Origin of the sequence: Terasakiispira papahanaumokuakeensis, assembly GCF_001709345.1 — a bacterium.
Taxonomy (GTDB): Bacteria; Pseudomonadota; Gammaproteobacteria; order Pseudomonadales; family Halomonadaceae; genus Terasakiispira; species Terasakiispira papahanaumokuakeensis.
Genome location: NZ_MDTQ01000001.1, coordinates 1,832,584 through 1,890,254 on the forward strand (window position 1 = coordinate 1,832,584; position 57,671 = coordinate 1,890,254).

Annotated in this window: 47 protein-coding genes (1 of these 47 running past the window's edge); 37 read left to right on the forward strand and 10 right to left on the reverse strand. The window is 51.3% G+C overall.

Annotation, left to right across the window (positions count from 1 at the left end; translation table 11 throughout):
* The first annotated feature begins 187 nt into the window (after positions 1-187).
* The 4 genes from BFW38_RS08050 to hutC all read left to right on the forward strand — a co-directional run bounded on the left by BFW38_RS08050 (position 188) and on the right by hutC (position 3,783).
* Complete coding sequence (locus BFW38_RS08050; protein WP_068997922.1) at positions 188-766, forward strand: hypothetical protein; 579 nt, start codon at positions 188-190, stop codon at positions 764-766.
* An 82-nt stretch (positions 767-848) separates the two neighbouring features.
* Positions 849-1,778: a hypothetical protein gene (locus BFW38_RS08055; RefSeq protein WP_068997923.1), complete on the forward strand. Its 930-nt coding sequence runs from the start codon at positions 849-851 to the stop codon at positions 1,776-1,778.
* A gap of 516 nt (positions 1,779-2,294) precedes the next feature.
* On the forward strand, positions 2,295-2,792 hold the full coding sequence (locus tag BFW38_RS08060; protein ID WP_068997924.1) for a DinB family protein: 498 nt from the start codon (positions 2,295-2,297) through the stop codon (positions 2,790-2,792).
* A gap of 274 nt (positions 2,793-3,066) precedes the next feature.
* A complete protein-coding gene (hutC, locus tag BFW38_RS08065; protein WP_068997925.1) occupies positions 3,067-3,783 on the forward strand; it encodes a histidine utilization transcriptional repressor HutC in 717 nt (238 codons plus the stop codon).
* Between the two features lie 179 nt (positions 3,784-3,962).
* Here hutC and BFW38_RS08070 read toward each other — a convergent pair whose 3' ends face one another.
* The 4 genes from BFW38_RS08070 to BFW38_RS08085 form a co-directional block, all read right to left on the reverse strand.
* The gene (locus tag BFW38_RS08070) at positions 3,963-4,574 is read right to left on the reverse strand and encodes a LysE family translocator (protein WP_068997926.1); all 612 of its coding nucleotides are present in this window, start codon (positions 4,572-4,574) and stop codon (positions 3,963-3,965) included.
* Between the two features lie 74 nt (positions 4,575-4,648).
* Entirely contained in the window at positions 4,649-5,398 is a 750-nt protein-coding gene (locus BFW38_RS08075; protein WP_068997927.1) for a heme oxygenase-like domain-containing protein, read from the reverse strand.
* Positions 5,399-5,449: 51 nt separating this feature from the next.
* Positions 5,450-6,388, reverse strand: coding sequence for a U32 family peptidase (locus tag BFW38_RS08080; RefSeq protein WP_068997928.1), 939 nt, complete (start codon positions 6,386-6,388; stop codon positions 5,450-5,452).
* A 49-nt stretch (positions 6,389-6,437) separates the two neighbouring features.
* Positions 6,438-7,211, reverse strand: coding sequence for a GNAT family N-acetyltransferase (locus BFW38_RS08085; protein ID WP_068997929.1), 774 nt, complete (start codon positions 7,209-7,211; stop codon positions 6,438-6,440).
* Positions 7,212-7,701: 490 nt separating this feature from the next.
* Between BFW38_RS08085 and BFW38_RS08095 the strand changes: the two genes are divergently transcribed.
* Both BFW38_RS08095 and ilvA read left to right on the forward strand, forming a co-directional pair.
* The gene (locus BFW38_RS08095) at positions 7,702-9,078 is read left to right on the forward strand and encodes an aminotransferase-like domain-containing protein (protein ID WP_068997931.1); all 1,377 of its coding nucleotides are present in this window, start codon (positions 7,702-7,704) and stop codon (positions 9,076-9,078) included.
* A 35-nt stretch (positions 9,079-9,113) separates the two neighbouring features.
* Entirely contained in the window at positions 9,114-10,691 is a 1,578-nt protein-coding gene (ilvA, locus tag BFW38_RS08100; protein WP_281180449.1) for a threonine ammonia-lyase, biosynthetic, read from the forward strand.
* A gap of 174 nt (positions 10,692-10,865) precedes the next feature.
* Here ilvA and BFW38_RS08105 read toward each other — a convergent pair whose 3' ends face one another.
* Complete coding sequence (locus BFW38_RS08105) at positions 10,866-12,188, reverse strand: YjiH family protein (protein ID WP_068997933.1); 1,323 nt, start codon at positions 12,186-12,188, stop codon at positions 10,866-10,868.
* A 437-nt stretch (positions 12,189-12,625) separates the two neighbouring features.
* Here BFW38_RS08105 and hutI point away from each other — a divergent pair, with 437 nt between their 5' ends.
* From hutI to BFW38_RS08145, 8 genes are all read left to right on the forward strand, one after another.
* Positions 12,626-13,840: an imidazolonepropionase gene (gene hutI, locus BFW38_RS08110; protein WP_068997934.1), complete on the forward strand. Its 1,215-nt coding sequence runs from the start codon at positions 12,626-12,628 to the stop codon at positions 13,838-13,840.
* Positions 13,830-14,792, forward strand: a complete 963-nt coding sequence (gene hutG / locus BFW38_RS08115) for a formimidoylglutamase (protein WP_084004532.1) — start codon at positions 13,830-13,832, stop codon at positions 14,790-14,792. The genes hutI and hutG overlap by 11 nt, the downstream gene beginning before the upstream one ends.
* A gap of 73 nt (positions 14,793-14,865) precedes the next feature.
* Complete coding sequence (hutU, locus tag BFW38_RS08120; protein ID WP_068997935.1) at positions 14,866-16,575, forward strand: urocanate hydratase; 1,710 nt, start codon at positions 14,866-14,868, stop codon at positions 16,573-16,575.
* A 5-nt stretch (positions 16,576-16,580) separates the two neighbouring features.
* Positions 16,581-18,116: a histidine ammonia-lyase gene (gene hutH, locus BFW38_RS08125; RefSeq protein WP_068997936.1), complete on the forward strand. Its 1,536-nt coding sequence runs from the start codon at positions 16,581-16,583 to the stop codon at positions 18,114-18,116.
* A gap of 192 nt (positions 18,117-18,308) precedes the next feature.
* Positions 18,309-19,655, forward strand: a complete 1,347-nt coding sequence (locus BFW38_RS08130) for a Na+/H+ antiporter family protein (RefSeq protein ID WP_068997937.1) — start codon at positions 18,309-18,311, stop codon at positions 19,653-19,655.
* Positions 19,656-19,890: 235 nt separating this feature from the next.
* The gene (locus BFW38_RS08135) at positions 19,891-20,241 is read left to right on the forward strand and encodes a DUF7079 family protein (protein WP_218186386.1); all 351 of its coding nucleotides are present in this window, start codon (positions 19,891-19,893) and stop codon (positions 20,239-20,241) included.
* 22 nt (positions 20,242-20,263) lie between these two features.
* On the forward strand, positions 20,264-20,860 hold the full coding sequence (locus BFW38_RS08140; protein ID WP_068997939.1) for a glutathione S-transferase family protein: 597 nt from the start codon (positions 20,264-20,266) through the stop codon (positions 20,858-20,860).
* Positions 20,861-21,331: 471 nt separating this feature from the next.
* Positions 21,332-22,102 (forward strand): SAM-dependent methyltransferase, encoded by a 771-nt coding sequence (locus tag BFW38_RS08145; protein WP_281180382.1) that lies wholly within the window; start codon positions 21,332-21,334, stop codon positions 22,100-22,102.
* A 235-nt stretch (positions 22,103-22,337) separates the two neighbouring features.
* On the opposite strand, the gene BFW38_RS08150 is transcribed toward BFW38_RS08145, so the two are convergent.
* The gene (locus BFW38_RS08150) at positions 22,338-24,350 is read right to left on the reverse strand and encodes a DNA topoisomerase III (protein WP_068997941.1); all 2,013 of its coding nucleotides are present in this window, start codon (positions 24,348-24,350) and stop codon (positions 22,338-22,340) included.
* A 559-nt stretch (positions 24,351-24,909) separates the two neighbouring features.
* Between BFW38_RS08150 and cyoA the strand changes: the two genes are divergently transcribed.
* The 5 genes from cyoA to cyoE are packed head-to-tail and all read left to right on the forward strand — an operon-like array spanning position 24,910 to position 29,731.
* Positions 24,910-25,881 (forward strand): ubiquinol oxidase subunit II, encoded by a 972-nt coding sequence (gene cyoA / locus BFW38_RS08155; protein WP_068997942.1) that lies wholly within the window; start codon positions 24,910-24,912, stop codon positions 25,879-25,881.
* Between the two features lie 3 nt (positions 25,882-25,884).
* Positions 25,885-27,867, forward strand: a complete 1,983-nt coding sequence (gene cyoB, locus BFW38_RS08160; RefSeq protein WP_068997943.1) for a cytochrome o ubiquinol oxidase subunit I — start codon at positions 25,885-25,887, stop codon at positions 27,865-27,867.
* A gap of 1 nt (position 27,868) precedes the next feature.
* Positions 27,869-28,486, forward strand: a complete 618-nt coding sequence (locus tag BFW38_RS08165) for a cytochrome o ubiquinol oxidase subunit III (protein ID WP_068997944.1) — start codon at positions 27,869-27,871, stop codon at positions 28,484-28,486.
* A gap of 1 nt (position 28,487) precedes the next feature.
* Positions 28,488-28,820 carry a cytochrome o ubiquinol oxidase subunit IV gene (gene cyoD / locus BFW38_RS08170; protein ID WP_068997945.1) on the forward strand — a complete coding sequence of 111 codons (333 nt, stop codon included), beginning with the start codon at positions 28,488-28,490 and terminating at the stop codon, positions 28,818-28,820.
* The gene (gene cyoE / locus BFW38_RS08175; protein WP_245686109.1) at positions 28,817-29,731 is read left to right on the forward strand and encodes a heme o synthase; all 915 of its coding nucleotides are present in this window, start codon (positions 28,817-28,819) and stop codon (positions 29,729-29,731) included. The genes cyoD and cyoE overlap by 4 nt, the downstream gene beginning before the upstream one ends.
* Before the next feature lie 168 nt (positions 29,732-29,899).
* Here the strand turns inward: cyoE and BFW38_RS08180 are convergent, their stop codons facing one another.
* Positions 29,900-31,405, reverse strand: a complete 1,506-nt coding sequence (locus tag BFW38_RS08180) for a sigma-54 interaction domain-containing protein (RefSeq protein WP_084004533.1) — start codon at positions 31,403-31,405, stop codon at positions 29,900-29,902.
* Positions 31,406-31,689: 284 nt separating this feature from the next.
* Between BFW38_RS08180 and speB the strand changes: the two genes are divergently transcribed.
* The 9 genes from speB (at position 31,690) to BFW38_RS08230 (ending at position 43,910) form a co-directional block, all read left to right on the forward strand.
* A complete protein-coding gene (speB, locus tag BFW38_RS08185; RefSeq protein WP_068997947.1) occupies positions 31,690-32,649 on the forward strand; it encodes an agmatinase in 960 nt (319 codons plus the stop codon).
* A gap of 8 nt (positions 32,650-32,657) precedes the next feature.
* Entirely contained in the window at positions 32,658-33,518 is an 861-nt protein-coding gene (locus tag BFW38_RS08190) for a sugar phosphate isomerase/epimerase family protein (RefSeq protein WP_068997948.1), read from the forward strand.
* A gap of 12 nt (positions 33,519-33,530) precedes the next feature.
* A complete protein-coding gene (locus BFW38_RS08195) occupies positions 33,531-34,670 on the forward strand; it encodes an isopenicillin N synthase family dioxygenase (protein ID WP_084004534.1) in 1,140 nt (379 codons plus the stop codon).
* 112 nt (positions 34,671-34,782) lie between these two features.
* Positions 34,783-35,619, forward strand: a complete 837-nt coding sequence (locus BFW38_RS08200; RefSeq protein ID WP_245686110.1) for an ABC transporter substrate-binding protein — start codon at positions 34,783-34,785, stop codon at positions 35,617-35,619.
* Between the two features lie 334 nt (positions 35,620-35,953).
* Complete coding sequence (locus BFW38_RS18320; protein ID WP_068997950.1) at positions 35,954-37,489, forward strand: amino acid ABC transporter permease/ATP-binding protein; 1,536 nt, start codon at positions 35,954-35,956, stop codon at positions 37,487-37,489.
* A gap of 110 nt (positions 37,490-37,599) precedes the next feature.
* Complete coding sequence (gene dkgB / locus BFW38_RS08215; RefSeq protein WP_068997951.1) at positions 37,600-38,412, forward strand: 2,5-didehydrogluconate reductase DkgB; 813 nt, start codon at positions 37,600-37,602, stop codon at positions 38,410-38,412.
* A gap of 441 nt (positions 38,413-38,853) precedes the next feature.
* The gene (locus BFW38_RS08220; protein WP_245686111.1) at positions 38,854-40,854 is read left to right on the forward strand and encodes a methyl-accepting chemotaxis protein; all 2,001 of its coding nucleotides are present in this window, start codon (positions 38,854-38,856) and stop codon (positions 40,852-40,854) included.
* Between the two features lie 280 nt (positions 40,855-41,134).
* Positions 41,135-42,547, forward strand: coding sequence for an ATP-dependent RNA helicase DbpA (gene dbpA / locus BFW38_RS08225; protein ID WP_068997953.1), 1,413 nt, complete (start codon positions 41,135-41,137; stop codon positions 42,545-42,547).
* 127 nt (positions 42,548-42,674) lie between these two features.
* Positions 42,675-43,910, forward strand: a complete 1,236-nt coding sequence (locus BFW38_RS08230; RefSeq protein ID WP_068997954.1) for a nucleoside deaminase — start codon at positions 42,675-42,677, stop codon at positions 43,908-43,910.
* An 85-nt stretch (positions 43,911-43,995) separates the two neighbouring features.
* On the opposite strand, the gene nspC is transcribed toward BFW38_RS08230, so the two are convergent.
* The 3 genes from nspC to BFW38_RS08245 form a co-directional block, all read right to left on the reverse strand.
* A complete protein-coding gene (gene nspC / locus BFW38_RS08235) occupies positions 43,996-45,174 on the reverse strand; it encodes a carboxynorspermidine decarboxylase (RefSeq protein WP_068997955.1) in 1,179 nt (392 codons plus the stop codon).
* A 14-nt stretch (positions 45,175-45,188) separates the two neighbouring features.
* Positions 45,189-46,388 carry a saccharopine dehydrogenase family protein gene (locus BFW38_RS08240; protein ID WP_068997956.1) on the reverse strand — a complete coding sequence of 400 codons (1,200 nt, stop codon included), beginning with the start codon at positions 46,386-46,388 and terminating at the stop codon, positions 45,189-45,191.
* Between the two features lie 469 nt (positions 46,389-46,857).
* Complete coding sequence (locus BFW38_RS08245; protein ID WP_068997957.1) at positions 46,858-49,188, reverse strand: glucose/quinate/shikimate family membrane-bound PQQ-dependent dehydrogenase; 2,331 nt, start codon at positions 49,186-49,188, stop codon at positions 46,858-46,860.
* Positions 49,189-49,574: 386 nt separating this feature from the next.
* Here BFW38_RS08245 and mdcA point away from each other — a divergent pair, with 386 nt between their 5' ends.
* The 9 genes from mdcA to madM all read left to right on the forward strand — a co-directional run.
* Positions 49,575-51,338 carry a malonate decarboxylase subunit alpha gene (gene mdcA, locus BFW38_RS08250; protein ID WP_084004536.1) on the forward strand — a complete coding sequence of 588 codons (1,764 nt, stop codon included), beginning with the start codon at positions 49,575-49,577 and terminating at the stop codon, positions 51,336-51,338.
* Complete coding sequence (locus BFW38_RS08255) at positions 51,338-52,297, forward strand: triphosphoribosyl-dephospho-CoA synthase (RefSeq protein WP_218186388.1); 960 nt, start codon at positions 51,338-51,340, stop codon at positions 52,295-52,297. Before mdcA ends, BFW38_RS08255 begins: the two co-directional genes overlap by 1 nt.
* Complete coding sequence (gene mdcC / locus BFW38_RS08260) at positions 52,294-52,674, forward strand: malonate decarboxylase acyl carrier protein (protein ID WP_068997958.1); 381 nt, start codon at positions 52,294-52,296, stop codon at positions 52,672-52,674. Before BFW38_RS08255 ends, mdcC begins: the two co-directional genes overlap by 4 nt.
* On the forward strand, positions 52,664-53,563 hold the full coding sequence (locus BFW38_RS08265; protein ID WP_084004537.1) for a biotin-independent malonate decarboxylase subunit beta: 900 nt from the start codon (positions 52,664-52,666) through the stop codon (positions 53,561-53,563). Before mdcC ends, BFW38_RS08265 begins: the two co-directional genes overlap by 11 nt.
* Positions 53,560-54,423 carry a biotin-independent malonate decarboxylase subunit gamma gene (gene mdcE / locus BFW38_RS08270; RefSeq protein WP_068997959.1) on the forward strand — a complete coding sequence of 288 codons (864 nt, stop codon included), beginning with the start codon at positions 53,560-53,562 and terminating at the stop codon, positions 54,421-54,423. The genes BFW38_RS08265 and mdcE overlap by 4 nt, the downstream gene beginning before the upstream one ends.
* A gap of 35 nt (positions 54,424-54,458) precedes the next feature.
* Complete coding sequence (locus tag BFW38_RS08275; protein ID WP_139116580.1) at positions 54,459-55,268, forward strand: malonate decarboxylase holo-ACP synthase; 810 nt, start codon at positions 54,459-54,461, stop codon at positions 55,266-55,268.
* Positions 55,261-56,205 (forward strand): ACP S-malonyltransferase, encoded by a 945-nt coding sequence (locus tag BFW38_RS08280; protein WP_218186389.1) that lies wholly within the window; start codon positions 55,261-55,263, stop codon positions 56,203-56,205. The genes BFW38_RS08275 and BFW38_RS08280 overlap by 8 nt, the downstream gene beginning before the upstream one ends.
* 340 nt (positions 56,206-56,545) lie before the next feature.
* Positions 56,546-56,953: a malonate transporter subunit MadL gene (gene madL, locus BFW38_RS08285; RefSeq protein WP_068997961.1), complete on the forward strand. Its 408-nt coding sequence runs from the start codon at positions 56,546-56,548 to the stop codon at positions 56,951-56,953.
* On the forward strand, positions 56,946-57,671 hold the 5' portion of the coding sequence (madM, locus tag BFW38_RS08290) for a malonate transporter subunit MadM (RefSeq protein ID WP_068997962.1). Its footprint extends 45 nt past the window's final position; only the first 726 of its 771 coding nucleotides appear in the window; it begins with the start codon at positions 56,946-56,948; its stop codon lies beyond the right edge, outside the window. The genes madL and madM overlap by 8 nt, the downstream gene beginning before the upstream one ends.

Below are 57,671 nucleotides of genomic sequence, written 5' to 3' on the forward strand. Positions count from 1 at the left end.
AGTGGAAGGCAAATACAGAGCACCAAGAAGCCCAAAGGCTTGGCCATGAAAAATGGTATTCATCATTCAAAACTCGTATATCGAAGGTAGAACGGGACTACGGCATTTAACAAACCAATTAATCCGACCTCAATACGCTGCGCTCCTTTCGGCGGCTTATTGGGGCGTTATGCCCTAAGGAGATACAGTGGCAATAAAAATTAGCCCTGAGCGCGGTAAAATAAACGCTTTATTATTCAAAAATGAAAATGCCGGCTTGCCGATGACTCTATTTTTATCAATCTCGATAGATTTAGATGAGCTAGAGTTTCAAAACGAAACTGAAGAAACCTGCATCCAGCTAGATTTTATTAAGATCCACTTTAGATCTTTTTCCGATCTTCAAGACAAAGAATTTGAGTTCCCAGTTAACCCTGAAGAGAGATATATTGATGGATCTATTTATCTTGATAGCCAGCACATACCGGTTGATGTTACCAAGATAAGCTTCTGCTCATTTGATGGGAATAACATTAAAGCTAAAATATTCGGCATGGTCCTATTCGATCACTGCGGTTACAAAGAGCCTAATCAAGAGTTCGATCTTGAAACTACTTTGAGGTTTGAAAATATATTCATACCTCCGGATATTATTTCACCGAATGAACAAAATCTCGATATGGCAAAGAATAAGCTTTCTGAGTTTTTCAATGTCAATGAGTTATCCGAACCAATAATAGAGAGCAACGGATTTCGTGATGCCATCGTATTTCACAAATCAACCTAATAGGCATAACAAGCCAATGCATGCGAAATTAAAATGATTAACATGCCTTTTTGATTTCAAACGATGCTAAAAGAGGAAATTAATGGATTGGTTCGAGGTTATCCCATCATCAATGTCGGCTGTTGCCTCAGTAGCTGCTGCTGTTGCCGCTATTGCGTCTTGGCGTGTAAGCCGGAGGGCAACTTCAATTGCTGAGTCGACGGCTTTAGCGACACATCATAGTGCAGCAACTCTTGTTTATGTTCAGGAAGTTGAACAACTAAACGCGCTTGTTTCGGAACTAGACAAGTTAGCATTTGAAATTACCTCAACATGGTCAAGGCAACTTCAACGATTTGATAATCCAGACCTTGGTGGTATTGACCCTCGACCTCTTAAGCATGTTTTGCATGACGGTTATGAATTATTGGCTGATTATGCTTCAGATAGTAAAAAGCAAATTGGGGCGGCCAGTCGCAGGATACTCTCACCCATTATAAACGGAATGGGCTCAACAACAAAAGATGAATACAATAAACTACTAAAAAAAGTTGATGGTACATCATGCAGTTTTGAGGCTACTTTAGGTTCACCTTCAAAGTCTAAAAGTATTACTTCAGCTTCAGCATTCAGATGGGTCTATTACCAATTACTAAATAGAGTCGAAGGCCAAGATTGGCGTAGTGTTTGGAAAGAAGCTTGGCTTGAAGAAGGCTATTTGAATCAGTATAAGTCTCTATTCGTGAGAATTAAACCGGAACTCATCGGCTCTAGAGATCGATTAATAAATGAGAAAGAAAAACTAATGCATACAGCCTTTCCGATAGAAAAAAATCTCAACTTGTCTGAACAATACAATCAACTGCTGAGTGCGTTAGATTGTTTAATAGAAGAATGTGACTCTGAGTTAATTGAAGATTACAAAGACTGGGATTATAGCGAAGAGCAATTTTTATTGGTCTTGTGCTCTATGGGGTTGGTCTGCTTTGCGAAAAAGCAAGTGGGTGTAATTCAATATGCCAGTAGGCTCTAAGTAACCAGCAAGTTAACAAAGCATTTAAGAATGATTCCCAACGTTTGGCATTTTTCATTGCATCGTTGGGTTTCGTGTTTACGGTGTAATGGTTAGGTTTCGTGGGAAGGTGTTCATATTTCTGTGTCACCCGGTGCTTAGAGATTCACCTAGCCGTCGGCCCTCCCTCCCCTTAACGCCACCCCGACCCTAAGACATTATTCGTGAGCCGCTACATAATCGGTGATTTTTAACCCAGTCGTCGGGGTTGGCGTCTCGCAATCACAAAGGTGGACACACCACCATCAGCGCGGTTTTTTATGTCCGTAGCATGGCGAGTGAGCGGGCGTGAGTCGTTTACCTAGCATGTCCATTTTGGACTAGCGTCATCTTGTAAGATGTATCACTATTAAAAAATTACGGATATCACCTTGTGAGGGCGAATTCTGGGCTCACACAAACGTGCATGAGCAGTATTCGCAAGGTTAGGCACACATTGAGTTGACTCATGCCTGAATAGGCCGCATGGAGAAGAAAATGCAGTTTGCCAAAGCGTTTCAATATAAGCAGTGGGCCAATACTGAGTTACTTCACTTTGGAGAACGGCAACTCTCCAAACTTCCAGACAATGATCGTGAGTTTTTTCTCAGAATTTTAAATCACACAACGGTTGTTGATAGCCTTTTTATCAGCCGGATTTTAGGTGAACCTGAACGCTATACGGCTGACAATACTGTTGAGACTCCGACATTATCTAAGCTTCGCGATACAATGCATCAAAATGACACTTGGTTAGTTAATTTTACACAATCAGTGTCCGAAGAGGCCTTAAAAAGGGTGATATCATTTACGTTTGTCGATGGTAATACCGGGCAACTATCAGTAGAAGAGATACTGATCCATTTATTAACTCATGGCAGTAATCACAGGGGCATGGCATCTAGAGTGCTGACAGAAAATAACCTAGAACGCCCTAAAGACACCTTTACGCGATACCTACATCAAGCGGAACTGTCTAGAAGGGATGTGGCTTAGCACTTAACTTAACTGATCTTACCCAGCAACAGTGGGCGCTGTTTAAGCGATCACTCAAGATTCAAAAACGTCAGGATTCATGATCCCTATCGTACTGAGGCACCATTGCGAGGGCGATATAACATTCTTGAGGTGCCCACTGGTACGGGGAAGATCAGGCCGCCCCTCTTTGCCCACTTCCGTCACGCGATTTATGCCTGCTCAGGATGCTCGAATCGGCCGCACAAGGTACACTCAATCTGTATAGACATAGGTTTCACTTGAAAGGCTGATCATGACCAGGACCCCGCCACTCTATTTGCAAATACAGCAGCACTTACTGGAGCATATTCTGGGAGGCACTTGGCCCGCTCATCATCAGATTCCCCCTGAGGAGCAGTTGGCTCGGGATTTTGGGGTCAGTCGGATGACGGCGAATAAAGCCATTCGAGATTTGGTCCAAAAAGGCTATCTGACACGCCAGCCCGGGCTGGGTACTTTTGTGACTGATCGCAAAGCGGAATCGTCATTAGTTGAGGTGTACAACATTGCGGATGAAGTGCGTGAGAGAGGCCATCATTACAGCAATCGTGTTCTGGTCTGTGAAGCGATTGAGGCCGATGATGAGGTCGCGTTAAGGCTAGGCGTGCGCTTGGGCAGCCGAGTCTTCCAAAGCCTGCTTGTACATCTAGAGGACGAGACCCCGATTCAGCTCGAAAATCGTTATGTGAACCCTCGTTGGGTGCCGAATTACTTGACCAGTGATTTCTCAGTGCACACGCCCAATGAAGTGCTGGTCGCAGCCTGCCCGATTACGGATGTAGAACACATCGTCGAAGCCCTTCTCGTTGATGCCCAAACAGCTGAATGGCTCGATATCGAAACGTCAACCCCTTGCCTCAGCATGAGCCGACGGACTTGGTCGGGCGAACAATTGATCAGTTATGCCCGCCTACTGCACCCAGGCAACCGCTATAAACTGCGTTCGTCGGTGCATCGGCAGGCGTCATGATCTTAGGCCTCATCATCTGAGGCCTATCAACCGGTGATTCTCAACCCAGGGCTCATCAGCACAATTCAACCCATCACCTCAACCCATCATCAATTGCACCCAATAGCCGGTTTCCCTCAAACAGTCAGAACCATACTCACCACGCTCCCAAGTATGAATGAATATATATGCCAATACGCTCACACCCCTAAAACAATCATGAGGGAAGTTCCAACGAGTAAAAGTGCCATGATCGCATTGAAGGCCCGGTAGGCTTTTGGCTTATTGCTAATAAGCTTGCCTATAGTGACACCGAACCCAACCCAGATCGAACCACATACAAAATAAACGGCACAAAAAACCCCACTCACAACGAATACAGAAATAGTGTAGCCGCTCCCGGTAATAGTAAATGCAGACATTGCAGTCACAGCCATCGCCCAAACTTTAGGATTTAAGAATTGCAAAGTGAGGGCATTCCAAAAAGTCACACTCTCTCCATCATTATCAATGCTTACACTTGAGGCGTTAAAAATCTTCCATGCCAAGTATAAAAGATAAGTTGAACCCGCATATCTAAGGACTTCATGCAGCACCGGAAAATCATTGAATGCAGCCCCCAGACCAAATGCCACCGCCAGCATCAATAATAAAAAACCAGAAATTATTCCAAAAAGGTGGGGTAAGGCCCGATAGTAACCGAGATGGGTTCCTGAGCTCGTTAACATAATATTGTTTGCACCGGGCGTTATACTCGTAGCCACTGCAAAACCAAGAAACGGTGAAGCTTGAGAAATGATCTCTCCGAACATTACCCTTCTCCAAATAATAAATGATATAAAAGGGGCAAACATCCAAGCCTGCCCCAATTAACAAAATTTCAGCGCTAGTTTGTCAACACATTGACAACTGCACTTTCACTCTCAGTCTTTGCAATCGTTTTCCGATACAACTCTGTGTAAAATGCACAAAAAAGAGTAAAGACATTTTCAATATGTTCTTCTACTTTTTTCTTATCTTGATCGCTCTCAACAAACTTCATGAGCACATTCCATACAAAAAGGGAGTGGTCATCTTCAATATCATGACTAACATGTGCATGTTGGCCTTTTGCCATACCTTTACCAAGACGTTTCTCGATATTCTCAATCCAGTCAGGCTGGGTATAAATTGACATTTTTTCAATAAAGTATGAGCTAGACAAAGAGGCTAGCGGACGTCCTTCATGTTCAAGTCCATAATAAAAATAACCCTGCAATAACTTTGTGGAGAACATAGGATCGGTTCCATATACTTCTTTATGACTGACACCCAACCTCTCCAAATCTTTAATAAACATTTCATCATGAAGCATTTCATCTTCAGTATAAGCAGCCCATTTTTTTGCCAAGAAGGGGTTGTGCTTTGTAAAATAATGAATTGTCAGTGCGTCGATCCAACGCTTCATTCTTAGTCGAAGAATAATCTCAATGACATTTCTTTTATAGTATTCTAAATTTATATCTTCGCTTTTAAGAAGATGATCGCCGCCTTCGACCTCACTATAAAACCGACTTAAAAAAGATTCTAACTTTTTATCAATAACATTCTTGAAGTCAGGATGAGCGACTGTTTTTAAATCCCGGTCTTTAATCATAACTATTCTCTAATGGAGATTTCAAAATAAATTCAACTGGATGATTATTTATTACTGCGGAAGAGCATAGTGTCGACTTTCGAGGCTTATTCGCTCTTTATTTGGTAGGTAACGATCAAGAACTTCCAGCCCTCTGGCGACTCGAAGGACTCGCTCTTCCGCTGTTTTATCTGAAACAGAGTCGTATGGATGGCCTTGGGCACTAGCTCCCATCTTAAGCATCACTGGAGAAAGATAGTTAACCATCTCTGCGACTTCATAAAAACGTATAAATCCACCTTTGGATTTATATACATCAACAGGAACATCCAGAGCAAGGTCGGGTGATTGACGGCGCATTTCATAAAGAACGGGCAACCCTAAATCATGTGCAGTCGTGACACTATCCGCACCATTTTCAGAAAATATTTTCGCAATAAAAGGGTTCGCCGCCATACAGTGCGTAGAGGTTTTGAAAATCATATCCTTTGGTAGGACTCCCTCAACACGCATTTCACTTAAAATTCTCATTACACCAATATCATAAACTGTAATACCTCTACACCCTAACTCAGCAAGCCTGATGGCCTCCTCGACACACACTCTTATACTATCATTGTTATTTATACGCCGACCCATTTCGAGCCCAAACTGAGTTCTATAAAAGGCGCCCTTAGTATCATACTCGGGCCGAGGCCCCATACTAATCACCATGCCATACCGATTCTCACGACAGAGAGTCAGCATGTCTTTAATTTCTTGGTCAGAGAGAAGGAAAGAGCCTAAGGTTTCATTGAAACGGGAAACATAAATACCTGCTCTTTCAATCGCTTTGATAGAGTGTTCTAAAGCTCTAAGACTATTAACAACAGGAATCTCAACGCCGTACTGACCTCCTCCATCGAAGCATTGAGTAGATCCAGCAGGAGATATCATATCTGTGGTAGGATATCCCTTTTCACGTAGCCACTGATAGCCCGGTCCAGTAGAAACTATAGCTTCCTTATTCATTTTTTTACCTTCCGATATGACTTAACCTATAAAAAATCGAATTACCTCTTCACTTAATGCCCAACCGACTCATTACATATTTTTTATCCTCTTCATGATTTATGTTTATAAAGCAGAGAACTCTGTCACTTGCCGTCATTTGATTCTGAAAAAAATTATCGACGACATAATCACCGGATTTCGGTGGATCTTGCCAGAAATTATTAGAAACCGAGCCACCACCACCATAAACAATTCCTCTTGACTCATCCAACTGGCAGTCGAAGGCGACTAGGCTAGATATTTTTTTAGCTAGCAAGATATTTTCATCGCTATTTTTTTGACTTATTAATGGATAAAAAGCACATTCACTCCGAGAAAACCTTTTCATCATCACGTAAGTAATTGGGTTGTATGTTTTCATAGCTATACAATCTGGAAAATCCTCACCAGTATTGTAGACACCTTGAAAAACAGAGTTGATTAGTTTTGCAGCCAAACCAGATCTATGAAAAGACTCTGCCATCAGAATAGTTTCAACATAAAGAATAGTGCATTCTCGAATATTTTTTTTAGATAATGCAATAACACCAACGCACTGGTCTTCCCTAGATGCTACAGACAAGAATGAAGATTTTAATATTTCATCACCCTTAACATCAAAGTAATTATTAACTTCGTGCCTAGGCATGCTCTTTACGAGGGAGTCTCTTATCCATCTTACGAAAACCTCGCTATCCTTTTTCAGAGATCCAACATATCTAACACTAACTTCTGAGCGAGTTTTTTCATTCCCTTTAATTGAGTCGTGATTAAAATTGACCCTCTCGGTTATCGTTTTCATACCAGCATTAACATCCTGTTAATTGACAATTGAAAGGCTAAAATCATCGTGCCTTTTGACTCAATGCTCGTCAATAATTTTTTTGACACCGCGTCAATCACTTTTTTATTCTTTTTGAGAATAAAAGCATTAACAGTAATTCAAAAAAGTGAATTTATAACTGACGATAGTCTTCTTTTAGCTCTCAGCAGGGATAAAAAAACGCACACGGCTATTGCGACAGACTCGATATCTCATGTTGAATGAGAGGAGCTTTCTTGCTATTGAATGATAGTTCTATGAAGTTACGCCCCATGAAAGCATTTCAAAGCGCCCCAATTGATAGGAAATGGTTTTTTTACAGTTGGGGGAGGATAGGAGAAGTCAAAATCAGTAGTTATAAAGAAAAATCATATGGCAACATACTGATAGAACTTCTGTCTATACATATAGACAGACTACAAATAAATCATTCAGGCATTTTAAATATCACTTAACCTCTGGTGAGATAATGCAGCTTAATCTTTCACCTTACGATAAAGACCCGAAATATATCGCCATTTCAAAAGCGATTATAAATCTGATTTCAGAGGAAGAAATCAAGCCAGGTGAGAAGCTACCCACACACAGGTCGCTAGCCGAATCGCTAGGCGTGACGGCTGGCACTATTTCCAAAGCTTATGATGAGCTTGAACAGCAAGGGTTTGTAAGTGCGCGTGTCGGTAGCGGTACCTATGTTAGAAATCATGAAATAATTTCACCCCCTTTTCCCTATAGCCAGAATAGCTCTTGCGGGCAAATAGATCTTAGTCTGGGATTACCGCCTGGAGATCAATTACGCACTGAGGCTATGCGTAAAGCAGTGGAAAGTGTTTCGAGGAACAATAAGAGCATTGCTGATAGCATTATTTATCACGCGCCCAATGCTTTTAGAGATCAAAAATCTAAGCTTTCCACATGGTTCAAGGGATTGGGAATAGATATTCATCCGGATGAATCGATTATCTCACTAGGGGGTCAGCATGGGATTTACTTGGCATTAAACGCTTTAGTGCGCCCTGGAGAGTGTATTGCCGCTGAAAGTTTGACCTACCCTGGCTTCATTAATGCAGCTCAACAAGCTTGCTTGAAAGTTAAAAGCTTACCGCTCGATCAGGGCACCCTCAATGTTCATGCTCTGGAAAAGTTATGCGAACGAGCACCACCACGGATCGTTTATGTCTCGCCAGATCAAAACAATCCTACGGGCGCTTTTATGCCCGAAGAGACAAGGGATACATTAGCTTTTTTGGCAAAAAAATATGGCTTCTGGATTTTGGAGGATGGTGTCCAATACTTACCGCCGTCATCTAGAGGGACGCCTTTACATACACTGGCTCCAGACAATACGATTTTCATCGCTAGTCTTTCAAAAATATTGGCCGGAGGACTACGTGTCGGTTTGGTCAAAGCTCCCGCTTCAGTACTCAGCGCTTTGACAGAGTCTATTCGTTCCCACCACTGGATGCCTGCGCCATTAATGGTCGATATCGCTTGCCAATGGATTATCAGTGGTGATGCGGATAGGGTGTTGAACTGGCAGCTCGATGAGCTACACCATCGTCAGAAACTCACCAAGTCTTATCTGTATTGGTTAAGTGTTTCAGGAAATCCATATGGGTCTTATGTCTGGGTCAATATGCCCGATGGGCTGAGAAGCACTACCGTTGTCGATAGCTTAGCCTCTCAAGGCGTTCTAGTGGCTCACTCTGAGCCTTTTTGTGTTGGCAATACACCGGCCCCTCAAGCCTTCAGGATTAGCACAAGTGCAGCAAGCTCACGAGGCGAGTTAACCCATGCTTTAAAAATAATCAACTCGACGTTACGCGAGGCAAGTCGTCGGTTGTGACCATTTGGCAGCGTATAGGGATGACATACGCTTAAATTGAACCACTTCAGAAAGCGACCAAGAGTGGTTCTCCATGTGCGGTTTATCGGAATTTCAGGATGCTAGAATATACCGTCAAGAAGATTCTACAGGCTCGAGTCTACGAAGCTGCTCGGGAAACGCCACTTTCACCGGCCCCTTTTCTGTCCCGCCGATTCGACAACAACATTCTGATTAAGCGCGAGGACCTCCAACCGGTCTACTCTTTCAAAATTCGCGGCGCCTACAACAAGTTGGTTCAACTCAGCGACGAACAAAAAGACAGGGGCGTGATTACCGCCTCGGCGGGGAATCATGCTCAGGGGCTGGCCTTGGCGGCCAAACTGCTGGGTGTCAAGGCAGTCATCGTAATGCCCCGCATCACGCCGGAGATCAAGGTCGTTGCAGTACGTGCTCAGGGCGCCAAAGTGGTCCTCAAGGGTGATGCATTTGGCGAGGCGGTGGCTCATGCCCAGGAGCTGATCGAAGGGCACGGCTACACCTACATCCCGCCGTTCGACGACATCGACGTCATCGCCGGTCAGGGCACCGTGGCGGTGGAGATCTTGCGGCAAAATCCCGGCCGAATAGACGCTATCTTCGTGCCGGTGGGTGGCGGTGGACTGATCGCCGGCGTGGCAGCCTATGTGAAGTACCTGCGCCCAGAGATCAAGGTGATCGGCGTAGAATCCGAAGACAGCGCCAGCCTCAAAGCAGCCTTAGACACAGGTGAGCGCGTACAACTGGACCAGGTCGGGGTGTTCGCCGAAGGCGTGGCGGTGGCCCAGGTCGGTAAGTCGCCCTTCACAGTGATGCGCGACTTGGTGGATAGCATCATCACCGTTAACACCGACGAGATGTGCGCAGCAGTAAAGGACATCTTCGAGGACACCCGCGCGGTTTCCGAGACCTCCGGCGCCCTGTCGCTGGCCGGCCTCAAGAAGTACATCCAGCAGACCAGCGCCAGCGGCGAGACCCTGGTGTGCATCAATTCCGGCGCCAACACTAACTTCGACCGCCTGCAACACATCGCCGAACGCACCGAGCTGGGCGAGCAGCGCGAGGCGATCCTGGCGGTAACCATCCCCGAGCGGCCGAGCAGCTTCAAGACATTCTGCCGCACCATCGGCCAGCGCATGGTCACTGAGTTCAGTTACCGTTATGCCGATCCCGAGCAGGCGCACATCTTTGTTGGGATTCAGATCAAGCTTGGGGGTGAAGATCGCCAAGCGGTGATCGACAAGCTGCGCGAAGCGGGCTATCCAGTGGAAGATCTCACTGACAACGAGCTGGCTAAGCTGCACTTGCGTCATCTGGTCGGCGGCCGCCCCCAAGAACGCTTCGATGAGGAGGTCTATCGCTTCGAGTTCCCAGAACGCCCCGGCGCACTAATGAACTTTCTCACCCACCTGCCCCACGACTGGAACATCTCGCTGTTCCACTACCGCAACCATGGCGCCGCCTACGGTCGAGTGTTGGTGGGCATGCAGTTACCGGAAGACGATCGCGGACACGCCGAGGAGCATTTCGACGAGATCGGCTATCGCTACTGGAAAGAGTCGGACAATCCTGCCTATCGCTTTTTTATGAAATAATCATACACATGGATTGGCAAAGATCACTTTTAAGTCTTTCTAATCATAAGGAATATATGTCGTAGTGTTCACTTTTAGCTTAGGAGATCCCGCACACCCTCTGCAGCGAATGCGGGGTGTGCTCGTGGCTCGATATCAAAAGCTGAATATGCAAAAACAGGCCATTTAAAGTACTCAACCCATCATCGATTGCACCCAATAACCGGTGGGAATGGCTAGCAGTAGGCTTAAGGCCACGCGGATAAACCACACCACGAGCATGCGGCCGATGGAAATCGGAATGCTCGTGGAGAGAATGCATGGAATGGAGGCGGAGAAGAAGAGCACCGCTGAGACGGAGACAACGCCTGCAGCAAAGCGTGCGACGAAATCAGCTTGGGCCATCAGCAGGGCCGGTAAAAACATTTCGGCCAGCCCCGCAGCAGCGGCTTGAGAGAGGGCTGCTGCGTCGTTAATGCCCCATACCGCCACCAGCGGATAAAACAGCCAGCCCAACCATTCAAAGAAAGGCGTGTATTTGGCCACCATTAAGCCCAGCAACCCGACTGACATGATGGAAGGCAGGATGCTAATGGCCATCACGAATCCTTCTTTGAAGTTCAGCGCAACACTTTTATGCAACGCAGGGGCTTTGGCCGCCACGTCAAGCCCTGTCTGCCATGCCAATGGTAGCCGTTGGCCTGACACGGCAACGGGCTCGCCCGCTTCGACACGATCATCCATCCGCGATAAGGGCGGTAAACGCACGGTTAAAGCCGTCACTACAAAGGTAATCACAAGGGTGAGCCAGAAGTAAGCATTCCAGACCCCCATCAGATCCAAGGTGCGTGCCACGATAATCATAAAAGTCGCGGACACGGTGGAGAATCCCGTCGCGATAATGGCGGCTTCTCGCGCCGAGTATTGCCCCGCCTGGTAGACCCGGTTGGTAATCAATAGACCAATCGAGTAGCTGCCAACAAAAGAGGCCACCGCATCAATGGCCGAGCGCCCCGGCGTTCGCCAGATCGGCCGCATCACGGGCTGAACCAGCACGCCGATAAATTCAAGCAGCCCATAACTGATCAATAAAGCGAGGAAAATAGCGCCAATCGGTACGATCAAGCCAACCGGGATGACGAGTTTTTGAAATAGAAAAGGCAGCATGTCAGGCGCTTGCAAGAAAGCAGGCCCCCAACCGGTCAGTGCCATCAGTGCCGCGATCACCCCAAGCCATTTCAGCACGGTGAAGATGCACTCTGTCACATTACGATTCCAATGGCCTTTCAGCAGCGGATAAACCGCACCGGCCACAATCAGCGCCAATGCATAAACACCACTGGCTTCACCTAAAACGCTTTTTGCGCCAGTCACCAGGTGATCGAGCAATATCGTGCTGCGACCTTGTATTTCAACGGGGATGAAGAAAATCAGTATGCCTAATGCACTGGGGAAAAATAACTTAAAGATCTGAGCGAATGGGGGTCGCTGGGGGGATAAGGGACTTGAAGGGCGCATGAATATGCCTCTTGTTGTATGTCGCGTGAGTAGGGCTTGGCTACAGTGATCGCTTCACCATGCAAGGCCCAATAGCGCTCGCTTTTTGTTCTAACGTCTCTGTTTCTAATGCCTCGGTTCCTTGTGCCACAATGTATATACATATCAAGCTAAATTGAAGTAAATCGGCTACTCACCTAAACCGACATTAGTCTAATAAAACCATTTTTAAAACCGAAAAAATCACCAAAAAATAATATCAACTCATTGTTTTTATTGAAAAAATATAAAAATCAATTTTTCGACGCCCGGCGCCTTCAGGTTATTTTTTCATCGACCATCTTGACGAACCCTGTCATCCATCGCTTAACTGTATATACATTATGATTTGACATGAATCATTCAAGATCCATTTTGATTCCAGATGATGCGATCACCATGATGAAGAGGAGCGCCCTATGTCGAATGCAATGAGTCGGTGCCTGTGGCGCGACATCATCATCTTTGATGGCCTCAGAACACGGCCTGAACCCATGGCAGTGATCACCGAGGGGGCCAGGATCATCACCTTGTCACCGATGAGTGAATTTGATGAGCAGTGGGCCAAAGACTGTACGGAGATGGGGCGCGGTGGCGTGATGACGCCAGGCTTAGTGGATTGCCACACTCACCTGATTTTCGGTGGCTCCCGAGCGGAAGAGTTTGAGGCGCGGCTTGAAGGGGCCAGCTATGAAGAGATCGCCAAAAAGGGCGGCGGCATTATCAGTACGGTTCGCGCCACCCGCGCCGCCAGTGAAGATGAGCTGTTCAGGCTGGCCCAACCTCGTCTTGAAGCCCTAATGGCCGAGGGTGTGACCAGTGTAGAAATCAAATCGGGCTATGGGCTGACCCTCGAAGATGAACTCAAAATGCTCAGGGTGGCACGCCGTCTTGGTGAGCGCTTTCCCATCCAAGTGGTAACCACATTATTGGGCGCGCATGCGCTACCGCCTGAATACCAAGATCAGAGTGATGCTTACGTCGATTTAGTATGCCAAGAGATGATTCCGGCAGCAGCGGCTGCAGGCTTGGCCGACGCGGTGGATGTTTTTTGCGAAAAAATTGCGTTTTCTGTCGAGCAGTGTGAACGGATCTTTAAGGCTGCCCAACAGCATGGCCTGCCCATTAAGATCCATGCCGAGCAGCTCTCGAACCTTGGCGGAACCGCGATGGCAGCACGTCACGGCGCCCTTTCTGCCGATCATATTGAATACTTAGACGATCATGGCATTGCCGCTATGCGTGAGGCCAACACGGTCGCGGTGATCCTGCCGGGCGCTTTCCACACCTTGCGCGAGACACAACAACCGCCGATTGAGGCTCTGCGCCAAGCGGGTGTGCCCATGGCCATTGCCACCGATGCCAACCCCGGTAGCTCCCCTCTCTTTATGCCCACGCTGATGCTCAACTTGGCTTGCACGCTGTTTCGTATGACGCCCCAAGAAGCCCTGGCAGGGATGACCGCGCATGGCGCCACGGCATTGGGATTAGAAGGGCTCGGTCGCCTCTACGAAGGGGCCGTGGCCAATCTTTGTGTGTGGGATGTCGAGACCCCCGCCGAGCTGGCTTATGCCGTACAGCCCGGACGGTTACGACACCGTTTATTCCAAGGAGTCATCACCCATGGTCTCTAATACGACACCTCTCACAAGCCTCGATATGTCTCCTTGGACGGGCCGTATTGACCCGGAAGCGAATAGCGAACGCTGGCATCAGAAGATTCAACCGCTCACTGAAGCCGCGCCATCAGGCTGTGCCTTACTGGGCTTTGAAAGTGATGCGGGCGTGGCCCGAAATAAAGGGCGTACCGGGGCGGTACAAGGGCCTGCGGCCATGCGCCAAGCATTGGCGCCGCTGGCGTGGCATCGCCATGCCCCGGCTTATGATGCGGGCAATATTCGTTGTGAAGACGATGCGCTGGAAAGTGCTCAACAACAACTGGCTGATCGCGTCGCCGAGTTACTCGAAGCGGGTCACTTGCCCATTGTCATGGGGGGTGGGCACGAAGTGGCCTTTGGCAGCTGGTCAGGGCTGGCTCAATACCTCCACCCACAAGGTGAGCCAGCGCCTCATATCGGTATTATCAATTTCGATGCTCACTTTGATCTGCGCGATCCCTCTCATGTGCATTCTTCGGGCACGCCCTTTGCGCAAATTGCTCACGAATGCGCTCAACGCCATTGGCCTTTTAAGTATGCCTGCTTAGGCGTTAGCCGAGCCGCCAATACTCAGGCCCTGTTCAACCGTGCAGCCCAGCTTGATGTTTTGGTGCGCGAGGACCGGGACTTTCAACCCGAGCAAATGAGTGACATTCGGCGCGATCTGAAAAGCTTTATCGACGCCTGTGATCACCTCTATCTCACCCTGGATCTGGATGTACTCCCGGCGGCAGAGGCCCCTGGTGTCAGCGCGCCTGCTGCACGGGGCGTCTCACTGAGTTTGATCGAGCCTTTGATCGATCTCATTCGCGATAGCGGCAAGCTTCGCCTTGCCGATATCGCCGAACTTAACCCCCAGCATGATATCGACAATCGTACCGCCCGTGCCGCCGCCAGGGTGATTTTTCAATTGGCCCTGGAGCGCTAGCACCGGGCATTGCGAACGATTCGTCACCACGATTCATCATCCACGAACAAACGTTTAATAAAGGAATTTTGTCATGTCCCACCATAAACGCCATGATGCCTCCCGTCAGATTGCTGCACCGACAGGTAGCCAGCTCAGCTGCAAAAGTTGGTTGACTGAAGCGCCCATGCGAATGCTGATGAACAACCTTCATCCTGATGTTGCAGAGCGCCCTGAAGACTTAGTGGTCTATGGCGGCATTGGCCGTGCCGCCCGTGATTGGGACTGTTATGACAAAATTATCGAGACCTTGCAGCGTTTGGAAGATCACCAAACCTTGCTGATCCAATCAGGGAAACCGGTCGGTGTCTTTGAAACTCACCAAGATGCGCCGCGAGTGCTGATTGCCAACTCTAACTTGGTGCCCGCTTGGGCCAACTGGGAGCACTTCAACGAGCTGGATCAAAAAGGCTTGATGATGTACGGCCAGATGACCGCCGGTTCTTGGATCTATATCGGTTCTCAGGGCATTGTCCAAGGCACCTATGAAACTTTTGTGGAAGCCGGTCGCCAGCACTTTGATGGTGATCTGACAGGTCGCTGGATTCTGACTGCTGGTTTGGGTGGTATGGGCGGTGCTCAACCCCTCGCGGCAACGCTCGCCGGGGCCTGCTCACTTAATATCGAGTGCCAGCAAAGCAGTATCGATTTTCGTCTACGCACGCGTTATCTGGATGAGCAAGCGGACGATCTGGATGATGCACTGGCCCGGATTGAACGCTACACCGCCGAAGGCAAAGCCATCTCTATTGGTCTATGTGCCAATGCTGCCGATGTGCTGCCGGAGCTGGTCAAGCGGGGCGTCAAGCCTGATATGGTGACGGATCAAACCAGCGCCCATGATCCCTTGCACGGCTACCTGCCCTCCGGTTGGACATGGGACGAGTACGTCACTCGTGGCCAATCCGAACCTCAGGCCACCGTTAAAGCCGCCAAGCAATCAATGGCCGTTCATGTACAAGCCATGCTCGACTTCCAGAAGATGGGCATTCCCACCTTCGATTACGGCAACAATATTCGCCAAATGGCCCAAGAAGAAGGCGTCGAGAATGCCTTTGATTTCCCCGGTTTCGTACCAGCCTATATTCGCCCCTTATTCTGTCAGGGTATCGGTCCCTTCCGCTGGGCGGCACTGTCGGGTGATCCGGAAGATATTTACAAGACCGATCAAAAAGTTAAAGAACTGATTCCTGACGATCCGCACCTCCACAACTGGCTGGATATGGCCCGCGAGCGTATCAGTTTTCAAGGCTTGCCCGCCCGTATCTGCTGGGTCGGTTTAAAAGATCGCGCGCGTTTGGGTCAGGCCTTCAATGAGATGGTTAAAAATGGAGAACTGAAAGCCCCGGTGGTCATTGGTCGTGATCACCTGGATTCGGGCTCGGTCGCCAGCCCTAACCGCGAAACGGAATCGATGAAAGATGGCTCCGATGCTGTCTCTGATTGGCCCCTGCTCAATGCCTTACTGAACACGGCAGGTGGCGCCACTTGGGTCTCCCTGCACCATGGCGGCGGCGTCGGCATGGGCTATTCCCAGCACGCAGGCGTGGTGATTGTGGCCGATGGTAGCGAAGCGGCTCATGCACGCTTAGGCCGGGTATTGCGTAACGACCCCGGTACTGGGGTGATGCGCCATGCAGATGCGGGCTACGAAATTGCCCAAGCCTCTGCCCGTGAGAACGGACTCGATTTACCGATGCAGGGTCTGCTCTCTCAATCCCCGTCTTCTCAGTCACAGGAGTAAGCACCATGGCCCATCTAGAGATTCAGCCCGGCAAAATGACCTTGGCACAAGCTCGACAGGTGTTCCAATCCCCGGTCAAGGTCAGTTTGTCCGATAGTGCCAACGAAGAGATTCAAAAAAGTGTCGATTGCGTCAACCGTGTCGTCGATCACAACCGTACGGTTTACGGCATTAACACCGGCTTTGGGCTGCTGGCTCAAACCCGTATTGAAAACAATGACCTTGAAGCACTCCAACGCTCATTGGTCTTATCCCATGCCACTGGCGTCGGTGCTGCGTTAGATGATCGGCTGGTCCGGCTGATCATGGTGTTGAAGGTCAATAGCCTGGCCCGTGGTTTTTCAGGTATTCGCCGCCAAGTGCTTGATGCGTTGATCGCCCTGATCAACGCAGAGGTCTATCCTCATATTCCCCTCAAAGGCTCGGTGGGCGCCTCCGGTGATTTAGCGCCCTTGGCCCATATGAGTGTGGTACTGATCGGCGAAGGCAAAGCGCGCTATCAAGGGGAATGGATCACAGCCAAAGAAGCCCTGAGCATTGCAGGCCTTGAACCTATCGCGCTGGCGCCCAAAGAGGGGCTAGCACTGCTCAATGGCACTCAGGTCTCCACGGCTTACGCCCTACGTGGGCTATTCGAGGCGGAAGATTTATATGCCGCCGCCACCGTCTGCGGGGCTTTAACGGTTGAAGCAACGCTGGGCTCACGCGCCCCCTTTGATGCCCGGATTCATGCGGTTCGCGGACAACGAGGGCAAATCGATGCCGCTGCGGCCTACCGCCACTTACTCGGCGAAACGAGTGAGATTGGGCACTCCCATGCGGACTGCGACAAAGTGCAGGACCCCTACTCCCTTCGCTGTCAGCCACAGGTGATGGGCGGCGCCCTCACCCAAATTCGCAATGTGGCTGAGATCCTCGAAGTTGAAGCCAACGCCGTTTCCGACAACCCGCTCGTGTTTGCCGATGATGATGAGATTATTTCAGGCGGCAACTTCCACGCCGAACCCGTCGCGATGGCTTCAGATAACTTAGCGTTAGCCATTGCTGAAATCGGCGCCCTGGCCGAGCGGCGCATTTCGCTGATGATGGACAAGCATATGTCTCAGCTTCCGCCTTTCTTAGTTGAAAATGGGGGCGTCAACTCCGGCTTTATGATCGCTCAAGTCACTGCCGCCGCGCTGGCCAGTGAAAATAAAGCCCTTGCCCACCCCCACAGCGTTGACAGCTTGCCCACCTCCGCCAATCAGGAAGACCACGTCTCGATGGCACCGTCTGCGGGCAAACGACTCTGGGAGATGGCCGAAAACGTGCGCAACATTCTGGCCATTGAATGGCTAGGGGCTTGCCAAGGGTTGGATATGCGGCATGGGCTCACCACCTCGGCCCCACTCGAACAAGCCCGCCAGCAATTACGCGAGCAGGTCACCCATTACGAGCAAGACCGCTTCTTTGCGCCTGACATTGAGAGGGCTTGTGAGCTACTGGCGGCCCGGACGCTCAACCCGCTGCTTAATGCAGGCCTTTTACCCAGCCTGCATTAATCACACTTTGGCCCCGCAATCACCGGCGTGATCACCCGTTTCGTTATCCGCCGCCGGGGCCATTTTCACGGTACTCAGTGCGCGGTGATTCATCGCACAGGGATTCAATGTCTCTGTGTTTAATGAACCTGTGCTCAATGCACCTGAGTTCAATGTCAAACCATGGCATTCCAACAATAAGAGCCAACAATTATGAACGCGATTGTATTAGCCATTCTCGTCATGGTGGGCCTGAGCCTTGCTCGTGTGTCCGTCGTGTTTGCTTTAATCGTCGCCACCTTGGTCGGTGGGCTTTACGCCGGTATGCCGATCGACTCAATTCTAAGCGCCTTTAACGATGGCTTAGGTAATGGCGCCAAGATCGCCTTGGCCTATGCCGTCTTAGGGGCTTTCGCCGTAGCACTATCACGCTCGGGCCTCACCGAAGCCATGGCCAACCGTGCCATTGCGCGTTTTCACATTGATGAGGCCAGCAGTCAACGCAAAACCGTCACCTATACCCTATTAGCGGCCTTACTCGCCGCAGCGGTCAGCTCGCAGAATCTGATTCCGGTCCACATTGCCTTTATTCCCGTACTCGTGCCGCCGTTACTCAAGCTGATGAATCACCTCAATCTTGATCGTCGTCTAGTGGCCTGTGTGATCACCTTCGGCATTACCGCCCCTTACATGCTCTTACCGGTCGGCTTTGGCGCTATTTTTCTGAACGACATCTTGCTCACCAACCTCAACCAAAGTGGCGCCGATTTTGGCCTGGAAATCACACGGCAGATGGTCCCCATGGCAATGCCCATCCCCATTGGCGGCATGGCACTGGGGCTGGCCTTTGCCATCCTGGTCAGTTATCGCAAGAGTCGCCACTATGAAGATCGCGATCTGATCAAAGGCGACCGCACCTCCACCCAAACGACACAACGCTTAACCGGCAAGCAAAAGGCCATCCTGCTCATTGCATTAGTGGGCACGGTTGTGACGCAGCTCTACACCGGATCGATGGTGCTCGGCGGGGTTTTTGGTTTCGCCTTGCTCTCGTTAAGTGGCGTTTTTCATTGGCGAGAACAAGACAGCATCTTTACCGAAGGCATGCGGATGATGACGCTGGTGGGCTTTATTATGATCACCGCCGCGGGCTTCGCCAGCGTCATGCAGGCCAGTGGCGAAGTTGAAACGCTAGCCATCAGCTCGACCGAACTGATCGGTGATAATAAAGGCTTAGCCGCGCTTATCATGCTGCTTGTCGGCCTACTGATTACCCTGGGAATTGGCTCCTCATTCTCCACTATCCCCATCATTGCCTCACTGTATGTCCCGATCGCCCTTAACTTTGGCTTTTCGCCCATGGCTACCGTCGCACTCGTCGGCACCGCCGCCGCCTTAGGCGATGCAGGCTCCCCGGCCTCAGACTCAACCCTCGGGCCCACCGCCGGGCTCAATGCCGATGGCCAACACGATCACATCTGGGATAGCGTCGTCCCCACCTTCTTACACTTCAACATCCCACTGATCGCGGCCGGCTGGACCGCCGCCATGATCTTATAAATCACCACCCTCCTGGGGCGGCACACAAAGCCGCCCTTCCCACTGCAAGCCTTCCAAAACACCTCAATTCAGATAATATCTGAGCTTTGCCACGCTTTAGCTCAAATCAGCATAAGAACCTGTGTTGAAAGTCGATGAAGAAACGCCAGTCTCGAAAATCATGAAAGCTCGGCGGAACCGTCGTTGACGCGCTTCGCTATGTCCGCCACTTTGGCTTACCAGCGGAATGAATAGAATGATTAACGAAGATAAGCTCAAAATATGGCGAGCGTTATCCGATCTATTTCTTGACACCGAAATAGAGGACTACGTATTCCGATACATTGCCCGCACAGTGTCTGAGTGCGGGCTCTCTTTGCGGGAAGCGGAAGATATTCTGTGGTACGAGGTTTACCCCGTATTAGAGGGCAATCTGCGATGTGTGGCGGGTGAATGGCAAGGCTGGTCGGATGACTGGTTGCTGCAAAATCTCCCCGCAAGGGTACGGCCCAATGCGATACACGGCCATCCCGCCATTATTAAAGAGGTTAAAGGATGTTGGCAAAAAGTCATTGAAGCTTATAACAGTCAAAATAAAGATCTATAACAGTCAAAACTAAGGAACGCGGATGAAAATTTATGGCGATGGTCTGTCCGGTAACTGCTATAAAATCAAGCTTTTATGTTCATTGCTGGATATCGAACATGAATGGATTCCGGTAGATATATTGGCAGGAGGCACATCGAAAGCTGAGTTTTTGCAGAAGAACCCCAACGGAAAGATTCCGCTTCTTGAGCTCGAAGACGGGCGATGCTTGTCCGAATCTAACGCCATACTTAATTTTTTGGCCCTAGGCAGCCCATTACTTCCATCAGATCACTTCGAAATTGCGAAGGTGCAGCAGTGGCAGTTTTTTGAGCAGTACAGCCACGAACCCTATATCGCGGTGGCGCGCTTCATCGCCAAATATCTCGGCTTACCTCAAGAACGAAGAGCAGAATACGAAGACAAGCAGTCAGGGGGACATAAGGCATTAGCGGTTATGGAGACACAGCTTTCAACTACGCCCTATCTCATCGGCGATGCCCTCTCTACGGCAGACATTAGCCTATATGGGTATACTCATGTGGCTCATGAAGGCGGCTTCGATTTAAAGGACTACCCTGCAGTTTTGGCATGGATTGGCAGAATACAACAACATCCAAAGTACATTGATATGATGTAAATGGATATGGCGTACATCGGCATTAAATCGCTGAAAAGGTTTGAAGCGAGTCGCTAGCGGCTCGTGAACAAGCCTTTTAATTGACACCGATCGCCGAATCAAAGTACATCAATTCATATCAAAAAATACTTATCCAATGCTTCACTTCCTTTGCGGGTAATCACGACTTCTCGATAACCTGGCGTTCTTTCGATCCAGTGATGGCGTTCAAAGATAGCGCATAATCCATGTCAATAGATGTTCATTTTTAACTGGCGTCATGGCGCCAGATATTTCAATATATAAAAAATTTCTTATATACCGCACTCGCTCAGTATTGAGGATATTTTTTGAAATTTAAACTTGTGCACCGGCTTGCTTTAATTACCGTAATTGATCCAATTCTGCATGCGGGTGAATTAGATTTCTCTCAGTACAAGGGTAAAAGTGATAAACAAGTTATTTGCCCAAGCGATTGGTAACTGTTAAGGAATGAATACATTGGATATCCCACGGATTTTCAACATTACGGAAAGTGAACACCGCATCCACAACCCATTCACACCTGACAAGTTCGAGACGCTCGGAGCGGCGCTGCGCCTAGCGTCAGGAGCGCGAGTGCTTGACCTGGGGAGCGGTTCAGGCGAAATGCTGTGTACCTGGGCACGAGACTACGGCATTACTGGCACCGGCGTCGACATGAGCCCGCTATTCACCGCACAGGCGAAACAGCGGGCGGAGGAGCTCGGCGTTGCCCATCAAGTCCAGTTCATTCACAACGATGCCGCAGGTTACGTGGCTGACGAGAAAGCGGATGTAGCCGCTTGTGTCGGCGCCACCTGGATTGGCGGCGGTGTCGCGGGCACCCTCGAACTGCTGGCGAAAAGCTTGCGCACTCGCGGCGTCATGCTGATTGGCGAACCTTACTGGCGACAATTACCGCCAACGGAAGAGATTGCCAAAAAGTGTCTTGCTCACTCAATCTCCGACTTTCTCAGCCTGCCAGAACTTATCGCCTCTTTTGGCGCCCTCGGTTACGACGTGGTTGAGATGGTGCTCGCCAATCAAGATGGTTGGGACAGATACGAAGCGGCCAAGTGGCTCACCATGCGCCGCTGGCTTGAAGAAAACCCCGATGATGAGTTGGCGGAAGAAATCCACGCCAAACTCAGCACAGAGCCCGAACGCCACGCGGCCTACACGCGAGAGTATTTGGGCTGGGGCGTGTTTGCGCTTATGCCAAAGCTCAATCAAAGGGCTTAACCCAAACGCTCAAAATCCATCAATTGGATCATAGCGGCCAATTGAGCGTGAACGTTTTGTTTTCACGGCTTGTTGGCCGCTTCATTTTCCGGCCAAGAGCGCTCAATCCACTAACCTGGATTTGTGGTGCTTGATCATTGTGATGAAGCAGATAACACCATTCCAGATCAAAGCAATCACGGTTTATACACCATCGCCATTCATTGCGCCCTTCAGCATTGACGCCACCTCGCCTCTAGTTAGCCTCGGGTCGGCGCCGTTGAGCGCGTGTAGCCTGTTGTGAGCGGCTGTTTTGTGAGCCCGTGCTTTGTCGGGGTTTGGTCGGGCGTCGTGTTTTTTTGCTGCCTCTTTTCCCTTTCCCTTTGGAGGCGCTGGGGATGCCTTGTAGTGGCGCCGGGTTCAGTTGGGCGATGAGGTCTGGCAGGGCGGTGCTGAGTTGAGTCATGAAGGCTTGGTAGCCGTATTCGCGGCGACTCATGGCGTCGAGATGGGATTCCCAGTGGGCGGTCATGTCGGGCCGGGCAAGCGCTTCGGGTAAGGCGGCGATCAGGGCTTTCCCCGCTGGGGTGGCGTGAATGAGTTTGCCCTGGCGCGATAAAAAGCCGCGTGTAAAGAGTAATTCCAGGATGCCCGCGCGGGTGGCTTCGGTGCCTAGACCGTCGGTGTCTCGGAGGATTTTCCGCAGTGCTTGGTCTTGCACGAAGCGGGCGATGCCGGTCATGGCGGCTAATAAGGTGGCATCGGTAAAGGCTTTCGGGGGCTGGGTGGCTTTGTCCAACACCTCGCCCCGCTCACACCATAAGGTGTCCCCTGGGTTAAGCGGTGGGAGTGAGGCGTTGGTGTCGGCTTCTGAGGCGTCGTCTTGTTCGTTTCGCTCGCCCTTGGTCGATGAGCTGATCAGTTGCTTCCAGCCCAGGTCGCGGGTTTCACGAGCACGCGCAACAAAAGTGCCACCGGCAATGTCTAGGGTGAGTTGGGTGTCGGTGTAGCTAAACGGCGGGTAAAACTGCATCAAGTATTGCCGTGCAATCAGGGCATACACCTGCTGTTCGACACGGTTTAAGGTCACCCGAGCGGCCCGTGCGGTGGGGATAATGGCATGGTGGGCCTGTACTTGTTTGTCATTCCAGGCGCGCCCTTTAAGGCTCAAATCAGCGCCCTGCACAGCAGATGCAAGCTCGGGTTCATGGGTTTGAATGGCTTGGCTGATCCCCCCTGCTTCAGACCAGTGCTCCCGAGGCAAATAACGGCAGTCTGAGCGCGGGTAAGTAATCAGTTGATGGCGCTCATAGAGCGTTTGAGCGGCATCTAATACCGCTTGGGCGCTGAGGCCATACCGTTTGGCCGCGTCAATTTGCAGGCTAGAGAGGTTGTAAGGCAAAGGCGGCGGCTGCTGGCCGGGCTTGCGAGTGGCTTGGGTCACGGTGGCGTTTTGGCCAGTAATGCGTTGAGCGACATTTTCGGCCAGTGGCCGGTGTAACACGCGTCCCTCTTCATCTTGCCAGGGCGCGCAGGCTTCGCTGGGCTGCCAGCGGGCTTTGAATCGTGCCTGTGCTGCTGTCAGCAGGTGGGCATCCACCTCGTAATAGGGTTTCGACTGAAAAGCCTCAATGTCGTGATCCCGTTGCACCACTAAGCCAAGAATCGGCGTTTGCACTCGGCCCACTGATAAGACCCCTTGATAGCCCATTTGCTGGCCTTTGAGTGTGAGGGCGCGGGTCATGTTCATACCAAACAGCCAGTCCGCTCTTGAACGTGCTAACGCGGAAACAGATAACGGTATAAACTCTGTATTGGGCCGCATTTTGTTCAGCGCTTTGCGGATGGCGGCAGGGTTGAGATCTGAAATCAGGCAACGCTGGATACGGGCGCGTTTGGCCTTGGGGACTTTGAGATAATCAATCACTTCGTCAACCAAGAGTTGGCCTTCGCGATCAGGATCACCGGCATGAACAATATCATCGGCTTGTTTCACCAGTTTACGCAGTATCGCCAGCTGACCGCGTGCACTGGCGCGAGGCTTAAGCTGCCACTGCTCAGGCACAATGGGTAAAGTATCCAGGCGCCATTTTTTATACTGATCACCGTAGGCATCGGGTTCAGCTTGCTCTAATAAATGGCCGATGCACCAAGAGACGACTTGATCCCCGCCACATTGAATCATGCCGTCTGCTTTTTTTTGCGGGCCCGGTAATACCGCCGCAATGGCCCGGGCAAGGCTTGGTTTTTCAGCAATATACAATTTCATGCAGCACGCTTGATCTCAATCTAGACCGATTCAAAGGTCAATCGATGCACGGATCGACGGGATCACGAATCGGACAAGGTGACAGACTCATAGGTTCAATGAGGGCTCAGGCTAGAACAGGATAACGGCCAACAGCCGATACTGTAAATAAACACAGCCAGGTAACTGATTTAAATACTCGTGCCATGAGGATCAGCCGAGTATGATATTACCCCTTTTGAGTAGAGGGTCGGATTCAGTTCGGCTTTCATTAGGGTGCGACAATATTAGGGTGCGACAATATGCCGCAAGGGTGTCGCAGTGAAAATGATTATCATGCAGAGCTCCTACCCTACAGCCGGTCTTATATCCCAGGTTAGTGATCACTATCCAGCCAGCCCCCTAAGCCATCTTCTTCTCTCTCAGACACACCCCATCAGATCTGCTATCTGACTGATCTTCCGCTTGATTTACTCAAGATTTTATATTGCTTTGATGCATATCTATATTCTGTGAATGAGTAGTTGATGCAGATCAAGCGTGATAACATGCCCGCGCTTAAATCTGATGAGGTCTGAACATGCGACAAATCCCTTTCCTGCGTACGTCAGGGTGGATGGTGCTCGCAGCGCTTCCGTTATTGCTTAGCGGTTGCGATTTGGCACTATTCAACCCCAAAGGCCAGATCGGGGCACAACAGAAAGATCTAATCATTCTTGCGTTTGGTGTAATGCAAGTGGTGGTGATTCCTGTCGTGTTTATGACCTTGTTCTTTGCTTGGCGTTATCGCCGTAGCAACATTGAAAAGAACAAGGCCACTTACCTACCTAACTGGTCACATTCGAATAAAATCGAAGCTGCTGTTTGGGCGGCGCCATTTATTATCATCTTGTTCCTTGGGGTGATTACATGGCAAACCACACACAGTTTGGATCCGCATAAACCACTGGATTCAGTGGACAAAGCCCCGCTTGAAGTGGATGTCATTTCACTGGATTGGAAGTGGTTGTTTGTCTATCCAGAACAAGGCATTGCCACAATCAATGAGCTGTATGCACCGAAAGACACGCCGATTAATTTCCGCGTGACATCGGGCAGTGTCATGAACTCCTTCTATATTCCTCGGTTGGGTACACAGATTTATGCCATGTCGGGCATGAGCAATACCCTGCACCTGATTGGGAATGAAGTCGGCGTCTATGATGGCCGCTCAGTGGCCTATAGTGGTAAAGGCTTTGCTGAGATGACCTTCAAGACACACATCACATCTGATGCAGACTTCCAGGCTTGGGTTGAGAAAGTCAAAAATAGCCAAGGCGCGGCACTGACCTTCCCAGAAGGTTATAACACCGTGGCTAAACCCAGCATCGCCAACGAAGTGGAATACTTCCCAAGTGTTGATCAGGGCTTTTATAACAAAGTGCTGGGCATCTTCCAGGAAGGCCACATGGCAGCCATGGCTCAGAATGAGCACGAGCCGACAGCGGGTCACACCATGTCTGGAGCTCATCATTCAGACTCGACTCAACAGCACGCGGAGGCAGTGGAGTAACTCATGTTCGGAAAACTCAGCTGGGACTCCATTCCCTACCATGAGCCGATTATCATGGGGACCGTTGCGGTCATCGCGATTGTCGGCGCTATTGTCGTAGGGTTGGTTACTTATTATCGAAAATGGGGTTATTTGTGGTCAGAGTGGATCACCTCTGTTGACCATAAAAAACTCGGTATCATGTATTACTTGGTTGCATTGGTGATGCTCGTTAGGGGCTTTGCCGATGCGATTATGATGCGCTCACAACAAGCGCTGGCCGCAGGTGGTGCGGAAGGCTTCTTACCGCCTCACCACTATGATCAGATTTTCACCGCCCACGGTGTCATCATGATCTTCTTTGTCGCCACGCCCATGATCATCGGCTTGATGAACTTGGTCGTTCCGCTGCAAATCGGTGCGCGCGATGTGGCCTTCCCCTTCCTGAACAACCTGAGCTTCTGGCTGTTCGTTGGCGGGGTCATCCTGGTCAACCTGTCACTGTTTATCGGTGAATTCGCTAAAACGGGCTGGCTGTCCTACCCACCACTCTCGGGCATTATTAAGAGTCCCGATGTCGGGGTGGATTATTGGATATGGTCGTTGCAGCTTTCAGGGATCGGTACCACCTTGACCGGCGTGAACTTCTTCGTGACCATCATGAAGATGCGCACCAAAGGCATGGGCCTGTTCCAGATGCCGATTTTCACTTGGACAGCCCTGTGCGCCAACGTGATCATCATTGCGGCCTTCCCGATTCTGACCGTCACCATTGCACTGCTGACACTGGATCGCTATCTCGGTACTCACTTCTTTACGATGGCCGCCGGCGGCAGCCAGATGATGTATGTCAACCTCATCTGGGCCTGGGGTCACCCTGAAGTGTACCTGCTGGTATTACCGGCTTTCGGGGTTTACTCCGAAGTGGTGGCCACCTTCTCGCGTAAGCCCTTGTTCGGTTATAACGCTATGGTTTGGGCCACCGTTGCCATCACAGGGCTTTCCTTTGTGGTCTGGCTGCACCACTTCTTCACCATGGGCTCAGGCGCCAGCGTCAATACCTTCTTCGGTATTATGACGATGATTATCGCCATCCCCACCGGTTTGAAGATCTTCAACTGGCTGTTCACCATGTATCGCGGCAGCATCGAGTTCAGCTCACCGATTCTGTGGACACTGGGCTTTATCATCACCTTCAGTTACGGCGGCGTAACCGGTGTGATGTTGGCCGTACCGGGGGCTAACTTTGTACTGCACGATACCCTGTTTGTGGTGGCACACTTCCACAACGTCATCATTGGGGGTGTGGTCTTTGCGATGTTGGCAGGTCTGACCTATTGGTTCCCGAAAGCCTTTGGCTTCAAGCTGAATGAAGCTTGGGGTAAATGTTCTTTCTGGTGCTGGCTGGTCGGTTTCTTCCTCGCCTTTACACCGCTGTATATCCTCAGCTTCGATGGCGCAGCCCGCCGTATGCAATCTTATGCCAATACTGATTGGCAGCCATTGATGATTGTGGCTTGGTTCGGTGCTGTTCTGATCATGCTGGGCATTGTCTCCACCGTCATCCAAATGATTGTCAGTGTGCGTGATCGCGAGAAAAATCTGGATGTTACTGGCGATCCTTGGGATGGTCGTACGCTGGAGTGGGCCACGTCTTCACCGGCGCCTTTCTATAACTTTGCCAAACTGCCTGAAGCGTCTGAAATCGATAGTTTCTGGCATGACAAGCAAAAACATGGTGCCAACGCCCACCTGAGCCAAGGGCCTTATGAAGATATTCATATGCCTAAAAACACTGTTGCAGGTCCTGTGATTACGCTGTTTGCAACCATCATGGGTTTTGCATTGGTCTGGCACATCTGGTGGCTGGTAATCGCGAGCGGTATTGGTGTTTTCGTCAGTGTGATGGCGCGCGTCTTTAATGACGACGTGGACTATTATGTCCCGGCCGCCGAAGTCGAACGCATCGAGCGTGAGCACCAAAAACGTGTGGAGATGCAGGCTTAATATGGCAACCAACACTTTGACTAATCACGACACTCATGCCCACGACGGGCATGAGCACCACGATACTGGCGCCACTACGGTGTTCGGTTTCTGGATCTACTTGATGAGTGACTTGCTGATTTTCGGCACACTCTTCGCGACTTATGCTGTGCTCATCCCTGGCGTTGCCGGTGGCCCGAGCGGTAAAGATATCTTCGAGCTGCCCTTTGTCCTGTGGGAAACAGCACTGCTGCTGCTGAGTAGTTTCACCTACGGCATGTGTGTGCTGGCGATGAACTCTGGTCGCGTCGGTCAGATGAAAAGCTGGCTGTTGATTACCTTCTTATTAGGTGCGGGCTTCATCGGCATGGAGCTCTATGAGTTCCATCACCTGATTGTTGAAGGTTTTGGTCCGGATCGCAGTGCTTTTCTGTCTGGCTTCTTTGCGCTGGTCGGTACTCACGGTCTGCACGTGACCTTTGGTCTGATCTGGATTCTGGTGATGCTGATCCAATTGAGCCAAAAAGGCATTACGCCCGTCACACGTCGTCGTGTGCTGTGCTTGAGCCTATTCTGGCACTTCTTGGATATCGTCTGGATCTGCGTCTTCTCCTTCGTCTACCTGATGGGAGCCCTGTGATATGAGTGATCATGCGACTCATCATGATGATGGTGCCCATGGCAGCGTTAAAAGCTATGTCACGGGTCTGATTCTATCCATCATTCTGACAGCCATTCCTTTTTGGGCTGTGATGGCAGGCGACTTTTCCACGCTGGCAACGGTTGGCGTGATTGTGGTGACTGCGCTATTGCAGGTGCTGGTACAGCTGGTGATGTTCATGCACCTGAATGGCAAAGCCGAAGGCGGCTGGAATTTAATTTCCTTCGTCTTTACCGCTGCGATCGTCGTCATCATCATCGGAGGTTCTCTGTGGATCATGTATCATCTGCATCTGAGCATGATGCAAGGGTGAAACAATCCGCGCGACCGAGTGTATGGCGAGATTATCTCACCATCACTAAGCCCGGCATCATTGGCGGCAATACGATTGCCGTCATGGGGGGTTACTTTCTGGCCGCTCGCGGCCAGATTGACCCCCTCCAGCTTCTCGCCACGTTAATTGGCTTGGGGCTGGTGATTGCCTCGGGATGTGCCTACAACAATGTGATTGATCGTGATATCGATGCATTGATGGCACGTACTCGTAACCGCCCGCTGGTTCAGGGGCGGTTGAGTGTCGCGGGTGTATTGAGTTTCGCTACGCTGGTCGGTCTCGCCGGCTTTGGCCTACTCGCCGCTTTCACCAACAGCTTGACCGTTGGCCTGGCGTTATTTGGCTTCTTTATTTATGTCGGGGTTTATAGCCTCTACATGAAGCGTCAAAGCATTCATGGCACCCTAGTGGGGAGCCTGTCTGGCGCAATGCCGCCGGTAGTGGGCTATTGTGCTGTGTCCGGTCAGTTTGATCTGGGCGCACTGGCGTTGTTATTGATCTTCTGTATTTGGCAGATGCCGCACTCCTATGCCATCGCCATCTTCAGATTCAAGGATTATCAAGCCGCTTCAATCCCAGTGTTACCGGTTGTTCGGGGCTTGAAAACCGCACGCCAGCATATGCTAGGTTATACCCTGGCCTTCACCGTTGCGGTGATGGTGTTGAGCTTCACTGGTTATACCGGGCCTATTTATGGGGTCATCGCATTACTGATGAGCTTGTATTGGGTCTATTTGACAATGAAGGGCTTTCGTACCACCCAGCCAGAAAGCTGGGCGCGAAAAGTTTTTGGTTTTTCGATCCTCATCATTGTGGCCCTGAGCCTACTGATGTCGCTGGATGCCAAAGAGCCCTACACGGCTATTTCGATGCTCGCCTTCTTAGGCTAAGTATTGATAAGCAGTACAGCTGATAAAAATACAGATCAACAATGTCTGCTCGAGAATGTCTGCTCGACCATGACCACTCGAAAATGACCACGGCGCACCCACCCATAGGCTGCGCCGTTTTTATTGCTGTTTAGCTTTGCGCATTGCGCGGTTTACGTTTTGCTTGCCTTACGCTTTGATTGATGAGCCTGCCGTCATTCTTCTTTGACGACCACCACAACATAAGTGGTACTTTCTCAGTTTGCGCACCACACTCGGCTGGCTGATATTTAATCGTTTAGCCAATGCATAGGTGCTGTTAGCCGTTTCGCAAAGCTGCGACAACACCTGCGACTCGTAACGTTCTAACATGTCTTTTAATGAATCGCCCTCGACCGGCTCAGCTTCTGCCATGACTTCCGAGCCCCTTGGCGTTACGGGCGCATAAGTCTCCGCAGACGTTTGGCCTGGCGCCCCAATCACATCGCCCATCGACGTCAGCCAAGCACGCTCTAACCAGTTTTCCAGCTCTCGGACATTACCCGGCCAATCATGGCTCATCAGTTCATTCCATAAGCTGGGATGAATCACACGATTGTGCCCGTAGCGCTCGTTTAAACGGGCCAGCTGAAGGTTGACCAGGCCCGGAATATCCTCACGGCGCTGGCGCAAAGGCGGGAGTGTCACAGGCAGCACATTAATCCGATAAAACAAATCCAACCTGAATCGGCCCGCTTCAACGGCTTGTGCTAAATCCTGATGCGTCGCCACCACAAGCCGAAAATTGACTTGCCGAGGTTGCGTATCGCCCAGCCGAGTCACTTGCCCATCTTGAATCACTTTTAAGAGCTTACTTTGTAACGTCAGCGGCAATTCCGCGATTTCATCCAGAAATAAGGTGCCGCCATCCGCCATTTCCAGCATCCCGGCTTTGCCCCCTCGTGCCGCACCACTGAAAGCGCCAGGTTGATAACCAAACATTTCCGACTCAAATAGATTGTCTGGAATCGCCGCACAGTTCACATCAATAAAAGGCCCCGCTTCACGTCGACTCCATTGGTGTAACTGACGGGCAAAGGCGGTTTTTCCCACGCCCGACTCACCCAGGATCATCACCGTTGCATCGGTTGGTGCAACCCGGCGCAACAGACCCGCCATTTCGCGCATGGCGTTGCTTCGAATTTCAAGCTCATCCAATGCCAACTCTTCACTGAGCCCGGCATCGGGGCCCCGCTTAAGTTGATCACTGATCCTTTTTTGTAACAACGCATACTCATCTTGCATCAGCTGTAAATCGGTGAGATCCATCGAGCGAGAGACAACACAATCAAGGCGACCATCAACAAAGACCGGGTAAGCCTCTGCCAACACCCGGCGACCCGTCCCGGTAATTTGCATCATCTGACAAGGCTGCTGAGTCTTTAACACCTGCTGACTAATCGAAGGACTCAAAACACCCTGGGCCACTAATTGGTTCACATTACTGGCCATCAAGGCTTCACGACTCATCCCATAAACAGCAGAACACCCTGGGCTGACATCCAGAATGCGCCCCTCGGCATCCACCACAAACAAATGATCGTGCGCCGTTTCAATAATCTTGTTTAACAACGCGCTTTTGTTTAATAGCGCATCGTCGTTTGTCTGTGACAGTCCAGAGGTTGTATTTGACAGCCCACGCGCTTGTTCGCCCATAACCACTCCAGCTTTTTATTGGTGCTCTGGTTACTCATCAACCCTCACCGAGCCATACAACCCTCTCGACATGAGGGTGATGCATCGATGCATCACGATTCACCGATGCATCGTGATCACAGCCCAAACAATGCAATTTTGAATCACAAAACCTAAAAGCCCTTATTATTCATAAAGTTAAAATATGGCATGAATCATGCTTAAGCCTCTGTAGTCGGCGCGGTGCACTGAACAAGCATGCACCATACCGGCCATGACCCATGATGGCTTATTAGGAGTTATGCATGACCTCATTTGGTGCACCTTTAAACCAGCCCCTCAGTGGTAACGAGATGCCACGTTTTGGCGGACTGGCCACCATGATGCGTCTCCCCACCCAAACGTCAGCAGCGGGGTTGGATGTTGCATTCATTGGTATTCCGATGGACATTGGCACGTCCAACCGCCCAGGTACTCGACTGGGCCCTCGGCAAATACGTGATGAATCGCGCATGCTTCGGCCCTATAACATGGCCACAGGGGCTGCGCCCTTTGATAGCTTGCAAGTGGCGGACATCGGCGATGTCCCGATCAATACCTTCAACCTGGCGAAAAATCTCGACATCATCACCGCATTTTACGATCGAGTATTGGCCGAGAACTGTGTGCCGCTGACCTTAGGGGGCGATCACACTCTCACCTGGCCTCTTCTCAGAGCCATCCATAAAAAGCATGGTCCCGTTGGCTTGATTCATATTGATGCCCATGCCGACGTTAACGAGCATATGTTTGGCGAAGAAGTCGCCCACGGCTGCCCTTTCCGTCGCGCTCAAGAAGAAGGGCTTTTAGCCGAGGGCAAAGTCGTTCAGATCGGCCTACGAGGCACAGGCTATGCGGCTGATGATTTTGACTGGTGCCGCCAACAAGGCTTTCGAGTCGTCACCGCCGAGGAGTGTTGGCACAAATCACTGGTGCCACTGATGGCCGAAGTGCGTCAGCAGATGGGTAATACACCGGTTTATATCTCGTTCGATATTGATGGCTTAGATCCGTCAGTGGCTCCCGGCACCGGCACAGTGGAAGCGGGCGGATTAACGATGCCCCAAGGATTAGAGATCGTACGTGGCGCCCAAGGGCTGAACGTCATCGGCGGCGATTTGGTTGAAGTCTCCCCACCTTATGACCCCAGTGGTAATACCGCCTTAATGGGCGCCACCTTGCTGTATGAAATGCTGTGCGTATTGCCCGGCGTTCACCACCGTTGAGAATTGCCATGAGCCAACTGGATATTTTCAAAACACTGTGGGGTTGGGATGGCAACCGAGCCGCCTGCTTAGCTGAACTAACGGCGATGGATGCCTGTGGCGTAGAGGCGCGTTTTGATGTTGACGACCGACAGCGGCGTCAAGACTTTGCCCAATGGTTAAACCACGAGCAACTGGACTATATCGCGGTGGTTTTCACCGGTGGCGATGTCATTCCCAAACAATCTGAGACACCGGCGGATCATTTACGACAATTGTCACGTGCTCTTGAAGCAGCCCAAGACCTCAGCCCTCGCTTTATCAATGTACTGGCGGGGAATGATCGTTGGCCACTGGCCACTCAAATCGAGTTTTTCAGCCAAGCCCATGCGTTAGGTGAAGCGGCGGGCATTCTCCTGAGCTTTGAAACCCATCGCGCAAGCTCACTCTACAGCCCATGGGTCACCTTAGAGATTGCTCAGGCTTTGCCCCAACTACGCTTTACCACCGATATCAGCCATTGGGTGCTCGTTTGTGAGCGTTTATTGAACGCAGCCGAAGATGATCTCAGCCCTTTTATTGATCAAGTGCACCATATTCAGGCTCGTGTTGGCTATGACCAAGGCCCTCAAGTGCCGCATCCTGGAGCACCTGAATATGCGAAAAGCTTAGCGTTTCACCAACAGTTTTGGGCGCAGGTCTGGCGCTCTCAGTTAGCCCGCGGCTATCAACAACTCACGCTCACCCCTGAATTTGGCCGTGACGGTTATCTGCATCATCTGCCTTTTACCGAGATGCCGGTTGCCAATCTCGACAGCCTCAATCGCTGGATGGCACAAACCGAGCGCCAGCATTTCAATCAATTCATCGCATCATCCACCACACCGTGAATGAGATTGACTATGACAACAACAATAAGCACTTCCGAAACAATAGACACTTCCGACACGCTGAACACAGAGAGCGCTCAAGCCCCGTCTCGCCCCGACCGCAGCTTTACCGCTCTGCCCATTATTGATATCAGTGGTCTTCAAAGTGAGCAGCTCAGTGACCGTCAGGCTGTCGCCCAGCAACTGGCCGAGGCGGCTCGTCATGTCGGTTTTTTTTATGTCAGTGGCCACGGCATTGATCCCGCCCTGATTGCCGGTCTGCGGGAGGCGGCGCGCCAGTTTTTCAGCCTGCCATTTGAACATAAGATGCAGCACTATATTGGCCAGTCACAGAGTCATAAGGGCTTTGTTCCAGAAGGTGAAGAGGTTTATAGCCAGGGCAAACCTGATCACAAAGAAGCCTTTGATATTGGCTTTGAAACACCGCTTGACCATCCGCTGGTACAGGCGGGCACACCGTTGATCGGGGGCAATGAATGGCCAGATCTACCTGATTTCAAGGCCCAAGTGAACGCCTACTATGAGGCGGTTTTTGCCATGGGTCGGCGTCTGTTTAGTGGCTTTGCGTTGGCGTTAGGGCTTGATGAGCATGACTTCGACCATTTGATCACCTGCCCACCATCCAAACTCCGTTTAATCCACTACCCCTATGACGATAGCGCCGAAGATAGTCCAGGTATTGGCGCACATACCGACTACGAATGCTTCACCATGTTACTGGCCGATCAAGCTGGGCTTGAGGTCATGAATGACCAAGGGGTCTGGATTGATGCCCCCCCACAAAGGGTCAACGGAGAAGAAGCCTTCGTGATTAATGTCGGCGATATGCTTGAAATCATGACCGCAGGGCTATTCCCAGCAACATCGCATCGAGTCCGCAAGGTCAAAACTGAGCGCTATTCCTTTCCGCTTTTCTTTGCTTGCGACTACCACACCCAGATTAAGCCATTACCCCAGTTTGTGGCGGCCTCATCTCATGCAGAGGATTACGACACCACCTCAATTGGTGACCACATGTGGGCACAAGCTTTGCAGACTTATCGTTATCTGAATCAGCAGCTCAAAAATGGCGAACGGCACCTGCCAGAATATGCGCGAAAACCGGGCAGTTTCGGCCATTTAAAAACGCATTCGACTGTATCTGGACGATAACGTCGAGCAAACGTAAGGCCTTTAGATTCAAGCAAAGCGCTATTGAATCAGCGATCGACTTAACCAAAGCCCTACTTAATCAAAGCCCAATACAATAATTCAAGAGAGACCTATGATGATGACGCCAACCGCTACCCTGAAACGCTGGACATTGCGCACCTTGGCCGCCACCTGTCTGACCACTGTCACCGCATTCACTGCTATCAGCCCGGCTTGGGCTGCTGCCCCCACACTTGAAGCCGGAAAGCTCCAAGTGGGTATGGAGGTTAGCTACCCCCCTTTTGAATCCTGGCAAGGCGATCAAGTTGTGGGCTTTGATGCTGATGTATCCCACGCCTTGGCCAAGCATTTGAATACGTCGGTGACATTTGAAGACACCAAATTCACCAGCCTGATACTGGGGCTGCAATCACAGAAATTTGATACCGTCATTTCAGGTATGTATGTGACCCCCGAGCGGCTTAAGCAGGCGGATGCGATTCCTTACGCGAAAACAGGCGCGCTGATCATCGTCCCTAAAAATGGCAACATCAATCCTCAAACTGAGCGCGATCTATGTGGTGTCACCATCGGTTTGCAACAAGGAACTGTCTGGGTCAGCGCCTTAGGAAAGCTCTCGACTGAGTATTGTCAGGCCAATGGCAAAGCCGCGATTGAAGTTCGAGAATTTCCCACCGCACCAGAAGTCACTCAAGCGCTGATGTCCGGCAATATTCAAGCCCAGATGGAAATCGCCGGTGCCGCCCGTATGTTTGTGGAAAGAACCCGAGGCAGACTGAAAATCAGCTCGCCAGATCTGGTCTACCCGCAAACACTGGGTATTTATGTCAAGCAAGGCAACACCGCTTTAAAAACCGCATTAGCGCAAGCCCTTCAAGCCATGCGCGATGATGGGACTTATCAAAAACTACTGGATCAATACAAACTGCAGCCCGTCACGGCTGAATAATCGCAACCGATAGCAAGGCCAACGATTGAAGAGCCAACGATTGAAGAGCCAACGATTGAAGAGCTAACAATTGAAGAGCTAACCACTGAACAACTCGCGTTACCCGCACAGGCATGGTCATGAAAGAGCCCGCAAAAGATGACCACGGCAACATAGGCCATGTCTGTGCCTGCTGTTCGACACGGTTCCGTTCAAGGTAGCTCAATTTCAACGTAGCCCAGTTCAATCGTTCATATCCAAAAAATAAGAATCGGACGCCATAAGCCATTGATTCAGGGTCGATCCCGCCCTGAAGGCCCTTTGTCCTCACCCTATACCTGATCCGGGAGCGCCTATGCCATTCGAATGGCCCTACTTCTTTTCACTGTTCACGCTGCAGTCCTTCTGGGAGGCCTGCATCACCGTGATTCAACTGAGCGGCCTCTCCTGGCTGATCGGGTTGGTACTGGGGTTTATTTTGGCTAATGCCAAAATGTCCCCGAAACCGTGGTTGAGATGGCCAGCAGCAGTCTATGTCTGGTTTTTCCGCAGTGTGCCGCTGCTGGTGTTATTGGTTTTCGTGTATAACCTGCCACAATTACTACCGTTTACCCGTGATGTCCTCGGCGTTCCATTTATGGCGGGCTTGGTCAGCATGGTGGTCACTGAAGCCGCCTATATGACGGAAATCCACCGGGGCGGCCTGATGTCGGTGTCTAGAGGCCAGCGAGAAGCGGGCCGAGCACTGGCAATCGGCCGCATCGGTATTGAACGTTTAATTGTAATTCCTCAAGCGTTTCGGATTGCGTTACCGACATTGATCAATGAGTTTGTCACCATCGTGAAGCTTTCTTCATTGGTCTCGGTGATTTCGCTACCCGAGTTGCTGATGACCGGGCAGCGCTTGTATGCCCAGAACTTTCTTGTTCTCGAAACGCTGCTGGCTGTCGCCGTTTATTACGTCATGATTGTCACCGTGTTCGGCGCCTTATTCCGCTGGCTCGAACGACATCTCGACTTACAGTTACGTCGCCCGGAAACCCTATCGACCACCGAATGCGAAAAACTTCGGCAAGACGCCATGCCCGTGCCTGCCCGCACGCTGAAGACCTCACCCGGTCAACCACAAGCGCTGCAAATACGGGATTTGCACAAAGCTTATGGCCAGCATCAGGTGCTCAAAGGCATTAACCTCAAAGTGACGCCAGGTGAGGTAATCTCGATTATTGGCCCTTCAGGCTCAGGCAAAACCTCGCTGATTCGTACCGTCAATGCATTAGAAGCCATTGACCAGGGGGAAATCATTTTGTTCGGCGAAGACTATATTACGGCCAGCACAAACGCCGATACGGCCCGCGTGCGCCAAGGTGTTCGCCGCATTGGCATGGTCTTCCAGAGCTTTAATCTGTTCCCCCATATGACCTTACTCGATAACATCATGTTGGCGCCCCACTATCATGATCTCTCCCCCAGTGATACGCAGTGCCGGGCGCAAGCACTCGGGTTGTTAGATAAGGTCGGTCTGCTGGCCCATGCCCACAAATATCCGCATCAGCTCTCCGGCGGCCAACAACAAAGGGTCGCGATTGCCCGCGCCTTAGCCATGTCACCCGACATTATGTTATTCGATGAGCCTACTTCAGCATTGGACCCTGAATTAGTCGGTGATGTGCTTAAAGTGATTCAGGATCTGGCGCGAGAAGGGATGACCATGCTGATTGTGACCCATGAAATGGAGTTTGCTTTGTCGATTTCTGATCGTGTGATTTTTATGGAGGATGGCTTAATTCAAGTAGATGCAGCGCCTGACAGCATTCAGCGCCATCCGGCAGACGATGCGCCATTAGAGCGAATCAGACAGTTTATGGGCGTTAATAAAACGAACGGTTGAAATTCATCTGCAGGCCCTCACCTGTAATGAGTGAAGGCACATAACATGCTAAACCCTCAACAGTGGGCGGCTTCAACAAGCCGCGCCCATTGACTTAAGGAGGCGACAAGATGAGTAACGCCACTTTCCCTAACCCCGGCCTAGGCACTTTTCGCCTGAACGGTGATACGTTAAAACAAAGCATCAAAGAGGCATTGAGCCTAGGTTATCGGCATATTGATACGGCACAGTTTTATGACAATGAAAGCACCGTCGGTCAAGCCATTGCCGAAAGTGATGTCCCGCGTGAAGAGATCTTTCTAACCACCAAAATCTGGCACGACCAACTCCAGCCCGATGCATTTAAAGCTGCGGTTAACGAAAGCCTGCGCAAACTCGGTACCGATTATGTCGATCTCCTGCTGATTCACTGGCCTTCTCCCGAAGACGAAGTCCCGATGGTTGACTATCTCAATGCGCTATCCGAAGCGAAAGCGTCAGGCAAAGCACGTCACATTGGAGTATCGAACTTCACGACAGCCCAAATTGACCGAGCCATCGACATTTTGGGCGAAGGCGAGCTATTCACCAACCAGATCGAAGTCCACCCTTTCTTACAAAACACTGTGTTGATTGATCACTGCCAACGGCAGGGTATCCGTGTCACCGGCTATATGCCACTGGCCGTCGGTAAAGTGATGGAAGATGACACCCTCAAGGCGATTGCGGACAGCCATGAGGTCAGCCCGGCACAAATCACTTTAGCCTGGTTGAAAGCCCGCGATATCACAGTCATTCCCTCATCAACCAAGGCCGAGCACCTGAAGTCGAACCTTGAGGCTTTCGAGCTCGAACTCACTGCCGACGAAATGGCACAAATAGGTCGGCTCGACCGCGCTGAACGCATTGCGAACCCTGACTTTGCCCCCAACTGGGATGAATAATGGGAGGATGCCATGGGAATGTTTGCGCTGTATTAAGCACATCGCCCAGGTGATATACACTCGGTAATAGACCTCTCCCCTAATAAAACAGCCCTTGTGCTTTGCTCTGCACAAGGGCTGTTTTTATCCCCCCCCACTGATGATAGCCCCCATTATCGCCTTTAAGTCACTAGAGTTACGGCCGCAAAACCATCGACTCATGCGTATTTCTAATTGGCGTCCGACTCAAACCTTTCCTATACCAATAGTCACAAGATATCAAAACACAAGATATCAAAACCGTGGACTCATGGATGGTCAACTACGGCCCTCCTGAATGCCTCTATTACAACATGCACAATGAAATTCCAGAGTTTTCAGTTTCTTTATGAGCTGAAGATGACTGATCCCTGTGTTAATTGGAGATTTCACATGAGAGTGAACTCAATCAAGATCAAAATAATGTCCCCGATTATTGTGCTATCCATTGTGTTAATTGCCATGTTTGTGTTCACCAAGTCTCTGGTGGCGATGCAAGAAAGTGCCATGTTGAAACAGAGTAAAACTTATTTTGAAGCGGTCACGACCGTACTGAATGCTGACCGTGACGTATACCAAGCCCGTTTGGCTAAAGAGAAACTACTGAATGGGGAAGGCGATTTCGACGCCAACCATGCCGACTTTACTGAGAATGCCGAGCAGGTCATCAGCCGCTTTCATAAATATCGCGAATATTTACAGGAAGAGCCCGAACTGATCACGCCTTTCGAACAATTTGATAGCATTTTCCAAAAGTGGCAAACCAATAGCACTCAAATCATTGATCAGCTCAAGCACGATACCCAACACTCTCAGCGGATACAGAACATCGATCAAGAATTTCTACAAGTTCGGGCATTATTTGATCAAGCTGGTGAAGATCTACGCCAACATGTCCGGCAACGTGAGTTTTCCGATGCCAGTGTGATGACCCATTACGTTGAGGCCATAGCCGTCGTGCTAAATGCAGATCGGGATTTTTACCAAGCCCGCCTGGCGCTCCAACGGATTGTGGATGGCTTAGGTAACCTCGATGACAATAAAAAGGATTTTGAAGAGAATATTGTTCAAGCTCTGAATCGATTTCACCGCTTTCGTGCTTACCTCGCCGATGAATACTCACTGATTGCCCCCTACGAAACCATGGATGATCAGCTCAATCAATGGCTGATTGGTGCACGCGCGCTGATCGAATCCCCACAAACCCAGAATAGTTACGCCTTAAACAACCTCGTCCAAGAGACCGACGCACAGTTTGTCAAAATTCGCGATGAGCTGGATCGAGCCGGAGAGCTCGTTCGTGAAAAATCCCGCCATATGATCGAAGAAACGCAAGAGAAGATTCAGTTTATGCAAAATCTGGCCATCACTATTATTGCCAGCGCTTTTATTGCCTCTTTGATCTTTGGCTACTTTGTCGCCCACAAATTAACCTTCAGCGTAAAACTGATCACACAACGCATTAAGGAAATCTCTGAAGGCAATGGTGACCTGACCGCTCGCATTCATTCTGGCCGTAAGGATGAACTAGGCGACCTTTCAAAAGAGTTTGATGGCTTTGTCGAACGACTGCGCACCATTATCAGTGTGATACAGAGCAAGAGCCACGCACTGGGAGGCACCACCGATCAACTCAATCAGGTGTCGGGCTCCATCAACAACGTCTCACATGGTCTGGGGCAAACCTCTGACTCAATCGTCAGCACCAGCAGTGAAATGACCATGTCGAACCAACAAATGGCCGATGTCGCTCGGGATACCGCCGATGAAGCCAGCCACTCAAGTCAAATCACCCATCAAGGCGTTGAAGTCGTCAACACTTCCAATAAGGCCATTACCAACTTGGTCAGTGATATTGAGGTCGCGCTCCAATGCGCCACCGCTTTAGAGAAAAGTGCCGAGGATATCGGCTCGGTGTTGGAGGTGATTCGTGGCATTGCCGAACAAACTAACCTATTAGCCTTAAACGCAGCCATCGAGGCGGCTCGAGCAGGCGAACAAGGCCGCGGCTTTGCGGTGGTGGCAGACGAGGTTCGAACACTGGCCAATCGCACTCAGGAGTGCACCAACGAGATTGACACCATGATGGGAGTACTAAGAGATAAGGTTCAGGAGTCGTCGGAGTCGATTCGAAAAAGCCGTCGTAATGCCGAAAGTACAGTCGATAATTTTGATCAAGTCATCAGTGTATTTGACTCCTTGACGGAATCATTCAAACGGGTGCAAGCCTTGTCAGAACAGACGTCACAAGCGACTCAGGAACAAGCTGATGTTTCCAATGAGATTAACCAAAGCCTGATCGCACTCAAAAGCCAGACCGATGAAGTTCAGAGCATCTCTGAGCATATCAAAACGCAGTCTGACGAAATATCGGCCCTCTACCAAGAACTCGATAGTCAGGTCGGTAGCTTTAAGGTCAATTAATCAATCAAGGGGCGTGCCATCTATTCTTTTGAGATGATCTGCACGCCCCGCCACCCAACAGTCTTACGTCAACCGATTAAGCCCTATCCGCGACGCCAACTTTGGTACTTCACCAGGCCCCTTCTAGGGTAGCTCAGCGGCCTACTCGCAACGTATTCAAGCGGATAAACCAAGCGATCCTACCTCTTTTCTGGTATGCTGCTCGACAGCCATATTGACCTCGCTTGGCTCATCTCTTGCGTCTACTGCTTTCACCCACTTATTTCACTTGGATGACTCCGTGTCTGATACCGCTGATTCTGCTCACAGCACCCATTTCGCTGATCTTGGCCTGCCTTCAGATCTGACCGAAAACCTAGCCTCTCTGGGCTATCATCAGATGACGCCCATCCAGGCTCAGAGCCTGCCGCATACATTGGCAGGCCGAGATCTATTAGGGCAGGGCAAAACGGGGTCAGGTAAAACGGCAGCCTTTGGATTAGCCGTGCTGGGACGGCTCAAAGTCGAGCGTTTTCGTGTTCAATCCTTAATTCTTTGCCCCACTCGAGAGTTGGCTGATCAAGTGGCCGAGGAACTGCGCCGATTGGCGCGACAAATGCACAATGTCAAAATTCTCACACTCTGTGGTGGTGCGCCTCTGGGCCCTCAGATTCACTCATTGAGTCATGGCGCCCACATTATTGTTGGCACCCCTGGGCGCGTTGAGCAGCATTTGGGCAAGGGCACATTATCACTGAAAGACCTCACTATGCTGGTGCTGGATGAAGCCGATCGCATGTTGGATATGGGTTTTCAAGAATCGCTGGATGCCATTATTGAGGCCACACCTCCCCAGCGCCAAACCCTGTTGTTCAGTGCAACTTTTGATGATGCTGTGCGCCCTTTGGCTGAATCCAGACTGCGCCAGCCGGTGACCGTCAGTGTTGAATCGGTACATGATCAATCCACGATTCAACAGCATTTTTATGCCGTTGAAGGACCAAGCAGTCGGCTGGATGCACTGACCCAGCTACTGCTCAAGTGGCAACCGCAAAGTAGTGTCGTTTTTTGCAATACCCGCCAAGAGACCCAAGAGGTTGCCGATGCCTTGGCCGCCAAAGGGTTCAGCGCCCGAGCCCTGCATGGTGATATGGAACAACGTGAACGAGATCAAACACTGCTTAGATTCGCACAACAGAGCTTATCGATACTGGTGGCCACTGATGTCGCAGCACGAGGCCTGGATATCAGCGATCTGGATGCGGTGTTTAATTATGAGCTACCGCGGGATCTTGATGTTCATATTCACCGGATCGGGCGTACGGGGCGTGCTGGCAGTCACGGCACCGCTTACACCCTGGTCGGGCCCAAAGAGACCTTCAAACTGGCGACGCTAGAAACCCGTCTGAATGAGACACTCCCACTTGAGCCGCTGCCCTCAGCGCCCGCTAAGGCCCAAGCATTTCAGGCACCGATGGTGACGCTCGAAGTGGATGCCGGGAAAAAGCAAAAGATTCGCCCCGGTGATGTGGTCGGCGTATTGACCAATTCAGACTATGGGCAGGCGCTCCTTTTTGAGCAATTAGGCAAAATCAAAGTCACCGCTCGTAGCACTTTTGTCGCCGTCGCCAGGCCGGTCGCCAAAAAAGCCCTCGCACAATTACAGCAGGCATCACTTAAAGGCCGTAAAGTGCGCGCACGTCGATTGTCATAATCTCAATGGTCTTGAACCATCACCACTTGTCTGGCTCAGGCAAACGCCTCTGGCATCCGTGATTATTCTGGTCTATACCCATAAGGGTTGATGGCATAAGCGCGGATAAGACCAGGGGACGCCAGTGATGGCAGAGACAACACATGAAATACTGAATTCGGCCAATGAGGCTGCTGGACGAGTACTCAAAGAAGCGATGAAGGCGGCCGCTCAAGGCACTTTCGCCGTAGGCGGTTGTATCATCAATAACCAGACTGGCGAAGTGTTACACGCATTACACAATCAAGTCATGCGTCCGCTCACGTCTTCAGGCCATATCTTTACATTTGATCCCACAGCCCATGGCGAACGCCAACTGGTCTATTGGTACTATGCCAATAAAGACAGCCTGGCCCTTCCCGAGCCTGAACATCTGACGATTGTCACCAATCTCGATCCTTGCGCAATGTGTACCGGTACCTTGCTGACAGCAGGATTTAATGTCGCGACCGTTGCGATCGATGCCCTGGCCGGGATCAATTACGACCAAACTTTTCGCTTTACGTCATTGCCTCAATGCTGGGTAAGCCATGCCCAAAGTCACTTTGGTTATTATGCCTGTAGCGAATCCGACCCGGCCCTTGCCAGCTACGCACGCCCTTATACCGGCGGCGACCAGGTGGCCTTTAACAGTTCGGCCGTAAGTGCGGAGCGTTTAATGGCCTGCAGCGCTATTTTTGAAGCCAGCGTCGGTCAAGTCAGAGCCAACAGTAGCGATTCCGGCAGGGCGCCAGAGCAACTGATCGATCCGGCGGAATTACCTGCAGAAGACCTGATCAAAGTCCGCTTCAAAGCCATTGACCCACAAGCCTTCGAGTTACGTCTGACTCACCCTCGGCAACCTGATAAAGCCCTGCACGACCACCTCGTCGAGGTCATGAAGTCTCAGCCTGGGGCCCGCAACGCCGTCGCTTTGGTCGACCCTTTTGGTAATGTCATCCTGTCGTTACCCGATCACTTTCAGGAAAGCCCGGTCCATACGGCTTTCATGAATGTCACTCGAGCCTATGCTCAAGTGCGGTTCAAATTGATGGACGACCCGCAAACCCATCAACAAGCAGAGCAGACACTCACGCACCCGAAATACGGCACCTTCGTATTTTTATATGCCCCAGATCCTAACGACAGTACCACCGTGATGACACTCGGGGCCTACGGTTCGACCTTGGAAGGCACCATACCGCAAGTATTTCCAGCTAACCTTCAGTACTTTCATCCGCCGCAAAATGGCACCATGGCCGAATTAGTGGATCTGATGACACGACTCCCCCCGTTTTATACGCAGATGGCCCAAATCGCCATCGCCCCAGTCGCCGCCGATTAGCCCTCATATCGTCAATACCATGACAAAAAAGCCCCTCAGGGATAGCCTGAGGGGCTTGAGATACGTATCACATGACTCGCTTACATCAGCTCAAACGCTGCATATAATCGACGTAACCAAAGGTTCTGACCGTATGCACCGCTCGGCTGTCTTCTTCCACCCGACAAATCGAGGGCAGTCGAATCCCATTAAACGTGGTCGTTTTCACCATGGTGTAGTGCGCCATATCCGTGAACACAAGGCGGTCACCAATCTGTAGTGGCTGATCGAAGGCATAGTCGCCAATCACATCACCAGCGAGACAGGTCATGCCGCCTAAACGATAGCTATAAGCCTTTTCCCCCGGATGTCCTGCCCCAATAATCTCAGGCCGGTACGGCATTTCCAGCACATCAGGCATATGGGCGGTGGCCGAAGTATCCAGAATCGCAATCGGACCATCATTCTCGACAATATCTAAGACACTACACACCAGAAAACCGGTATTCAGTGCTATCGCCTCGCCCGGTTCCAGATAAACCGCCAGATGAGGATAACGCCTTTTAAAATCACGAATCACACGGACCAATCGATCAATATCATAATCCGGACGCGTAATATGATGGCCACCACCAAAGTTTACCCACTTAAGTGAATCCAGATAGCCCCCAAACTTGGCTTCAAAAGCGGCCAAGGTGGCTTCGAGTGCATCACTGTTTTGCTCACAGAGGGTATGAAAGTGCAATCCCTCTAAACCGTCCATATCCGCCGCGGAAAGATCCTGGGCTCGGGTGCCCAATCGAGACCCCACAGCACAAGGATCGTACAAGGCAACTTGCCCAGTAGAATGCTCAGGATTCACGCGCAAACCACAAGACGGCTGTCGAGCAGATTGCATCACCTGATCACGAAAACGGCGCCACTGGCCCGGCGAGTTGAAACTGATGTGATCGGCATAACGCAGCACTTCATCCATCTCAGAGACAGTAAACCCTGGTGAATAAACGTGAACTTCCCCACCAAATGTTTCGGCCCCTAATCGCGCCTCATCCTGACCGCTGGCCGTCGTGCCGGCCAAGTACTGACTGACGAGTGGAAAAGTATGCCACATGGCAAAACCTTTGAGCGCCAGCAGAATGCGTGCGCCCGAATCGGCTTGAACCTGTGCTAGCAGCTCAAGATTCCGCTTGAGCAGTGCATCATCCACCACATAAGCCGGTGAAGGACAGGCCTGAATATCAAACGGATACAGCGCAGAAAGCGGCTGTTTTGACGAGTCACTCATTAGGGGCATTCACCTTAAGCCAGGGGATCGTGGTCCGGATCCAGTTCGACGACCTGCCAAGGCAGACCCATTTCACCGATTCGGTCCATAAAGGGATCAGGATCTAACTGTTCAACGTTAAAGACACCTTCACCTTTCCATTGGCCCTGCAACATCATCATGGCACCCGTCACCGCCGGAACCCCGGTGGTATAAGAGATCGCTTGAGATTTCACTTCCTCATAGCTCTTCTCGTGATCACACATGTTATAGATGTAGATCTTACGGCGCTGGCCATCTTTGACCCCATCCAGGATCACACCAATATTGGTTTTGCCCTTAGTCCGCGGGCCGAGGGAGGCCGGATCCGGCAGTACCGCTTTTAGGAATTGCAGCGGAGAAATCTCGCAACCATTGACATTGATCGGCTCAATATCCGTCATCCCGACATTTTCCAACACTTTGAGGTGAGTGATGTACTTGTCAGAGAAGGTCATCCAGAAACGGATACGCTCAATGCCTTTGATATTCTGAGCCAGCGATTCAAGTTCTTCGTGGTACAGCAGGTAAATATCTTTTTCACCAATGCCATCAAAATCAAAGGTTTTTTTGATTTCCAGCGGAGCCGTTTCTTTCCACTCGCCTTTTTCCCAGTAACGGCCTTTGGCACTGATTTCGCGAATATTAATTTCCGGATTAAAGTTCGTCGCAAACGGATAGCCGTGGTCGCCGCCATTAGCATCCAAAATATCAATGCGATGAATTTCATCGAAATAATGTTTCAAACCATAGGCACAGTAAATATTGGTCATGCCCGGATCAAAACCACAGCCCAAGGTGGCCATATTACCGGCCTTGGTAAAACGCTCCTGGAAGGCCCACTGTTCTTTATATTCAAACTTGGCTTCATCCGGGTGCTCGTAATTGGCCGTATCAAGATAAGGCACACCGGTGCGCAAGCAAGCTTCCATAATGGTCAGATCTTGATAAGGCAGCGCCACATGAATCAACACATCAGGCTTGAAGGATTCAATCAGCGCGACCAGCGCATCGACATCATCAGCATCAACCTGAGCCGTTTGAATGGGCCGTGAGAGCTGTGCCGCAATCGCTTTACACTTCTCTTCATTACGGCTGGCCAGACAAATCTCACTGAATACGTCAGGATTCTGGGCACATTTGTGGGTAACCACACCACCGACGCCACCGGCGCCAATAATCAGCACTTTACTCATGGGATTAAATTCCAGATCGGGAAAGTCAACAGTGGAAGGGTCTTATCGGTAGTGGGCAACTTAAGCGCACCCCGACCCGATGCCACCCCGGTCTTGGCCCCGTCAGGCTTGCGCCACCAGAGACCAGCACAAAGCATAACGAGAAGGGCGCAGATAATGCCTATGTGGCTGCCAAGGCTCAAGTTTTTTTTACCTCCGGTGTTTTAACCTTCAGTGCTTTAACGTCCTGTCGTTTTCACGTCCATTTTTTAACTCACTACTTTTAACCACATAGAGGCTGCAATACATGTCCTTAAAACTTCAGGCCATCGACAACGCCCAAGGCGCCATCATACACCTTAGGATATGACAAAAAAGCCCTCCACGATGGAAGGGCTCTGAAGAAGAAGCTTAAAGCGGTGATGGATACCGCAATCACCGCTTATGTTTGCAACTGACTTATATTTTCAACGGGCTCATGTTTTCAATCTTATTTTTTCAATTTATAAGCAATCACATAGTCACCGATCTTAGTCCCAATGGAACCATGACCACCGGCCACCTGAACAACCATTTGCTCACCCTGGCTATTCAGATACGTCATTGGTGTCGCTTGCCCACCCGCGGGTAGACGTGATTGCCATAATTGCTCACCGGTCGAAAGATCGTAAGCCCGCATATAGTCATCAACCGCAGCAGACATGAAGACAACCCCACCGGCGGTAATGATCGGCCCGCCGATGCCTGGCACACCCATTTTAATCGGCAACGGTAACGGCGAAATATCTCGGATCGTCCCATTTTTATGCTTATAGACCGTTTCACCGGTTTTCAGATCCACCCCAGCGACATATCCCCAAGGCGGCTGCTGACAAGGGACCCCCATGGGTGACAACAACGGCTTCATATCCACCGCATAGGGTGCCCCTTCATTGGAGTTCAAGCCATGCTCACCCTGATTGGTCGGACCTAAATCAGACCCATCGTTTTTCACCAGTTGTTGCGTAAAGGCCAGATATAACGGCATGCCGAACATCACTTGACGTTTCGGATCAACGGCGACGCTGCCCCAGTTGAAGACCCCGAAATTACCCGGATACACAATCGTGCCCTGCTCAGAGGGCGGCGTATATTGACCTTCGTAACGCAGCGATTTGAACTGAATACGACAGAGCATCTGATCCAACACCGTCGCACCCCACATATCACGTTCTTGCATGGTCGGTGGGCGGAAAGTCAACGCAGAGATCGGTTGCGTCGGCGACGCATGATCCTGCGCCACAGTGCCTTGCGGTGCAGGCTGCTCAGTCACAGGGAAAATCGCTTTCCCTGTTTCACGGTTCAGCACATAGACATCACCCTGCTTGGTGGGTACCACCAAAGCCGGTTGTTTGCCTTCATCCGTATCCAGATCAACCAGCACCGGCTGAGCGGGCGAATCCATATCCCAAAGATCATGATGCACAAACTGGTGCACCCATGCGACCTGACCAGTTTTAAGGCTCAAGGCCACCACAGAGCTGGCATACTTCTCTTCATTGGCTGAGCGATACCAGCCTAACTGGTCGGGCGTGCGGTTCCCCATGGGGAAATAAACCAGCCCCAGTTCTTCATCGGCACTGGCCACAGACCAACTATTAGGCGAGCTGGTGGTATAGACTTCGTCTGGCCCAATCGGCGCCGTCTCATCAGGACGACCGGAATCCCAATTCCACACCAGATCCCCCGTTTTCACGTCATAAGCGCGAATAACACCAGAGGGTGAGTTCTTGGCATAGTTATCATTCACGGACCCCGCAACGACAACAACGCCATTGGCGACGATGGGCGGTGAAGTTGAATAATAATAACCCGCTTGTTTAAACGGCATATTGTGAGTCAGATCCAACTCACCATGATCCGCGAAGTTCGCACAAAGGGCGCCCGTGGTCGGATCAACAGCCACTAAGCGAGCATCTGAAGTGGGCATGAAGAGCTGTGCATCACATTGCACAGGCGCTTGCGTTTCAGCGCCAATATCCAGCGTTTCAACTGCCGGCGCCTTGCCTGACTGAGGCGGTAGGTAAGAGACCCCGCGACAGGTTTGGTGCTGGCGCTGGCTTTCAGCCGGTACTTTGGCATCATATTGCCAACGCAGAGAGCCATCATCGGCATCCAACGCGACCAACCAGTTATGAGGCGTACATAAAAAAAGCGTGTCGCCCACTTTTAAAGGCGTCGCTTCATAGGTGGTCTCGGTCACATCTTGAGGGCCTTTTTTATCCCCCGTTTGATAACGCCAAGCTTCTTCCAACTGACCCACATTATCAGGCGTAATCTGCTCTAGCGGTGAGTAACGTTGCCCCATGTTGGTACGGCCATAGGCATACCAACTATCGTCAGGCACATTCCCCTGCTTAGGCGTTTCGCTGACAACTCGCGTATCCATCTGACCGGACAGATCATGGGGGTTCGCCAGGAGGCTACCCAGGGTAACCACACCTAACACCGCCCAGACCGGGAAAAGCACCTTACGTCCGCCCTGATCAGCCACTTTAGACAGCAGTAGCGGAATGGCCAGCAGCATAAATAAACCGAGGCGAGCGGCCAGCGCCCACCAATCATATCCAGACTCCCAAAGAGCCCAGCCCATCGTAGCGATCAAAAACAGTGCATATAACGGGCGAGTCCATGCATGGCGCTTAAAGCCCAACCACGCATTGACTAATAAGAGAAGGCCCGCCAACACATAATAGACGCTCCCGCCTAGCCTGAGCAGGTCGATACCTCCGACCGTCAGCGCCAAGCCGACAAGCGCTACCACAATAGAAAATAAAATCATAGGCCTCATTCCAAATATTGAGAGGTATTATTGAGAAATATATAGACGTTAGTCATTTTTTCACGACATTATGCCAATGCTCATTATACCGACAGATCACAAGCATGCTAATCAAATGCTGCGTTTCCTCATTTTAACTAATTTTTTAAATGAACTTCTTTAATTAAGCCCACCGACTCACTCCATCGGAATGAATTGCCATCGGCTCAAATGCCACATCAGCCCATACAGGCTGCTTTTCAGGATAGCCAAATCTCGCCAAAGCAGCGCCAATCGTCTGCATTTTCTCATCATTAACTTCAGGGTAATGGTTTGTCATTGAAGTTGATTGATGGGGCTCATGCCTGACCTTAACGTGAAGGGAAACATCACCGAGAGGACATCACATGCAGGCCTCGTCAACCCCTTATCCAAATCCGGCCGCTGGTGCTCATGCCAATAGTACAACCGATGCTCAGTCAGGCACTCAAACCGGTACCCAGACCAAAAACCAGACCGGAAATCAATCCGCCACCTCATGGTGCCAGCAGCGTCTTGATAAACAAGCGAGGCTTGAGCAAATCCAGCATTTAGCGACAGATAAAGTCATCCCGACAGAACACATCATAGAAGCGTTAGAAGCTGTCATCAAAAGCGGCGACAAGGTGGTGTTAGAAGGCAACAATCAGAAACAAGCCGACTTCTTATCGCGTGCGTTGGGGCAAGTGGATACGGACAAGATTCATGATCTCCACATGGTGATGCCCAGTGTCGGACGACCCGAGCATCTCGACCTATTCGAAAATGGCGTTGCCCGCAAACTGGATTTTTCTTTTTCAGGCCCACAAAGTTTACGTATTGGTCAACTCATCGAAGATGGCCTACTGGAAGTTGGGGCGATTCACACTTACATCGAACTGTATGCCCGCCTTTATGTGGATCTCACCCCAAGGGTCGCACTCTTGGCAGGTTTCAAAGCCGATCGTCAAGGCAACATCTATACGGGCCCGAGCACCGAAGATACGCCTGCATTGATTGAGGCCACCACCTTCAAAAATGGCATTGTCATTGTTCAGGTCAATGAGATTGTCGACGATCCACAAGATCTGCCCCGCGTCGATATTCCCGGAAGCTGGGTCGATTTTATTGTGCAGTCGGATCAGCCCTTTTATATCGAACCCTTGTTCACCCGAGACCCCCGCCTAATTACCGACGTTCACGTATTAATGGGGATGATGGCGATCAAAGGCATTTACGCTCGTCATCAGGTGCAATCGCTCAACCATGGCATTGGCTTTAATACAGCGGCCATTGAGCTATTGCTTCCCACCTACGGCGAATCATTAGGGCTTAAAGGCAAAATATGCCGACATTGGACTCTCAACCCTCACCCCACTTTAATTCCAGCCATTGAAAGCGGCTGGGTCGAAAATGTGCATTGTTTTGGCACCGAGCTGGGGATGGAGGACTATATTGCCGCTCGCCCTGATGTGTTCTTTACCGGGCCCGATGGTTCTTTACGCTCTAACCGGGCGTTCTGTCAGCTGGCCGGCCAATATGCCGTTGATATGTTTATCGGCGCGACCCTCCAGGTGGATGCCGACGGCAACTCCTCGACAGTGACACGAGGGCGTGTCTCGGGCTTTGGTGGCGCGCCGAATATGGGGCATGACCCAGGTGGACGCCGACATGCCAGCCCGGCTTGGCTGGATATGCGGACCGATCAAAACCCGATGACCAAAGGCCGAAAGCTCGTCGTCCAAATGATCGAGACTTTCCAAGATGCCAATAAGCCGACGCTGGTAGAGAGCTTGGATGCCATTGCCATGGCTCGCGATTATGAAATGCCTCTGGCGCCGGTCATGATTTACGCCAGTGATGTCACCCATGTGCTCACCGAAGAAGGGATTGCTTACTTATATCTGGCGAAATCACCGGAAGAGCGTCGCGCCATGGTGGCCGCCGTGGCCGGTATCACACCGATGGGACTCGCCCGAGACCCGGAGGAAACCGCACGCCTAAGAGCTGAAGGGCTCGTGGCTTACCCCGAAGATCTTGGAATTCGTCGAGCTGAAGCAACTCGGGATCTACTGGCCGCGCAAAGTATCAGCGAACTGCAGCAATGGTCACAGGGCCTTTACCAACCCCCGGCTAAATTCAGGAGCTGGTAATGACGGCACAAGCCTTGATGTCTCCATTGCTTGATCGCACGGGGCCTACCGCTCAAGCCCGCTACGAGGTCACGACGGTCGCCACATTCACCAACCGGCAAAAAGGTCTCCTGGCACACTGGGCACTGCTTGAAGAGGCGCGTTTAACCCCGAAACCTGCACTGGTGGATCGTCGCTCGGGCGGCGCCCACACGGATATGAGTTTGGCATTAATGGAAGCCTCTGCTCATCGACTGGCGCCTTATTTTGCTCAAATGGCATCGATTCCGCTGCATTTACCCATCAGCTTACGCCGTCAACAGCTAGGCGCCTTGGGTCGGGCTGCAGAAGCCGCGATGCTTCAGGCAACAGGGGGCATCAATACTCATCGGGGCGCTATTTGGGCCTTAGGGCTATTGGTCGCGAGTCCTGGTGCCGAGCCCATCAACAGCGTATTCAGCCTGGATGCCTTGTTAAGCGGTGCCGCTCAGCTGGCGCAAACCCCCGATATCTCCGCACCGCCCTCGACTGACTCCCACGGCCGTCAGGTGTGTCGACGTTATCAGGTCGGCGGGGCTCGTGCGCAAGCTGAAGCAGGATTTCCAGCGGTTGCCGAACAAGGGATTCCCGTTCTCAGGGCCAGTCGTGCCCGAGGCGATCATGAATCCCATGCCCGTTTAAATGCCCTGTTGGCCATCATGAGTCAGCTGACGGACACCTGTGTCCTGTATCGAGCAGGCCGCACGGGGCTTGAAGCCATGCAAGACGGTGCAAGGGCGGTTCTAGAGGCTGGCGGCATGGCCTCGCATGCAGGGCAGCGGGCATTAAAGCAATTAGATCAAACATTACGCACACTCAATGCCTCTGCCGGTGGTGCCGCAGATCTACTGGCCGCCACCCTACTGGTGGATCGCCTTTGTCCAATGCCTTTCAGCATGCCTTCGAGTTTTTACAGCGCTTCGCAACAGGAGCTTTTATGAACACTTTTACACTCACCCTCAGTGCTCAAGAGAGAGCCTCATCTGCCCTACTGACGCCAACCCAGGTCGGTTGTGTCGCCTCAGGCGACCTAGAAGTCATGGTTGAGCCTCATCGCCATCCGGCTTCGGAACAGGCGGTCATCAATATTCAAAGTAGCGGCAGTAGCTCTGCCGAACGTTGGACTCATATTTTTCAGCTCATTAGTCAACAGCAGCCGTTACCGCCCATGCGAATGGATATTCATGACTTTGCGGCCACTCCCGGCGTGGTTCGCTTGCGTATCGAGCAAGCACTGGAAATGGCTCAGTCCTCGATGACCCAGCCCTCAGTGAATCAGCCCAATACACCTCAGGAGGGTCCCGATCATGCCATCTAAACACTCAGTGGGCGTCTCCATGCCGGTAAAAAAATACGTTCACTTTGCCGACCTCAACGCACGACAGCGGGCTCGACAGTTGCTAGATGAAGGGAGCTTTCATGAATTATTGGGCCCCTTTGATCGCTTAATGTCGCCCTGGCTGACACAGCAAGACATTGTGTCCCAATCTGATGATGGTGTCGTGATTGCGCAAGGCTGTATCGACGGCAAGCCTACGGTGATTGCCGCTATAGAAGGGGGCTTCCAGGGTGGCAGCCTGGGAGAAGTGGCAGGAGCCAAAATTGCCGGGGCTTTAGAGCTGGCCTTGGAAGACAATCTCGCAGGTATTCCTACTGCCGCAGTCCTCATCCTCGAAACAGGTGGCGTACGACTGCAAGAAGCCAACCTAGGCTTGGCGGCTATTGCCGAGATTCAATCTGCGATCGTGGCCTTACGTGAACACCAGCCGGTCATTGGCATCATTACTGGGCCTGTCGGGTGTTTTGGTGGTATGTCCATTGCCGCCGGATTATGCAGCTATCTGCTCATGACGCGGGAAGGTCGCCTCGGCCTGAATGGACCACAAGTGATCGAACAAGAAGCCGGCATTGAAGAATATAACGCTCAGGATAAACCCTTTATCTGGGGCATTTCTGGAGGCCTCCAACGTTATCAGACCGGTTTTGTCGACGCCTGCACCGGTGAAGACCTAGACGCGGTGCGTGAAGCCGTGATCACGGTGCGCCAACAAGGGATCCCCGAGCATCATCGAAGTGATCGTTGGGAGCATTTTCTCGCCCTTCTGCACACGCTTGATCCTGCAGAAACCATGGATGCTGCCGTCGCGAAAGCCATGCTGACTCGCACTTCGGCCGAAGATGACACCGCCACAGGAGCCCAATCATGATCCCCTCTGAAACCCCCACAGCAATGACAAACCGCGGACAATGTTGGTTTGATGCGCTCAGCACTGAAATGCGCTCAATCCCCACGCCGGTGGCATCATTACAAGCGGCTGAAGGCGAGCTAGGCGCCCACCCCTGCCATCTGCTGTTGGTCAAGCCCGACCCAGATAACCTTTACCCTCGTGCTCGACAAGGAGAAGTGGGGCTACTCGAAGGCTGGGGATTGGCTCAACACCTCAATACTCTCATCGAGGCCGATGCGACCCAATTCGAGACAACGGCGTCAACCAACAGTCGGATCACTCGACGCACGATCGTAGCCCTCGTGGATGTCCCCAGTCAGGCTTATGGCCGTCGCGAAGAAGCACTGGGCATTCATCAAGCGCTGGCCGCTGCGGCGGGCGCCTATGCCCGAGCTCGTCAGGCCGGCCACCCGGTGATCGCGCTGTTGGTAGGCAAGGCGATGTCCGGCGCTTTCTTAGCCCATGGTTATCAGGCCAATGCCATCCTTGCACTGAATGATCCGGGCGTGCTGATTCATGCCATGGGCAAGGCTGCAGCGGCACGCATCACACAACGCAGTGAAGAGGATCTTGATCGCCTTGCGGCCACCATTCCCCCCATGGCTTACGACCTCAAGAGCTATGCCTCATTGGGACTGCTGCACGAACTCTTGGATGTGGACAATGCCGACCAGCCCAGCGATCAGGATGTTCGACAGGTCAAGCACGCTTTAGAAGCCGCCCAAGCTCATATCATGGCTCAGCAAGATCGTGGCCTGAGTCATCGCCTGGCCGGGAAAAACCGACACGCCTCACGTGAAGTGCGTGCTCAATTACGTGCTCAGTGGCGAACACCGTGATCACGCCCGCGTTACGCCCTTGCGGGGATCATAGCTTGAGTGATCAGAGCAAGCGTCAAGCACTTGATCCAATGACGCCATGGGGTCGACCGCACGATCTACTCTGGGTGGCGCCAGGGGTGGCGCCAGAGTGCTTGCGGCCCCTTGAGGGCGACACCCTGGCCTCTTGGGTGCAGTGCTTGGCCGGGCCCGTCGTCGTCCGTCGTGGCCCAGCGCCTGTCGGCCATATCGCCATTGGTCTGCGCGGGCGACATAAAGGGGAGCGCCAGGCCGCCACCATCGCCAAGGCTGCGGTCATCAAGGGCATAACACCGGATGCTTTAGCTTCTGCCTATATCTGGGCCCATTACCGAATGGATCACCCTGTACTGCAACGACTTCAGACTGCAGCGCCCATCCTGAACGAATGGGTTGCCGCACACAAAGGGGAATGTTTGAGCTGGGGCATTACCGGCAGCTTGGGCTACGAGCTGGCTTCAGGCCTCAAGCAGCTGCATCAAAACAGCGATCTGGATCTATTGTTGCGATGTCCGCAACCGTTAGCCCGGCAACAGGCTCAGCAACTCTGGGATCAGCTCAACGGATGCCGTAATGACACCCGCCTGGATATTCAGCTCGAAACGCCTCACGGCGCCATATCATTAGCCGAATGGGCCTCCCATAGCCCCCAAGTGTTGTTAAAAACCGAACAAGGGCCGCAACTGACCGACCACCCCTGGCCCAGACCTGCACTGCATTTATCGTCACGTCATGAGGGTAAGTCACTGGAAAACGAGTCACTGGAAAACGAGTCACTGGAAAGCGAGTCAATAGAAAGCGAGTCACTGGAGGCGCGTGATGTCTAATCCGCTGAGATCCAATCACTTAATCACAAGCATACTCACTTGCCCCGGCCAGGGAGCCCAGCAACCCAATATGTTGCAGCACTGGCCCGAACACCCGGTGTTTACCCAAGCTCGAACCCTCAGTGAAGCCGTATTAGGCCAGCGGTTATCGGCACTCGATCACCCCGAAGCCTTGCAGCATAGTCGATCCGTTCAACTAGCGCTTTTGATCAATGCCGTTGCCTGGGGCCGCTACCTGTTCAGCCAAGGCTGCCAACCCAACGGGTTACTCGGCCTCTCCATTGGTGCTTACCCGGCTGCAGTACTCGCCGGCTGTCTCAAATTTGAAGAAGCCCTTGAGCTGGTGGCTTTACGCGGCACCCTCATGCAAGACGCCTTTCCAGAAGGCTACGGCATGATGGCCGTTCAAGGATTAGATCGTTACCAACTGGCGGATATACTCGCCCGCCATCAAGCGCCCGTCTATCTGGCCAACATTAATGCCGAACAACAGTGCGTATTGTCAGGGGCCTGGGCGGCACTCGACGCTCAAAAACCCGCTTTACAAGCCGCAGGGGGCCACTGTCAGCCCCTTAGGATCAGTGTGCCCTCGCACTGCCCACTCATGGAAAGCTCGGCCCAAACACTGGCTAAGGCTTTCGAGGCCATCACCATACAAACGCCTGAAATCGCCTACATCAGTGCGAGCAAAGCCCGAGTGCTCAAAACCCCTGAAGCTATACGTGAGGACCTCGCAATGAATATGGCACGCCAAGTGAAATGGTTTGATGCCAGCCGCCTCTTGGTTGAGCGTGGCCTGAAGGTCGCGATTGAGCTGCCACCCAGCGGGACATTAACCGGGTTATTGAAGCGCCTCATGCCGCAGGGACATTGCCTCAGAACTGAAACCACACGCTTGGATACGCTTCAATACCTCACTCAGCCCGACACGATTTAATGCCGCTGATTTAGACTCATGATCAATCACAGCAAAGGCAAGTAAAGCCATGCAAATGAAACGCTTACAAGGACATGATCAACCGAAACACAAGCTCAACAGCCGATTTCAGACCCTCTCCTTGATGATGGCTGACATCGACATACACCCTATCCACCACAGCCGCAGAAGGAGATTTTTTCAGCATTACCCAATATTCAGCGCTTGACTCAAGTCATCACTTAAACCATGCAACGTCAGTCATTGTCAGTCATCACCAAGGCCCATATAGCCGACGATGCAACGATCTACATCGCAATCCATATCGCAGTGTCTACAACAACAACAATGGAGCAATACGATGATCATCTATGGTGTCACCTTACTTGCTGTCTGCACCCTCACCGGGGTTGCACTGGGGCAAATATTAGGCGTTCTGATTGGTATTCCGGCCAATGTCGGCGGTGTCGGTATCGCCATGATTTTGCTGGTCGTAATCGGCCATACCTTACAACAACGCGGCGTGCTCGATCTGAAAAGTGAACAAGGCATCGAATTTTTCAGTGCCATCTATATCCCTGTCGTGGTGGCCATGGCCGCTAAACAGAATGTTTATGGCGCCCTCACCGGCGGCCCCATGGCCATTACCGCAGGCGTCACCGCAGTGGCGATCGGTTTTCTACTGATTCCCCTCATCGACAAGCTGGGTCGCCCCAGTAACGATCATGATCAGCTGACACAGACAACCGAGGAGCAACGCCATGTTTGAAGCACTGGATAAAGTATCGAATACGTACAGTATGGTGGTCGGCTTTGCACTAATCGGCCTAGTCATGTGGGTGTCTTATAAACTCTCGGCCAAATTAACGGCAGGCCGTATTCACGGCTCCGCCATCGCTATATTGATTGGCTTGGTCTTGGCCTACATTGGCGGCGTCATCTCAGGGGGCAAACACGGTATTATGGATTTACCCCTGCTCTCCGGTATTGGCATCGTAGGTGGCACCATGCTGCGAGATTTTGCCATTGTCGCCACCGGTTTCGGGGTTCATTTAAATGAACTCAAAAAAGCCGGCATTGTGGGCATTATTGCTTTATTGATGGGCGTGCTCTCTTCTTTCTTTGCGGGTGTCACCATCGCGATGGCTTTCGGTTATACCGATGCGGTCAGCCTAACCACCATTGGCGCAGGCGCCGTCACTTATATTGTCGGCCCCGTCACAGGGGCTGCGATTGGCGCAAGCTCTGAAGTCATGGCGTTATCCATCGCCGCAGGGCTGGTTAAATCCATTTTGGTGATGATCGCCACACCGGCAGTCGCCCGCTACATCGGCTTGGACAACCCTCGTACCGCAGTCTTGTTCGGCGGAATGATGGGCACCTCCAGCGGTGTTGCCGCAGGGCTTGCTGCGACTGATCCTAAGCTGGTGCCTTATGGGTGTCTCACCGCAGCCTTCTATACGGCTGTCGGCTGTCTGATGGGGCCC

Bases quoted from the DNA above. Each gene is read 5' to 3' on its own strand.
- BFW38_RS08055 (WP_068997923.1), top strand. From the start codon at position 849: ATGGATTGGTTCGAGGTTATCCCATCATCAATGTCGGCTGTTGCCTCA.
- BFW38_RS08060 (WP_068997924.1), top strand. From the start codon at position 2,295: ATGCAGTTTGCCAAAGCGTTTCAATATAAGCAGTGGGCCAATACTGAG.
- hutC (WP_068997925.1), top strand. From the start codon at position 3,067: ATGACCAGGACCCCGCCACTCTATTTGCAAATACAGCAGCACTTACTG.
- BFW38_RS08070 (WP_068997926.1), bottom strand. From the start codon at position 4,574: ATGTTCGGAGAGATCATTTCTCAAGCTTCACCGTTTCTTGGTTTTGCA.
- BFW38_RS08075 (WP_068997927.1), bottom strand. From the start codon at position 5,398: ATGATTAAAGACCGGGATTTAAAAACAGTCGCTCATCCTGACTTCAAG.
- BFW38_RS08080 (WP_068997928.1), bottom strand. From the start codon at position 6,388: ATGAATAAGGAAGCTATAGTTTCTACTGGACCGGGCTATCAGTGGCTA.
- BFW38_RS08085 (WP_068997929.1), bottom strand. From the start codon at position 7,211: ATGAAAACGATAACCGAGAGGGTCAATTTTAATCACGACTCAATTAAA.
- BFW38_RS08095 (WP_068997931.1), top strand. From the start codon at position 7,702: ATGCAGCTTAATCTTTCACCTTACGATAAAGACCCGAAATATATCGCC.
- BFW38_RS08105 (WP_068997933.1), bottom strand. From the start codon at position 12,188: ATGCGCCCTTCAAGTCCCTTATCCCCCCAGCGACCCCCATTCGCTCAG.
- hutI (WP_068997934.1), top strand. From the start codon at position 12,626: ATGTCGAATGCAATGAGTCGGTGCCTGTGGCGCGACATCATCATCTTT.
- hutG (WP_084004532.1), top strand. From the start codon at position 13,830: ATGGTCTCTAATACGACACCTCTCACAAGCCTCGATATGTCTCCTTGG.
- hutU (WP_068997935.1), top strand. From the start codon at position 14,866: ATGTCCCACCATAAACGCCATGATGCCTCCCGTCAGATTGCTGCACCG.
- hutH (WP_068997936.1), top strand. From the start codon at position 16,581: ATGGCCCATCTAGAGATTCAGCCCGGCAAAATGACCTTGGCACAAGCT.
- BFW38_RS08130 (WP_068997937.1), top strand. From the start codon at position 18,309: ATGAACGCGATTGTATTAGCCATTCTCGTCATGGTGGGCCTGAGCCTT.
- BFW38_RS08135 (WP_218186386.1), top strand. From the start codon at position 19,891: ATGATTAACGAAGATAAGCTCAAAATATGGCGAGCGTTATCCGATCTA.
- BFW38_RS08140 (WP_068997939.1), top strand. From the start codon at position 20,264: ATGAAAATTTATGGCGATGGTCTGTCCGGTAACTGCTATAAAATCAAG.
- BFW38_RS08145 (WP_281180382.1), top strand. From the start codon at position 21,332: ATGAATACATTGGATATCCCACGGATTTTCAACATTACGGAAAGTGAA.
- BFW38_RS08150 (WP_068997941.1), bottom strand. From the start codon at position 24,350: ATGAAATTGTATATTGCTGAAAAACCAAGCCTTGCCCGGGCCATTGCG.
- cyoA (WP_068997942.1), top strand. From the start codon at position 24,910: ATGCGACAAATCCCTTTCCTGCGTACGTCAGGGTGGATGGTGCTCGCA.
- cyoB (WP_068997943.1), top strand. From the start codon at position 25,885: ATGTTCGGAAAACTCAGCTGGGACTCCATTCCCTACCATGAGCCGATT.
- BFW38_RS08165 (WP_068997944.1), top strand. From the start codon at position 27,869: ATGGCAACCAACACTTTGACTAATCACGACACTCATGCCCACGACGGG.
- cyoD (WP_068997945.1), top strand. From the start codon at position 28,488: ATGAGTGATCATGCGACTCATCATGATGATGGTGCCCATGGCAGCGTT.
- BFW38_RS08180 (WP_084004533.1), bottom strand. From the start codon at position 31,405: ATGGGCGAACAAGCGCGTGGGCTGTCAAATACAACCTCTGGACTGTCA.
- speB (WP_068997947.1), top strand. From the start codon at position 31,690: ATGACCTCATTTGGTGCACCTTTAAACCAGCCCCTCAGTGGTAACGAG.
- BFW38_RS08190 (WP_068997948.1), top strand. From the start codon at position 32,658: ATGAGCCAACTGGATATTTTCAAAACACTGTGGGGTTGGGATGGCAAC.
- BFW38_RS08195 (WP_084004534.1), top strand. From the start codon at position 33,531: ATGACAACAACAATAAGCACTTCCGAAACAATAGACACTTCCGACACG.
- BFW38_RS08200 (WP_245686110.1), top strand. From the start codon at position 34,783: ATGATGATGACGCCAACCGCTACCCTGAAACGCTGGACATTGCGCACC.
- BFW38_RS18320 (WP_068997950.1), top strand. From the start codon at position 35,954: ATGCCATTCGAATGGCCCTACTTCTTTTCACTGTTCACGCTGCAGTCC.
- dkgB (WP_068997951.1), top strand. From the start codon at position 37,600: ATGAGTAACGCCACTTTCCCTAACCCCGGCCTAGGCACTTTTCGCCTG.
- BFW38_RS08220 (WP_245686111.1), top strand. From the start codon at position 38,854: ATGTCCCCGATTATTGTGCTATCCATTGTGTTAATTGCCATGTTTGTG.
- BFW38_RS08230 (WP_068997954.1), top strand. From the start codon at position 42,675: ATGGCAGAGACAACACATGAAATACTGAATTCGGCCAATGAGGCTGCT.
- nspC (WP_068997955.1), bottom strand. From the start codon at position 45,174: ATGAGTGACTCGTCAAAACAGCCGCTTTCTGCGCTGTATCCGTTTGAT.
- BFW38_RS08240 (WP_068997956.1), bottom strand. From the start codon at position 46,388: ATGAGTAAAGTGCTGATTATTGGCGCCGGTGGCGTCGGTGGTGTGGTT.
- BFW38_RS08245 (WP_068997957.1), bottom strand. From the start codon at position 49,188: ATGATTTTATTTTCTATTGTGGTAGCGCTTGTCGGCTTGGCGCTGACG.
- mdcA (WP_084004536.1), top strand. From the start codon at position 49,575: ATGCAGGCCTCGTCAACCCCTTATCCAAATCCGGCCGCTGGTGCTCAT.
- BFW38_RS08255 (WP_218186388.1), top strand. From the start codon at position 51,338: ATGACGGCACAAGCCTTGATGTCTCCATTGCTTGATCGCACGGGGCCT.
- mdcC (WP_068997958.1), top strand. From the start codon at position 52,294: ATGAACACTTTTACACTCACCCTCAGTGCTCAAGAGAGAGCCTCATCT.
- BFW38_RS08265 (WP_084004537.1), top strand. From the start codon at position 52,664: ATGCCATCTAAACACTCAGTGGGCGTCTCCATGCCGGTAAAAAAATAC.
- mdcE (WP_068997959.1), top strand. From the start codon at position 53,560: ATGATCCCCTCTGAAACCCCCACAGCAATGACAAACCGCGGACAATGT.
- BFW38_RS08280 (WP_218186389.1), top strand. From the start codon at position 55,261: ATGTCTAATCCGCTGAGATCCAATCACTTAATCACAAGCATACTCACT.
- madL (WP_068997961.1), top strand. From the start codon at position 56,546: ATGATCATCTATGGTGTCACCTTACTTGCTGTCTGCACCCTCACCGGG.